This is a genomic window from Acidimicrobiales bacterium, from assembly GCA_041394265.1.
In the GTDB taxonomy this organism is placed as follows: domain Bacteria; phylum Actinomycetota; class Acidimicrobiia; order Acidimicrobiales; family SZUA-35; genus JBBQUN01.
This window is the reverse complement of the sequence record JAWKIO010000005.1, coordinates 2,923,742-2,980,594: the sequence shown is the minus strand read 5'-3', so window position 1 is coordinate 2,980,594 and position 56,853 is coordinate 2,923,742. Positions and strand designations below refer to the sequence as shown.

General features: G+C 67.1%; 59 protein-coding genes (2 of these 59 only partly in view). 24 read left to right on the top strand and 35 right to left on the bottom strand.

Features of this window, described 5'->3' with window-relative positions:
- A protein-coding gene (locus tag R2733_14655; GenBank protein ID MEZ5377743.1) for a steroid 3-ketoacyl-CoA thiolase crosses the window boundary here: on the top strand, positions 1–1,034 show its 3' portion. 166 nt of this gene lie to the left of the window's left edge; only the last 1,034 of its 1,200 coding nucleotides appear in the window; its start codon lies beyond the left edge, outside the window; the stop codon is at positions 1,032–1,034.
- Positions 1,035–1,040: 6 nt separating this feature from the next.
- Here R2733_14655 and R2733_14650 read toward each other — a convergent pair whose 3' ends face one another.
- Entirely contained in the window at positions 1,041–1,163 is a 123-nt protein-coding gene (locus R2733_14650) for a hypothetical protein (GenBank protein ID MEZ5377742.1), read from the bottom strand.
- On the opposite strand from R2733_14650, the gene R2733_14645 reads away from it, so the two are divergent.
- From R2733_14645 to R2733_14635, 3 genes are read left to right on the top strand one after another with little or no spacing between them, the layout of a single operon-like run.
- Positions 1,156–1,569: a thermonuclease family protein gene (locus tag R2733_14645; GenBank protein MEZ5377741.1), complete on the top strand. Its 414-nt coding sequence runs from the start codon at positions 1,156–1,158 to the stop codon at positions 1,567–1,569. The genes R2733_14650 and R2733_14645 overlap by 8 nt on opposite strands.
- 14 nt (positions 1,570–1,583) lie before the next feature.
- Positions 1,584–2,429 carry a polysaccharide deacetylase family protein gene (locus tag R2733_14640; protein MEZ5377740.1) on the top strand — a complete coding sequence of 282 codons (846 nt, stop codon included), beginning with the start codon at positions 1,584–1,586 and terminating at the stop codon, positions 2,427–2,429.
- Positions 2,430–2,485: 56 nt separating this feature from the next.
- Entirely contained in the window at positions 2,486–3,673 is a 1,188-nt protein-coding gene (locus tag R2733_14635) for an amidohydrolase family protein (GenBank protein ID MEZ5377739.1), read from the top strand.
- A 60-nt stretch (positions 3,674–3,733) separates the two neighbouring features.
- On the opposite strand, the gene R2733_14630 is transcribed toward R2733_14635, so the two are convergent.
- The gene (locus R2733_14630) at positions 3,734–4,084 is read right to left on the bottom strand and encodes an SCP2 sterol-binding domain-containing protein (GenBank protein MEZ5377738.1); all 351 of its coding nucleotides are present in this window, start codon (positions 4,082–4,084) and stop codon (positions 3,734–3,736) included.
- Entirely contained in the window at positions 4,084–4,947 is an 864-nt protein-coding gene (mca, locus tag R2733_14625) for a mycothiol conjugate amidase Mca (protein ID MEZ5377737.1), read from the bottom strand. The genes R2733_14630 and mca overlap by 1 nt, the downstream gene beginning before the upstream one ends.
- Positions 4,948–5,057: 110 nt before the next feature.
- Between mca and R2733_14620 the strand changes: the two genes are divergently transcribed.
- The gene (locus tag R2733_14620) at positions 5,058–5,543 is read left to right on the top strand and encodes an NfeD family protein (GenBank protein MEZ5377736.1); all 486 of its coding nucleotides are present in this window, start codon (positions 5,058–5,060) and stop codon (positions 5,541–5,543) included.
- Between the two features lie 66 nt (positions 5,544–5,609).
- Positions 5,610–6,743 carry an SPFH domain-containing protein gene (locus R2733_14615; protein ID MEZ5377735.1) on the top strand — a complete coding sequence of 378 codons (1,134 nt, stop codon included), beginning with the start codon at positions 5,610–5,612 and terminating at the stop codon, positions 6,741–6,743.
- 16 nt (positions 6,744–6,759) lie between these two features.
- Here the strand turns inward: R2733_14615 and R2733_14610 are convergent, their stop codons facing one another.
- Complete coding sequence (locus R2733_14610) at positions 6,760–7,980, bottom strand: TrkA C-terminal domain-containing protein (GenBank protein MEZ5377734.1); 1,221 nt, start codon at positions 7,978–7,980, stop codon at positions 6,760–6,762.
- Positions 7,981–7,988: 8 nt separating this feature from the next.
- Positions 7,989–9,242 carry a magnesium transporter gene (locus R2733_14605; GenBank protein MEZ5377733.1) on the bottom strand — a complete coding sequence of 418 codons (1,254 nt, stop codon included), beginning with the start codon at positions 9,240–9,242 and terminating at the stop codon, positions 7,989–7,991.
- Positions 9,243–9,333: 91 nt separating this feature from the next.
- Here R2733_14605 and R2733_14600 point away from each other — a divergent pair, with 91 nt between their 5' ends.
- The 3 genes from R2733_14600 (at position 9,334) to typA (ending at position 12,844) form a co-directional block, all read left to right on the top strand.
- On the top strand, positions 9,334–9,975 hold the full coding sequence (locus tag R2733_14600; GenBank protein ID MEZ5377732.1) for a hypothetical protein: 642 nt from the start codon (positions 9,334–9,336) through the stop codon (positions 9,973–9,975).
- Positions 9,976–10,024: 49 nt separating this feature from the next.
- The gene (locus R2733_14595) at positions 10,025–10,909 is read left to right on the top strand and encodes an NUDIX domain-containing protein (GenBank protein MEZ5377731.1); all 885 of its coding nucleotides are present in this window, start codon (positions 10,025–10,027) and stop codon (positions 10,907–10,909) included.
- A gap of 90 nt (positions 10,910–10,999) precedes the next feature.
- Complete coding sequence (gene typA, locus R2733_14590) at positions 11,000–12,844, top strand: translational GTPase TypA (GenBank protein MEZ5377730.1); 1,845 nt, start codon at positions 11,000–11,002, stop codon at positions 12,842–12,844.
- Positions 12,845–12,866: 22 nt separating this feature from the next.
- Here typA and R2733_14585 read toward each other — a convergent pair whose 3' ends face one another.
- The 4 genes from R2733_14585 to R2733_14570 all read right to left on the bottom strand — a co-directional run bounded on the left by R2733_14585 (position 12,867) and on the right by R2733_14570 (position 19,023).
- A complete protein-coding gene (locus R2733_14585) occupies positions 12,867–13,415 on the bottom strand; it encodes a hypothetical protein (protein ID MEZ5377729.1) in 549 nt (182 codons plus the stop codon).
- Between the two features lie 103 nt (positions 13,416–13,518).
- Positions 13,519–14,712: an MFS transporter gene (locus R2733_14580; GenBank protein ID MEZ5377728.1), complete on the bottom strand. Its 1,194-nt coding sequence runs from the start codon at positions 14,710–14,712 to the stop codon at positions 13,519–13,521.
- Between the two features lie 57 nt (positions 14,713–14,769).
- Positions 14,770–18,300, bottom strand: a complete 3,531-nt coding sequence (locus R2733_14575) for an error-prone DNA polymerase (GenBank protein ID MEZ5377727.1) — start codon at positions 18,298–18,300, stop codon at positions 14,770–14,772.
- A gap of 117 nt (positions 18,301–18,417) precedes the next feature.
- A complete protein-coding gene (locus R2733_14570; protein ID MEZ5377726.1) occupies positions 18,418–19,023 on the bottom strand; it encodes an isoprenylcysteine carboxylmethyltransferase family protein in 606 nt (201 codons plus the stop codon).
- A 344-nt stretch (positions 19,024–19,367) separates the two neighbouring features.
- Between R2733_14570 and R2733_14565 the strand changes: the two genes are divergently transcribed.
- Positions 19,368–19,910 (top strand): hypothetical protein, encoded by a 543-nt coding sequence (locus R2733_14565; GenBank protein ID MEZ5377725.1) that lies wholly within the window; start codon positions 19,368–19,370, stop codon positions 19,908–19,910.
- Between the two features lie 268 nt (positions 19,911–20,178).
- Here the strand turns inward: R2733_14565 and R2733_14560 are convergent, their stop codons facing one another.
- From R2733_14560 to R2733_14545, 4 genes are all read right to left on the bottom strand, one after another.
- A complete protein-coding gene (locus R2733_14560; protein ID MEZ5377724.1) occupies positions 20,179–20,523 on the bottom strand; it encodes a type II toxin-antitoxin system RelE/ParE family toxin in 345 nt (114 codons plus the stop codon).
- The gene (locus R2733_14555) at positions 20,520–20,747 is read right to left on the bottom strand and encodes a type II toxin-antitoxin system ParD family antitoxin (protein ID MEZ5377723.1); all 228 of its coding nucleotides are present in this window, start codon (positions 20,745–20,747) and stop codon (positions 20,520–20,522) included. Before R2733_14555 ends, R2733_14560 begins: the two co-directional genes overlap by 4 nt.
- Positions 20,748–21,099: 352 nt before the next feature.
- Positions 21,100–21,669, bottom strand: coding sequence for a hypothetical protein (locus R2733_14550; protein ID MEZ5377722.1), 570 nt, complete (start codon positions 21,667–21,669; stop codon positions 21,100–21,102).
- 1,323 nt (positions 21,670–22,992) lie between these two features.
- Positions 22,993–23,451, bottom strand: a complete 459-nt coding sequence (locus R2733_14545) for a hypothetical protein (protein MEZ5377721.1) — start codon at positions 23,449–23,451, stop codon at positions 22,993–22,995.
- A gap of 474 nt (positions 23,452–23,925) precedes the next feature.
- Between R2733_14545 and R2733_14540 the strand changes: the two genes are divergently transcribed.
- From R2733_14540 to R2733_14530, 3 genes are all read left to right on the top strand, one after another.
- Positions 23,926–24,390, top strand: coding sequence for a hypothetical protein (locus R2733_14540; GenBank protein ID MEZ5377720.1), 465 nt, complete (start codon positions 23,926–23,928; stop codon positions 24,388–24,390).
- A 259-nt stretch (positions 24,391–24,649) separates the two neighbouring features.
- Positions 24,650–25,147: a hypothetical protein gene (locus R2733_14535; protein MEZ5377719.1), complete on the top strand. Its 498-nt coding sequence runs from the start codon at positions 24,650–24,652 to the stop codon at positions 25,145–25,147.
- Between the two features lie 244 nt (positions 25,148–25,391).
- Positions 25,392–25,868, top strand: coding sequence for a hypothetical protein (locus R2733_14530; protein ID MEZ5377718.1), 477 nt, complete (start codon positions 25,392–25,394; stop codon positions 25,866–25,868).
- Between the two features lie 131 nt (positions 25,869–25,999).
- On the opposite strand, the gene R2733_14525 is transcribed toward R2733_14530, so the two are convergent.
- Positions 26,000–26,578, bottom strand: a complete 579-nt coding sequence (locus tag R2733_14525) for a GNAT family N-acetyltransferase (protein ID MEZ5377717.1) — start codon at positions 26,576–26,578, stop codon at positions 26,000–26,002.
- Between the two features lie 21 nt (positions 26,579–26,599).
- Complete coding sequence (locus tag R2733_14520) at positions 26,600–28,192, bottom strand: DUF222 domain-containing protein (GenBank protein ID MEZ5377716.1); 1,593 nt, start codon at positions 28,190–28,192, stop codon at positions 26,600–26,602.
- Between the two features lie 142 nt (positions 28,193–28,334).
- On the opposite strand from R2733_14520, the gene R2733_14515 reads away from it, so the two are divergent.
- Complete coding sequence (locus tag R2733_14515; GenBank protein ID MEZ5377715.1) at positions 28,335–29,153, top strand: universal stress protein; 819 nt, start codon at positions 28,335–28,337, stop codon at positions 29,151–29,153.
- A 29-nt stretch (positions 29,154–29,182) separates the two neighbouring features.
- On the opposite strand, the gene R2733_14510 is transcribed toward R2733_14515, so the two are convergent.
- Complete coding sequence (locus tag R2733_14510; GenBank protein MEZ5377714.1) at positions 29,183–30,793, bottom strand: MFS transporter; 1,611 nt, start codon at positions 30,791–30,793, stop codon at positions 29,183–29,185.
- A 142-nt stretch (positions 30,794–30,935) separates the two neighbouring features.
- On the opposite strand from R2733_14510, the gene R2733_14505 reads away from it, so the two are divergent.
- Positions 30,936–31,532, top strand: coding sequence for a TetR/AcrR family transcriptional regulator (locus tag R2733_14505; GenBank protein MEZ5377713.1), 597 nt, complete (start codon positions 30,936–30,938; stop codon positions 31,530–31,532).
- A 16-nt stretch (positions 31,533–31,548) separates the two neighbouring features.
- On the opposite strand, the gene R2733_14500 is transcribed toward R2733_14505, so the two are convergent.
- Complete coding sequence (locus R2733_14500) at positions 31,549–31,842, bottom strand: isoamylase early set domain-containing protein (protein ID MEZ5377712.1); 294 nt, start codon at positions 31,840–31,842, stop codon at positions 31,549–31,551.
- A gap of 166 nt (positions 31,843–32,008) precedes the next feature.
- On the opposite strand from R2733_14500, the gene R2733_14495 reads away from it, so the two are divergent.
- The gene (locus R2733_14495; GenBank protein MEZ5377711.1) at positions 32,009–33,157 is read left to right on the top strand and encodes a M20/M25/M40 family metallo-hydrolase; all 1,149 of its coding nucleotides are present in this window, start codon (positions 32,009–32,011) and stop codon (positions 33,155–33,157) included.
- Between the two features lie 30 nt (positions 33,158–33,187).
- Here R2733_14495 and hisG read toward each other — a convergent pair whose 3' ends face one another.
- Together hisG and hisE are read right to left on the bottom strand one after the other, a co-directional pair.
- On the bottom strand, positions 33,188–34,042 hold the full coding sequence (hisG, locus tag R2733_14490) for an ATP phosphoribosyltransferase (protein MEZ5377710.1): 855 nt from the start codon (positions 34,040–34,042) through the stop codon (positions 33,188–33,190).
- Positions 34,039–34,317, bottom strand: a complete 279-nt coding sequence (hisE, locus tag R2733_14485) for a phosphoribosyl-ATP diphosphatase (GenBank protein ID MEZ5377709.1) — start codon at positions 34,315–34,317, stop codon at positions 34,039–34,041. The genes hisG and hisE overlap by 4 nt, the downstream gene beginning before the upstream one ends.
- Positions 34,318–34,435: 118 nt before the next feature.
- Here hisE and R2733_14480 point away from each other — a divergent pair, with 118 nt between their 5' ends.
- Positions 34,436–35,077, top strand: coding sequence for an NUDIX domain-containing protein (locus tag R2733_14480; GenBank protein ID MEZ5377708.1), 642 nt, complete (start codon positions 34,436–34,438; stop codon positions 35,075–35,077).
- 1 nt (position 35,078) lies between these two features.
- Here R2733_14480 and folE read toward each other — a convergent pair whose 3' ends face one another.
- The 4 genes from folE to R2733_14460 all read right to left on the bottom strand — a co-directional run bounded on the left by folE (position 35,079) and on the right by R2733_14460 (position 37,706).
- Positions 35,079–35,660 carry a GTP cyclohydrolase I FolE gene (folE, locus tag R2733_14475; protein MEZ5377707.1) on the bottom strand — a complete coding sequence of 194 codons (582 nt, stop codon included), beginning with the start codon at positions 35,658–35,660 and terminating at the stop codon, positions 35,079–35,081.
- A 20-nt stretch (positions 35,661–35,680) separates the two neighbouring features.
- Complete coding sequence (locus R2733_14470; GenBank protein MEZ5377706.1) at positions 35,681–36,526, bottom strand: TetR/AcrR family transcriptional regulator; 846 nt, start codon at positions 36,524–36,526, stop codon at positions 35,681–35,683.
- 81 nt (positions 36,527–36,607) lie between these two features.
- A complete protein-coding gene (locus R2733_14465) occupies positions 36,608–37,066 on the bottom strand; it encodes a DCC1-like thiol-disulfide oxidoreductase family protein (GenBank protein ID MEZ5377705.1) in 459 nt (152 codons plus the stop codon).
- Positions 37,067–37,151: 85 nt separating this feature from the next.
- Complete coding sequence (locus tag R2733_14460; GenBank protein MEZ5377704.1) at positions 37,152–37,706, bottom strand: hypothetical protein; 555 nt, start codon at positions 37,704–37,706, stop codon at positions 37,152–37,154.
- Positions 37,707–37,833: 127 nt separating this feature from the next.
- Here R2733_14460 and larE point away from each other — a divergent pair, with 127 nt between their 5' ends.
- The 6 genes from larE (at position 37,834) to R2733_14430 (ending at position 43,485) form a co-directional block, all read left to right on the top strand.
- Entirely contained in the window at positions 37,834–38,787 is a 954-nt protein-coding gene (larE, locus tag R2733_14455; GenBank protein MEZ5377703.1) for an ATP-dependent sacrificial sulfur transferase LarE, read from the top strand.
- Complete coding sequence (gene larB / locus R2733_14450) at positions 38,777–39,460, top strand: nickel pincer cofactor biosynthesis protein LarB (protein ID MEZ5377702.1); 684 nt, start codon at positions 38,777–38,779, stop codon at positions 39,458–39,460. Before larE ends, larB begins: the two co-directional genes overlap by 11 nt.
- Entirely contained in the window at positions 39,457–40,650 is a 1,194-nt protein-coding gene (gene larC, locus R2733_14445) for a nickel pincer cofactor biosynthesis protein LarC (GenBank protein MEZ5377701.1), read from the top strand. The genes larB and larC overlap by 4 nt, the downstream gene beginning before the upstream one ends.
- 18 nt (positions 40,651–40,668) lie before the next feature.
- Entirely contained in the window at positions 40,669–41,190 is a 522-nt protein-coding gene (locus R2733_14440; protein MEZ5377700.1) for a MarR family transcriptional regulator, read from the top strand.
- A 106-nt stretch (positions 41,191–41,296) separates the two neighbouring features.
- Positions 41,297–42,385 (top strand): Zn-dependent alcohol dehydrogenase, encoded by a 1,089-nt coding sequence (locus R2733_14435; protein MEZ5377699.1) that lies wholly within the window; start codon positions 41,297–41,299, stop codon positions 42,383–42,385.
- 131 nt (positions 42,386–42,516) lie between these two features.
- A complete protein-coding gene (locus R2733_14430) occupies positions 42,517–43,485 on the top strand; it encodes an aldo/keto reductase (GenBank protein MEZ5377698.1) in 969 nt (322 codons plus the stop codon).
- 7 nt (positions 43,486–43,492) lie between these two features.
- On the opposite strand, the gene R2733_14425 is transcribed toward R2733_14430, so the two are convergent.
- The 11 genes from R2733_14425 to R2733_14375 form a co-directional block, all read right to left on the bottom strand.
- Positions 43,493–44,800, bottom strand: coding sequence for an MFS transporter (locus R2733_14425; protein MEZ5377697.1), 1,308 nt, complete (start codon positions 44,798–44,800; stop codon positions 43,493–43,495).
- An 87-nt stretch (positions 44,801–44,887) separates the two neighbouring features.
- Positions 44,888–47,227: a molybdopterin-dependent oxidoreductase gene (locus R2733_14420; GenBank protein ID MEZ5377696.1), complete on the bottom strand. Its 2,340-nt coding sequence runs from the start codon at positions 47,225–47,227 to the stop codon at positions 44,888–44,890.
- 44 nt (positions 47,228–47,271) lie between these two features.
- Positions 47,272–48,939 carry a DNA polymerase Y family protein gene (locus R2733_14415; protein ID MEZ5377695.1) on the bottom strand — a complete coding sequence of 556 codons (1,668 nt, stop codon included), beginning with the start codon at positions 48,937–48,939 and terminating at the stop codon, positions 47,272–47,274.
- Positions 48,936–49,799 (bottom strand): hypothetical protein, encoded by an 864-nt coding sequence (locus R2733_14410; GenBank protein MEZ5377694.1) that lies wholly within the window; start codon positions 49,797–49,799, stop codon positions 48,936–48,938. Before R2733_14410 ends, R2733_14415 begins: the two co-directional genes overlap by 4 nt.
- A gap of 277 nt (positions 49,800–50,076) precedes the next feature.
- Complete coding sequence (locus R2733_14405) at positions 50,077–51,084, bottom strand: hypothetical protein (protein MEZ5377693.1); 1,008 nt, start codon at positions 51,082–51,084, stop codon at positions 50,077–50,079.
- A gap of 46 nt (positions 51,085–51,130) precedes the next feature.
- Positions 51,131–51,454, bottom strand: coding sequence for a hypothetical protein (locus R2733_14400; protein ID MEZ5377692.1), 324 nt, complete (start codon positions 51,452–51,454; stop codon positions 51,131–51,133).
- Positions 51,455–51,533: 79 nt separating this feature from the next.
- Positions 51,534–51,935 (bottom strand): hypothetical protein, encoded by a 402-nt coding sequence (locus R2733_14395; protein ID MEZ5377691.1) that lies wholly within the window; start codon positions 51,933–51,935, stop codon positions 51,534–51,536.
- The gene (locus R2733_14390; GenBank protein ID MEZ5377690.1) at positions 51,932–52,693 is read right to left on the bottom strand and encodes a hypothetical protein; all 762 of its coding nucleotides are present in this window, start codon (positions 52,691–52,693) and stop codon (positions 51,932–51,934) included. Before R2733_14390 ends, R2733_14395 begins: the two co-directional genes overlap by 4 nt.
- Positions 52,693–53,391: a ribonuclease HII gene (locus tag R2733_14385; GenBank protein MEZ5377689.1), complete on the bottom strand. Its 699-nt coding sequence runs from the start codon at positions 53,389–53,391 to the stop codon at positions 52,693–52,695. Before R2733_14385 ends, R2733_14390 begins: the two co-directional genes overlap by 1 nt.
- A 58-nt stretch (positions 53,392–53,449) precedes the next feature.
- Entirely contained in the window at positions 53,450–54,118 is a 669-nt protein-coding gene (locus R2733_14380) for an SCO family protein (GenBank protein MEZ5377688.1), read from the bottom strand.
- Positions 54,119–54,156: 38 nt separating this feature from the next.
- Positions 54,157–54,789 carry an SCO family protein gene (locus R2733_14375; protein MEZ5377687.1) on the bottom strand — a complete coding sequence of 211 codons (633 nt, stop codon included), beginning with the start codon at positions 54,787–54,789 and terminating at the stop codon, positions 54,157–54,159.
- A 42-nt stretch (positions 54,790–54,831) separates the two neighbouring features.
- Between R2733_14375 and R2733_14370 the strand changes: the two genes are divergently transcribed.
- Entirely contained in the window at positions 54,832–55,248 is a 417-nt protein-coding gene (locus R2733_14370) for a hypothetical protein (GenBank protein MEZ5377686.1), read from the top strand.
- 14 nt (positions 55,249–55,262) lie between these two features.
- Here the strand turns inward: R2733_14370 and R2733_14365 are convergent, their stop codons facing one another.
- Positions 55,263–56,853 carry the 3' portion of a hydrogenase iron-sulfur subunit gene (locus R2733_14365; protein MEZ5377685.1) on the bottom strand. 623 nt of this gene lie beyond the right edge of the window, so the window shows 1,591 of its 2,214 coding nt (coding positions 624–2,214); its start codon lies beyond the right edge, outside the window; the stop codon is at positions 55,263–55,265.

Below are 56,853 nucleotides of genomic sequence, written 5' to 3'. Positions count from 1 at the left end.
AGGTCGTCACCGGCTGTGTCAGCCAGGTCGGCGAACAATCCTTCAACATCGGGCGCACCGCCTGGCTCGCCGCCGGTCTCCCCGAATCGGTCGCCAACACCACGATCGACACCCAGTGTGGGTCATCACAACAGGCCACCAACTTCGCCACTGCCCTCATCGCCAGCGGCGTCGTCGACATCGCCGTGGCGTGCGGGGTGGAAACGATGAGCCGCATCCCGATCGGCATCAACTCCAACAAGAAGCTCGGGCTCGGCGTACCGATCCCCGGCCCCTACTTCGAGCGCTACGAGATGACCTCACAGTTCGAAGGCGCCGAGCGCATCGCCGACAAGTGGGGCATCAGCCGCGAAGACACCGACGCGTTCGGGCTGCTGTCGCAGCAACGTGCTGCCCAGGCCTGGGACGAAGACCGCTTCGCCACCCAGATCGTCCCGATCGAGGCCCCCGAACGAGGCGAAGACGGCGAGAAGCTCGACACCACCCACCTCATCACGCGAGACGAGGGCCTGCGCGAGACCACCCTCGAGAAGCTGGCCACGCTCAAGCCTGTCGCCCGCGAAGACGGCGTCCACACCGCAGGCTCGGCATCGCAGATCTCCGACGGCGCCGCCGCGGTGCTCATGATGAGCGCGGCCAAGGCGGAAGAACTCGGCCTCACGCCGATGGCCCGGGTCATCGACACCGCCCTGGTCGGCGTCGACCCCGTCCTCATGCTCACCGGCCCGATCGACGCGACGCGTCACATGCTCGAGCGCACCGGCCTCACCCTCGACGACATCGACCTGTTCGAGATCAACGAAGCCTTCGCATCCGTCGTCCTGGCCTGGGCCAAGGAGTTCGACACCGACGTCGAGAAGGTCAACCCCAATGGCGGCGCGATCGCCCTTGGTCACCCCCTCGGAGGCACCGGCGCCTTCCTCATGACCAAGGCCGTCCACGAGCTCCACCGAGCCGACAAGAACACGGCCCTCATCACCATGTGCTGCGGTGGGGGAATTGGAACCGGAACCATCATCGAGCGCATCTCGTAGGCGCCATCACACCGGCGTCATCCTCGCTGTCGTTGCCGCCGCCTTCGCCGCTGTCGGCTGCGCCGGATCGCCGCCGAACCACGGCGCGACCTCGGCGGAGAGCCGAGCGACGGGTGTCGTCGTGGCCATCGTCGACGGTGACACCCTCGATCTCGACATCGAGGGTGTCACCGAACGAGTGCGGCTCCTGGGGATCGACACGCCCGAATCGGTGTCGTCGACCACGCCCGACCAGTGCTTCGGCCACGAAGCCACCGAGGCGCTCCGCGGCCTGTTGCCGATCGAGACCCAGGTCGACCTCGAACGCGACCTCGAAGCCCGCGATCGGTACGGCCGACTCTTGCTCTACCTCCATCGATCGAGCGACGGGCTCTTCGTCAACGAGTGGCTCCTCGACGGCGGCTTCGCCAACGCCGTGAGCTACGCCCCCAACGACCGGTTGGCGGCGCGTTTCTCCCGCACCGAGGCCGATGCTCGAGCCCGGGGCGCCGGGCTGTGGTCCCGATGCGACGGGCCGGATCAACCACTCGAGTGAGTACCGTACATTTGGTGACATCAGTACTGGAACGCCTCGGCCATCCCGACGACGCCCGACTCGTGATCGTGACCTGCGACGGCCTCGGTTCGTCGAACGCCGCCAATCGCGGCGTCTACGATGCGCTGCGCAACGGTCTCGGCACCACCTCGGCGATCCAGATGCCCTGCCCGTGGGCCCGCGGCGCCGCTGCCGAGTACGGCGGTGAAGACGTCGGCGTGTCGCTCACGCTCAACAGCGAGTACGAGCTGTACCGGTGGGGCCCGCTCACCCACGCCCCCTCACTCCTCGACGGCGACGGCGGCATGCCCCGTACCGCCGCCGACCTGTGGGACCACGCCGACACCGAAGAGGTGCTCCGCGAGTGCCGCGCGCAGGTCGAGCGAGCCGTGCTCTGGGGGTTCGACGTGTCCCACCTCGACGCCCATCTCGGCACGCTCTACAGCCGACCCGAGTTCTTCGATGTCTACCTCGAGCTGGCGTATGAGTTCCGACTCCCGATCAGCCTGCCCGACCCCAGCGTCGACCTTGGTTTCCCGGCTCGCGACCTCGCGGCCGATGAGGGTGTGCTCATGCCCGACCACACCGTGGTGGTGCCCCTCGGCCATGAGGCTCGCAGCCGGCTCCAAACCGCACTCGGCCAACTCGAGCCCGGCGTCACCGAGCTCCACGTTCGCCCCGCCGCCGACACCCCCGAACTCCGCGCCATCACCCCCCACTGGGCAGCGCACGTCGGTGACGCGCATCTGATCACCAACGACTCGGCCTTCCGCCAACTGCTTGCCACGTGCGGCGCCACTCCCATCGGGTACCGAGCCCTCCGAGACGCTCAACGAGCCGGGGCATCCACCGGAATCTGACGCAGCATCCACGGCTGCTCTAGCGTGACCCTCGTCACTCATCTGGGGAGCTCACCATGACTGCCATCGATCCGTCGTCCCGGTCCGACCGTCGCTATCTCGACGCCGACAGCCACATCATGGAGCTGCCGAACTTCCTGCGCGATCACGCGGCCGACAACGAACTCGACCTCGTTCCACGGTTGAGCCTGAGTGGCGGCGGCAAGCTGGCCGATGCGCTCGACCGCCTCGACGAGCGGGGTGGTCATGCCCCGGAGCGCATCGACGCGATGATCGCGCTCGGCAGCCAACTCCTGAGCGGACCCAAGGGCTACGAAGCACTCGGCGCCTTCAATGCGGCGGAGCGGTCACAGGCACTCGACCAGCTCGGCTACGAGCGCCAGTGGGTGTTCGCCACGTTCAGCACGGAGCAGATCTTCTCGGCGATCAAGGATCCCGCAGCCCAGGCCGCGTCGATCGCTGCGCACAACCGCGGCATGGCCGCCTTCTGCGCCAACGACGATCGCCTCATCGGTGTCGGCGCGGCCGTCCTCGACGACCCATCGCACGCATTGGTCGATCTCGAGCAGGTCATCGACCTCGGCTTGGGAGCGGTCTGGGTCCCTCACCGTCCCGCCGGCCAGCGATCACCCGGTCACGACGATCTGGATCCATTCTGGGCCCGCGCCGCCGAAGCCGGCATCACGATCCTGCTCCACATCGGGGGTCATCCGCTCCAGCTCAAGACCGACTGGATGAACACCGGACGCGACGTGCCGACCGACTGGCTGGGTGGCGGAGAGAACGTCCGAGGCAAGGACATGATCGCAGTGCACCACGCCGCCGAGACCTTCGTGGGCACGATGGTGCTCGATGGCGTGCTCGAACGCCACCGTTCGTTGCGCGTGGGTGTGGTGGAACTCGGCGCCGGCTGGGTGCCGGCGATGCTTCGGCGACTCGACCTGATCGCGGAGATCTGGAAGCGCTCCGAGCCCGAACTCGCCGGCCTCACCCGAACGCCGTCGGAACAGATCACCGAGCAGATGGCGTTCACGCCCTATCCGTTCGAAGACGTCGGCCAGCTCATCCGGGAGTCGAACGCCGACCTCTATCTCTTCTCGAGCGACTACCCGCACATCGAAGGCGGCCGCAACCCGCACGGACGATTCGAGACGTCACTCGCGGGGTTCGATGACGACGTCCTCGACAAGTTCTACAGCGAGAACATGGCCCGTCTGATGGGCTGGGCAAGCCCAACTGACTGATGGGCTGGGCAAGCCCAGCTGCCTCACGGCCTGGGCGAGCCCAGCTGTGAGCGCTGCCCCTCAGGAGAGCGCGCCGTAGACCGCCGGGTCGTCGAGGAGCTGCAGCGCGGCGATGAGGTCACCCGACCGCCCCTCGGGCTTGAGGTCACCACGCATGTAGGCCTTGGTGAGGTCGAACTCGCCCGCGAGCCAGGCCGCGCGCTGGGCACCGGTGAAAGGGATCCGCACGTTGGCCTCGCCCGGTTCGATCCCCTCGGCCACGCCGACGACTCGTCCGTCGACCAGCTCGAGCACGAGCGACGAGGTCTTGCCCAATGCGAGCTCGACGATGCCACTCAAGCCGGCGGCATCGGCGCGATCGGCGGTGGCGGCCACCAGCGCGTCGGCGAAGTCGCGATCGAAGCCCGCCATCAGGCATCGACTCCCGCAAAGAGATCGGTCTCGGGGTCGTCTTCGGTGGGAATGTCGCCCACCAACGACCGAGCCAGGATGTAGTCGTCGTAGGGGTAGGCCTCGACCGAGTGCTCGTCGGTCAGGCCGAACCAGAACGAGGCGGCCGGGTCGATCTGGGTGGCATGGGCGAGCAGCGCCGCCCGCCGGGCCCCGTAGTACGCAGAGATCTCGATCTTCGTGGTGATCCGGTGATCGAGCGACGGTCGCTTGAACCACCGCTCGTCGCTGTAGGGCGACTCGAGTTCGAGTTCGGAGTACTTGGCGTGATGGGCAAGCATCCGAGCCCGGCTCCACACCGAGTAGTAGAGCTTGAGCGGCTGCCACGGTTCACCCAAGGCGGGATACCAGTCGGGATCACCAGCCCGATCGAAGGCCAAAACGCTGATGTCGTGGACCCGTAGGTGATCGGGGTGCTGATAGCCCTGCTGGTCGTCGGCGTAGGTCAGCATCACGTGCGGGCGGAGGCGGCGAACGATCTCGACGAGACGCCCAGTGGCCTCGTCGAGGTCGGCTTGGGCAAAGCACGACGGGTGGGTGTTCGGCTCGGTGTCGGGCATGCCGGAATCCCGGTAGCCCAGCCACTCCAACTGATGGAAGCCGATGGCCTTCACCGATGCGTGGAGCTCCGAGCGGCGGATGGCGGTGAGGTTGGCCCGGACGTCGTCTCGATCCATCGCCGGGTTCAAGATGTCACCGGCCTCGCCACCGGTGGCGCAGACCAGGTAGGCCTCGTGTCCTTCGTCGACGTACTTGGCGACCGTGGGCGCACCCTTCGAGGCCTCGTCGTCGGGATGGGCGTGGACCGAGAGCAACCGTGCCATCACCAGACGATAACCCGCGTCCGTCAGCAACCAGTTTTCGGATTTCGCGGGAACCACACTCTCGAGTTGCGTCGTTACTAGGGTCGTACCGAACGACGAGAGGCAGCGCTGTGGACAGTCCATCAACCTGGGGCATCATCTGGCTCGTGGTCGCCGCCGCCTTCGGTGCGGGCGAGATTGCGATTGCCGGCTCCTTCTTCCTCATGCCGTTTGCGATCGGTGCCCTGCTCGCGGCAGTGGTCAGTCTCCTCGGCGCACCGATCCTGGTCGGCTGGCTGCTGTTCCTCGTCGGTTCTGGCGCCTCCTTCCTGGCCCTCAAGCCATTCGCCGCCAAGCTCGACGCTCAGCTCCCGAACCCCACGGGCTTCGGGGCCAACCGGCTCATCGGCGCCACGGGCGTCGTGATCGCCGACATTCCCGGCGGCACCGCCAACACCGGGCGAGTCAAGGTGAGCGGCGAGGAATGGGCGGCGAACGGGGCGCACGGGATGGGTATCCCGAACGGCACCCCCGTCACCATCACGGCAGTGGAAGGTACGCGCATCGTGGTTCAACCCACGGCCTCCCACGGTCTCGGACCGCTCGGTCCCTCCTGAGCTGTCATCGTTCGGCCTTGGCCGATCGTTTGTCATCTACTCCCATCAGTCAGAAGGAAACACCACATGGTTCCGGCCCTACTCACGCTCCTCTTCATCATCGCCCTCTTCGCTTTCGTCTACGTCAGTGCGGGCGTCAAGATCGTGCGGCCCTATCAGCGAGGCGTGGTCGAACGACTCGGCAAATACAAAGACACCGCCGATCCCGGCCTGCGCATCATCTTGCCGTTCGTGGAATCGCTCAAGAAGGTCGACATGCGGGAGCAGGTGATCGACGTTCCACCGCAGGAAGTCATCACCCAGGACAACGTCGCCGTGTCCGTCGATGCCGTCGTCTACTTCGAGCCGACCGATCCGCAGCGACTCCTGTACAACATCTCGAACTTCGTGCTCGCCGTCACCAAACTGGCCCAGACCAACCTGCGGAACGTGATCGGCGAGATGAGCCTCGACGAGGCCTTCACCTCACGGGAGCGCGTCAACGCTGCGCTGCGCCAGATCCTCGACGACGCCACCGACAAGTGGGGCGTGCGAGTGGTCCGGGTCGAGATCCAGCGCATCGACCCGCCGGCCGACGTGATGCACGCCATGCACGAGCAGATGAAGGCCGAACGGACTCGTCGAGCCGTCGTCACCGAAGCCGAGGGTTCACGCGAAGCAGCGATCACCCGAGCCCAGGGTGAGAAGGAATCGGCCATCCTCACCGCCGAAGGTCAGCGGCAGAAGGACATCCTCAACGCCGAAGGTGAAGCCCAGGCCGTGCGCACCCGGGCCGAGGCCGAGCAGTTCCGCCAGCAGGTGGTGGCCGAAGGTGAAGCCCAGGCCATCCGCTCGGTGTACTCCGCCATCCTCGACTCGGGCACCGACGATCGTGTCGTTGCGATCAAGTACCTCGAGTCGTTGCAGGCGATCGCCAATGGCAACGCCACGAAGATCTTCCTCCCGGCCGACATGAGCTCGTCGATGGGAGCGATCGGCGGCATCGCCGAAATCTTCGGCGGCAGCTTCGGTCCCCAGACCGCCAAGCCGGCGCCGGCCACTCCGGCGCCCGCCGCCGTCGGGCCGGCCCCGACCGCTGCACCGGCTCGCCCGGCGCCGCCACAGGCCGGCGCTCGCCAGCCGGCACCGCCACGCACGGCACCAGCACCACGTCAGATCACCCCGCCGCCCCCTGCCCCAGGCCAACTGCCCCAGGGTTGACGCCCGTTCGATCGGGTCACGAGGCCGACAGGGGCGAGAGTTCGATCTCGCCGTCGTCGTCCTCCTCGTAGCGCCAGCCGAGCAACTCGGCGAGCGCCGATCGGCCCTCTTCCGGGCCGGACGCCAGCACGAGGTCGCCCTCTCGAAGGTCGACGTGCTTGCGGGGCCGGTACCAGTACCGACCTTCTCGTTCGATGGCCAACACGTTGAAGCCGGGCTCGATCGGAAGTTCGAGCTCGGCCAGCGTTCGTCCGTGCACCTCGGCACCGACGCCGACCGGCATTCGCACCACCACGTCGTCGGTGTCGCCGAGCGCGATGCCGAGCACGGGGTGGAGTTCGGTCGACTGTTCGATCATCCACACCATGGCTCGAGCCTGGTCGCCGATGTCCTCCGCCGCCGCGCCGAGATGCAGCAGGCCCCGCAGGGGCGCCGGATCGGCACCGTCGGTCGCGCAGCGCAGCACCCACAGTTCGAGGCGATGGTTCATCTCGTCGAGTCGGTCCTCGAGGTGGCGCACCTCGGCCGCGAGGCTGCGGTCGCGGTAGATCAGCGACGAGTAGGCGAGGCCGACCGCCACCTCGGACAGGTTCTTCATCTCGATGAGCGTGTCGACCGCCCGATCGAGGTCGGTCAGCACCGCCGACTCCACCAATGGTGGCGGGTTCCACATGGGAGCGCCGGCCAACTCACGCAGTCGGGCGATGCCATCGGGAGAGCCCCGCAGGAACAGCACGTCGCCCGATTGCAGGATCTCGTCGCCTCCGGGATCGACCAGCCACGATCGGGCCCGTCGGATCGCCATGATGCGCATGCCGGTCACCACCGGCAGCTCGAAGGCCGACACCGGGCGGTTGGCGAAGTGTGAACCGCCGGCCACCTCGACGCGATGCGAGATCTCCTCGGCATCGGTGAGGTCCATCACCAATTCGCGAGGGATGCCCAACCGACGGGTCACGATCCGGGCGATGTCGACGGCGTCGTTGGCGATGCGCTCGAGCGCCGAGATCACCTGCAGCACCGCGGCCATGGCCTCGGCCTCACGCGGATTGCGAACCGCAACGATGCACAGGGTCCGCATTCGGTGTACGAGACTGGAGATCTCGTTCTCGAGTTCGTCGACCTCGTCGGCCATGTCGGCGTCGTCGAAGTAGAGCGCTGCGTACGCAAGGTCGACCATGAGTTCGCTGGTGTCCTTGGCCTCGGCCAGCATCTCTCGAAGATTGCGAGATTCCATTCGCACGATCATGCCACGCCCCACAGGGTCAGCGCCGCGACCAGAGTGGACGCGCCGATCACGTCGAGGCTCGCCGAGACCAGGGGGATCCCATGGTTGTCGGGATCGAGACCGAAGCGGACGACGAGCAGAGTGCCGTAGTAGGCGATCATCGCAACGAACGCCGTCACGGCGAATCCACCGGTGACCGACACGAGGAGCAGGTCGAGCGCTCCCGGTGAGGTCTTGCCGAACCAGCTGCCGACGACGGCGGCGGTCACCGACACGTAGCCGAAGATCGGGAGAGCGAGAATGAAGGCGATCTTGATGTCGTCTCGAGCCTCGCCCTCGGGGATCATCGCCCGCTCGATGAAGCCGAGGTGGACCTTGGTGGCGAGGCGACTCGACAAGATGCCACCCAGCGCTCCGGCAGCGCTCAGGAACCCGGGGAGCATCACGAGGAGGACCGTGTAGTTCAAGAACTGTGAGATCGAGCGTTCGAGCAGCAGGCCCGCAACCAGGCTCATGCTCCCGGCAGCAACCAGCACCGGAAGGGACTCGAACGCGATGCGCTTGCACAGCGCATAGCCGGATCGGACCAGCACGAGCCCGGCGACGATCGCAACGGCGACGACGCCCGCAGCGAGGATCTCGGTCAGTCGACCTCGCTGGATGAACGTCGTGGCGATCAAGAGCGCCGGCAGCGTCACGAAGTCGCCAGATGCCGAGACGAGCGGCGCCGTCACGTTGTCGAGGTCCCATCCGAAGCGAGCAGACCCCACGGCGAGGCCCAGCGTGATGGCCAGCACCACGAGTGCCGCCATCATCCCGCCGAACACGGCGACCACGATGAAGTCGGCGAGACCGATCGGATCGCTCCCTTCGTTGCCGACCAAGAGAACGAATCCCTCGGCGAGGAAGCTGAGTCCGACGGCGGCGCCGAGCGATGATGCGAGCGCCGCCAGGACGTTCTGGCCGAGCACGGTGTCAGACCGCCACGTCCAGTTCAGCGTGCCCATGCGGATGGCGGTCGACAGGCGTCCACCGAGTGGACCGAATACGTTCCCGTTCAGCCCGATCGCGGCGGGGATGAACAGCAGCAGGCCGGGAAACTGCCGAAACTTCGACTCGAACGCCGCAATGGTGAGGCCGGTGATGAGGCTCGTCGTCGCCGACAGCAGAAGGGCGAGGAGGCTCTGCGCCGCATCGTCTCGGGCCGGACCGAGGAAGCTGCGCAGCGGCTGCCACTTCCGGTCCGAGCGTCGAGCGTTGATGAACGACACACCATCTCCCTGACGCTCGCCGGACGTCGGCGAGACCTGCTCGGCGGACCTGACCTCGGCTGCATCGTAGCCACCACTACCCTGTCGTCCTGTGTCCCGTCTGATGTCCCGACCCGCTCGCTCCGGCGTCCTCTCAGCGTGCGCCGTCGCCGCCTTGGCACTCGCCACTGCTGCGTGCGCATCCGACGGGCGAGAGCTGGCCGAGGGACGTCCCTGGCAGACCACCACCACTCGACCGCTGCCGCCCACCTCTGCCCCGCCCGAGTCCGCCGGCACCAGCGGCCTCACGCTCAGCAGCCCGGCGTTCGGCCCCGGCGACTTCGCCCCGGTCGATGCCACCTGCGCCGGCGCGAACCAGCCGCCGACGCTCGAGTGGTCCGACGCCGGCCCCGACACCGCCGAGTGGGCGGTGAGCCTCAGCGATCAGACCGACCCAGCCAACCCGCTCCTACTGTGGCTCGTGGTCGGCATCGATCCCGCCACCACCTCGCTCGACCCCGACCGGGCTCCGGCGCCGATCGAGACCCTGAACGACTATGGCCAACTCGGCTACGGCAACCCGTGCATCGACACCTTGTCCACCGGTGTCCGCGACCTCCAGTTCCGGGTCTACTCGCTGACGGCCCCCACGGGTATCGCTTCGGGTGCAGCCGGCAACGAGTCCTGGGACCGTGTCGCCGCCGGCGCCAACGACTCCGCCACGTTGCTGATGAAGGTCGACGCCAACACCTGAGCGGCCAGCAATCGCCTCGGTGGTGCCACCCCCAGTAGGGTCTCGCCACATGAGCGAGCCGACCACGGGAGCCACACCGGCGTTCGACCCTCACGCTGACACACCAGCGTTCGACCCTCACGCTGTCCCCATCTCGCACGCCGCCACCGTCATGCTCCTCGCCGACCGGCCGGGTCTCGACGGTGCCCCCTCGCTCCATGTCCTGATGCTGCGCCGCACGGCACGGCTGGTTTTTGCCCCAGCGGCGTGGGTCTTCCCTGGCGGACGGGTCGATCCCGAAGACCACCACGACGACTTCGACACGATGTTCACCGGTCTCTCCGATGCCGAGGCGACCACCATCCTCGACGTGCCGTCCGGCGGCCTCGCGTGGTGGCTCGCCGCCTGTCGTGAAACGTTCGAGGAGGCGGGCCTGCTCCTCGCCGCCGACCGGACCGACGTCGACCTGGTCGAGATGCGGCGCCGGGTACGAGAGGACGAATCGGTCTTCGCCGACCTCGTGCTCGAACACGGCATCACGCTCGACGCCTCGGGCATCGAAGAGGTGGCCCGCTTCATCACACCCCTGGGATCACCCCGACGCTTCGACGCCCGGTTCTTCGTCGCCCACGCCCCCGCCGATCAAGTTCCCGAGCACGACGACGGCGAGATCGTGGCCTGGGAGTGGATTCGCCCCGACGACGCGCTCGAACGGTGGAGTGCAGGTGAATTCGAGATGATTTCCCCCACGGTGCGCATGGTCGCCTGCCTCGGTCGGTTCGACACCGCCGATGCCGTGATGGCGGCCGCCGCTCGTCGCCTGCCCTACCAGCGGGTGCGGGTGATCGACCCCGAAGGGGCCTACCACGTGGTGTTGCCAGGCGAGGATGGCTACGAGACGGCCGAGCTCGAGGTAGAGAGCGGCTGGGTTCGGCTGTGGACCACCGAGGGCTGAACGACCCAGCCTGTCCGCACCCACGGCTGAACGACCCTGAGCTGCAGATAGCCTGATGTGTCCCCCTAGTACACATCTGAGGTAGCCGCAATGGCGACGCGCTCTGATCTTCGCAACGTGGCCATCGTGGCCCACGTCGACCACGGCAAGACCACCCTGGTCGATGCCATGCTCCGCCAGACGGGAGCGTTCCGGGTCAATGAGGCCGTGGCCGACCGGGTCATGGACTCCGGCGACCTCGAGAAGGAAAAGGGCATCACGATCCTCGCCAAGAACACCTCGGTGGTCTGGAACGGCATCACGCTCAACATCGTCGACACCCCCGGCCACGCCGACTTCGGCGGCGAGGTCGAGCGAGCCCTCACCATGGTCGACGGGATCGTCCTCCTGGTCGACGCCGCCGAGGGTCCGCTCCCTCAGACCCGGTTCGTCCTCCGCAAGGCGCTCGCTCGCGACCTGCCGGTCATCCTCGTGATCAACAAGGTCGACCGCCCCGACGCCCGCATCGCCGACGTCGTCGACGAGGTCTACGAGCTCTTCCTCGACATCGACGCCCGCGATGACCAGATCGAGTTCCCGATCGTCTATTGCGCGGCGCGTGACGGCTGGGCATCGCTCGACCAAGACGTCAAGGGTGAGAACCTCGAACCACTCTTCGAGCTGATGGTCGAGCACATCCCGGCTCCGTTCTACGAAGAGGGCCACCCGCTGCAGGCATGGGTCACCAACCTCGACTCCTCGCCCTACCTCGGTCGCCTCGCACTGTGCCGCATCATGAACGGCACGCTCACCAAGGGCCAGTCGGTGTCGCTCAGCCGAGTCGACGGTTCGCTCCAGCGAGTCAAGCTCAGCGAGCTCTACCTCACCCAGGCTCTCACTCGTGTGCCGGCCGAATCTGCCGGACCGGGCGACCTCGTCGCCGTCGCCGGCATCGAGGACATCCTCATCGGCGAGACCCTGGTCGACGCCGAAGACCCCCGCCCCATGCCCGTCATCGAGGTCGACCAGCCGTCGCTGTCGATGACCATTGGTATCAACACCTCGCCGCTCGCCGGCCAGAGCGGCTCGAAGCTCACCGCCCGACTGGTCAAGGGCAGGATCGACTCCGAACTGGTCGGCAACATGAGCCTCCGGGTCCTCCCCACCGATCGTCCCGACGCCTGGGAAGTCCAGGCCCGCGGCGAGCTCCAGCTCGCCATCCTCGTCGAGCAGATGCGCCGTGAGGGATTCGAACTGACCGTCGGCAAGCCCCAGGTCGTGACCCGCGAGATCGACGGCAAGGTGCACGAACCGGTCGAGCGCGTCACCATCGACGTGCCCGAGGAGTTCCTCGGCGCCGTCACCCAGCTCCTCGCCGCCCGCAAAGGTGCGATGGCCAACATGGTCAACCACGGCACGGGCTGGGTCCGGCTCGACTACCTGGTGCCGGCCCGAGGTCTCATCGGGTTCCGCACCGAGTTCATGACCGAGACCCGCGGCACCGGGGTGCTCAACCAGAGTTTCGAGGGCTACGAGCCGTGGTTCGGCGAGATCCGTGTGCGTCGCACCGGCTCACTCGTCGCCGATCGCAAGGGCCCCGTCACCGCCTACGCCCTCATCTCGCTGCAGGAGCGGGCACAGATGCTGGTGGCACCGACGGCCGATGTCTACACCGGCATGATCGTCGGCGAGAACAGCCGCACCGAAGACATGGACGTCAACGTCTGCCGTGAGAAGCAGCTGACCAACCACCGCGCCGCCTCGTCCGACGCCACCGTGAAGCTGACCCCGCCGAAGGTGCTGTCACTCGAGCAGGCGCTCGAGTTCATCGCCGACGACGAGTGTGTCGAGGTCACCCCTGACCACGTTCGCCTGCGCAAGGTCGAACTCGATCCCATCGCCCGGGCTCGCGTCGTCAAGGCCCGCAAGGCCGCGGCGCAGGCAGCCAACGCCTGACACCAACTCGATCTGCGCCCGTTCAGCCCTCGAAGGCCGAGAGCGGGATGCCGCAGGTATCGAGGGTGCGCAGGAACGAGGCGGTGAGTTCGCTGTCGGGCTCGGTCAACCCGCCGGTGACCCCGACCATCAGGCCGATGATGTCGCCGTTCTCGACGATGCACAGCGCCTGCTCGTTGGTGAGGCTCGTGGCGTCGACGATCCCCTGCGCCATGATCTGCTTGCCGGCATCGGTATCGAGGAGCAACTCGAATTGGGCCAGCTGCTCCTCGGTGAGCCCCATCTGATCGAGCACTGCAGCCCGCTCGGCATCGGTCATGCCCTCGAACGGGTCGGTACCGGTGTCGGCCGGAGCGGCCGTGGTGGTGGTCTCCTCGACGGTGGTGGTGGTCTCCTCGACCGTCGTCTCGGTGGTCTCGGCGGCTGCGGTGGTGGTAGTCGTCTCGGCCGCGGTCGTGGAGGTCGCCGTTTCGGCCGTCGAAGCAAGGCCGTTGTCGCTCGACCCTCCGCACGCAGCGGCGATCAGGGCGATGCCTGCCAGCAACGATGCTCGGCCAGTGGTGTGCTTCATGGTGTTCCCTCCCATTGGTGTGACCACACAGAAGGTACCTGGTCACGGAGGGAGGTGGTGTTCGCGCCGCCTCGCGTGTGGTCACTGGACGCTGATCGGTGGGTTAGGGGATCCGAGTGAGCACCAACGCTCCCACCCCGCTGATCGCAGCAGCCGCCAGGATCGCCGTGCCGTAGCCGGGTCCGTCGATGAGCAGACCGGCAATCGGTGGGCCGCACAGGCTGCCGAACGCCGCCGAGGTGTAGAGCGTGCCCAGCGTGCCACCGAGGTTGTCGAGGCCGAATCGGCTGGCGACCACGGCCGGCGAGATGGCGATGAAGCCGCCGTAGCCCAGGCCCAGGATGATGGCGTAGGTCGCCAGGAGGGCGAAGCTCGAACCGGCGGCGAACCAGATGAGATGGCTCAGTGCCATGACCACGAACGAGAAGCGGTACAACCGCATCGGGCCGAGCCGATCGGCCATGCCGCCGAGCCCGAGCCGGCCGACCACACTCGAACCGCCGATCAACCCCACCAGGCTGGCAGCGGCGACCGAACCGATGTCTCGCTCGTCGGCGTACTTGGCGAGGAACACGAACGGCACGAACAATCCGAACGTGACGGACAGGCTCGACAGATAGAGCAGTCGGAAGTCACGCAAACGGAAGAGTTCGCGAATGGACCGGGGCGACGAGGACGGCACCGCCGCCGGCCCGAACCGAGCCGGAATCGATGCCAAGAGCAACAGCCCGGCGCACCCGCAGGCGTAGATCACGAACGTGGTGCGCCACGACGTGGCGCCGATGAGGCGGGCCGACAGCGGCGCGCCGACCAGCGTGCCCAGCCCGATCCCCGCGACCGCCATGCCCATCGCCATTGCCCGGCGACGCTCGAACCAGCCGCCGACCGTCGCCACCATCGGCACGTAGCCGCAGGCGATGGCGAGACCGACGCCGACGCCGTAGGTCACGTAGCCGAGGTAGAGGTTCGGTGTGGCCGCCGTTGCCAGCAGGCCGGCGAGGATCGATGTCGCTCCGAGCCACAGCACCGGGCGTGGACCGAAGCGGTCGGCCAGCTTGCCGGTGACCGGCGCGAGCAGGAACGACAGGGCGATCGTGATGCTGAACACGAGGGCGGTGGCCCCGGACCCGGCGTCGAAGTCGTCGGCCATCGGCTTGAAGAAGGTGCCGAAGCTGTAGCCGACGCCGAACACGGCGAACATCGAGGTGACCGCGGCCGCAACGACCCACCACCCTCGGGCACTGTCGAGCTGGTCGGCCGAGCGGGCCGGGATGGTCGTCGCGGAGCCAGTGGTCACCAGGCGGACGCTACTGGCGAGCCTCTGCCGGCGAAAGTCCCGCGGTCATGGAAGTGGTCAGCGGAAGTCGCGGCTCATGCTGGCCGTGGCGTCGCGCAGTTCGGTGGCGTTCTGGTCGACCCGCCCCTCGACCTCGTTGGTGATCGGCAGCGGTTCGATCCGCTCGGCCACGATGTTGACCACGGCGCCCTGACGTTGGACCCGGCCCCGGATCAGCAACGCCGGTGCGTTCCTGGCCACCCGTCCGAAGCGGGTCCAGCATCCCAGCGATACCACCACGTTGATGAGCCCGGATTCGTCTTCCAGACCGATGAACGTGGTGCCCGACGCCGTTGCCGGTCGCTGGCGATGGGTGACGACGCCGGCGATCCACACCTTCGAAGCGTCGTCGCAGTTGGCGAGATCACAGGCCCGCACCACACCCTTGCGATCGAGCTCGGCCCGCAGGAACCGGGTGGGGTGGCCATCAGGTGCCACCCCGGTGGCCCACAGGTCGATCAGCGCCTCCTCCTTGTCGCCCATGCCGGGGAGTTGCGGGGCATGCGTGCCCGTGACGATCCCCTCGAGCCGGCCCCGACCCGTGGCCTGCGCCACCGCACCGGCGGTCCACAACGCCTGACGCCGGCTCGAACCCTGCTGCCCCGAAACCTGCTCTCCCGAACCCTGCTGCCCCGAGCCCTGTTGTTTCTTGCTGCCGAGCGAGTCGAACGCCCCGGCACTGGCCAGCGCTTCCAACTGCTCACGGTTGGCGCCGGTGCGACGGGCGACGTCTTCGATCGAGGCGTAGGGCTGACCGGCGACGATGGTGGCCGCCAGCTCTTCACCGATGTGGCGCACCGAGCCGATACCCAACCGAACGGCCCACCCGTGGTCGAGCCGCTCGGCGGCGATCGACGAGGCACCGGGGCTGGTGATCTCGGGCTCGGCCACACCGTCGGCGATCCGCTCCAACGACGCATGGTCGAGCGAGATGTTGATGTCGGGCGTCAACGTGGGGACACCGTGCCGACGGGCGTCTTGCACCAGCGAATGCGGCGAGTAGAACCCCATCGGTTGGGCGCGGAGCAGAGCGGCGCAGAAGGCGGCCGGGTAGTGCAGCTTCAACCACGACGAGGCATAGACCAGGTAGGCGAAGCTGATCGAGTGGCTCTCGGGGAAGCCGTAGTTGGCGAAGGCGGCGAGCTTGTTCCAGATCTGCTCGCCGATGTCGAGCGTCACCCCACGCTCGGCCATACCGGCGAAGAACCGCTGACGTAGTCGCTCCATGCGGGCCCGACTCCGCTTCGACCCCATGGCCTGGCGCAGTTCGTCGGCCTCACCGGGGGCGAACCCGGCGACGTCGATGGCCATCTGCATCAGCTGTTCCTGGAACAGTGGGATCCCGAGGGTCTTCTCGAGCGCTCCCTCCAACAGTGGATGCAGGTAGGTGACCGGTTCCTCGCCGTTGCGGCGCCGGATGTAGGGGTGGACCGAGCCGCCCTGAATGGGACCGGGTCGGATCAGGGCGACCTCGACCACCAGGTCGTAAAAGTTGCGAGGCTTGAGACGGGGCAGGGTCGACATCTGGGCCCGGGACTCCACCTGGAAGACCCCGACCGAATCGGCCCGGCACAGCATGTCGTAGACCGCTTCCTCCTGGGGGATGGCGGCGAGGTCGACCGGTTCGCCGTAGTCGGGGATGTGGTGCTCGGTGATCAGATCGACGGCGTAGTGCAGCGCCGAGAGCATGCCCAGCCCGAGCAGATCGAACTTCACCAGACCGGCGGCCGCGCAGTCGTCCTTGTCCCACTGCAGGACGGTCCGGTTTTCCATTCGAGCCCGTTCGACCGGGCACACCTCGATGACCGGTCGATCACACATGACCATGCCTCCCGAGTGGATGCCGAGATGGCGGGGCAGGTCCTCGAACTGCTGGGCCAACTCGAGGACGTCGGCCGGGAGGTCGAGCGCGTCCTGCTGTCGCTGGCCAGGTTGCTGTTGCCGACTGGTCTGCTTCTTGAGTCCCGACCAGCGATCGGTGGCCTTCGAGAAGGCGTCTTGTTGGCCGGTGGCGTAGCCCAGTGCCTTGGCGGCGTCACGGATCGCCGACTTCGCCCGATACGTGATGACGTTGGCGACCTGGGCCGCGTGACGGCGACCATGGCGTTCGTAGACGTACTGGATCGCCTCTTCCCGGCGGTCGGATTCGATGTCGAGGTCGATGTCGGGCGGACCGTCTCGCTCCGGGGAGAGGAATCGCTCGAACAGCAGGCCGAGCGAGACGGCGTCGGCCTTGGTGATGCCGAGCACGTAGCACACCGCCGAGTTGGCGGCCGAGCCGCGGCCCTGGCAGTAGATGTCGTTGCGGCGACAGAAGTCGACGATGTCCCACACCACCAGGAAGTAGCCAGGAAACCCCAGATGCTCGATGAGGTCGAGCTCCCGATCGAGTTGGTTCCATGCCCCGGGGACGTACTCGTTGTCGCGCGTTCCGTAGCGGTGCACGGCCGCTTCCTCGACCAACCGCCGGAGGAACCCCATTTCGCTCAGCCCGTCCGGGCACGGGAAGGGTGGGAGTCTCGGGGCAACGAGAGCGAGGTCGAAGGCACACTCGCGACCGAGCTCGGCGGCTCGCTCGACCACACCGGGATAGCGAACGAACCGGCGCAGCTGCTCGTCGCCCGAGCGCAGGTGGGCGCTCGAGGTGGCGGGCAGCCAGCCGTCCATCTCGTTGAGGCTGCGGCGGGCTCGAACGGCGGCCATGGCCGTGGCCAGGCGACGATCGGCCGGGGTGGCGTAATGCACGTTGTTGGTGGCGATGATGTCGACACCGGCCCGCATGGCCAGCTCGACCAGGGCGTCGTTGCGAACGCTGTCGAGCGGGCTGCCGTGGTCCCACAGCTCCACCGCCACGTTCGAGCGCCCGAAGCGGCCGATCAGCGAGTCGAGCGCTCGTGCTGCGGCCGCCGGTCCCTCTCGCTCGAGCGCCCGGGGCACGGCCCCCTTGCGACAGCCGGTGAGCACCAACCAGTGCTGCTCCTCTCCCGGTTCGAGCCACCGATCGAGCGACGACATCGAGAACCGGGGCGCCCCCTTCTCCCCCGCCAGCTGGGCCTCGCTGATGACCCGGGCCAGTGCGGCATAGCCCTTGGGGTCGCGGGCCAGCACCAGGAGGTGGGTGCCGTCGGGGTCGGGCTGGGCCTGCGAGATGTCGAGCTTGTCGACCGTGAGCTCCGAGCCGAACACGGTGGGCAGGCCAACAGCCCGCGCCGCCTCGGCGAAGCGGACCACGCCGTAGAACCCGTTGTGGTCCGTGATGGCCAATGCCTCGTGGCCCAACCGGGCCGATTCCTCGACCAGTCGTTCCGGATCGCTCGCCCCATCGAGGAAACTGAACGACGAGTGGCAGTGCAACTCGGCATAGGGCGCCGCTGCCGGTCGACGGCCGATGGCTGTCGAGGGCGGCACGTAAGGTTCCCGCTTGCGGGACCATGCCGGCGAATCGCCACCGTCGGCCCCCTCCGGCCTGGCAGGGGCAGGCGGACGAGCGCGATCCGACAGCTGCGCTTCGAGTTCTCGCCATGGCATCTTCGAGTTCTGCCAGCCCATCCCGGCACCATATCGAACACATGTTCGATTGAAAAGGAAAACGTTCGCTGCAGCCCTGGTGGAGGTAGCAGGGGCATGGGCGCTGAGTTCTACGGGGTGCTGCGCCTCGGCGCTGGCCTACCAGATGCCCGGAACGAGCCGCTTGGTGCGGGCTTGGTAGGCCACGTAGCTGGTACCCAGGTGGCGCTCCAACATGGACTCCTCGACGGCGATCCGACGAACGAGGGCGGCGGTCGGAAGTCCCGCCGTGGCAACGCTGACCCAGTTGCCGAGAACGGCGCCGGCGCCGACGAGGGCTGACGCCGTGGCCAGGTAGAGCGGGTGTCGGATGGACCCGTAGGGGCCACTGTCGACGAGCGAGTGGTCGTCGTGCACGGTGAGGTCATCTCGATGGAAACGTCCGAGATGGCGGCGGGCCCAGTTGCTGAGTGCTCCTGCTCCGATCAGCAGGGCCAGGCCGAGACCGAACACGGTCCGCCGCGCTCGTATCGATCGTGATGGGAGGAGAAGGGATGCGAGGAGTCCGGTCAGCAGGTGGATCAGCGCCGTGGTGTCGAACAGACGGCCGGTGGCGGTGTCGACGACGGTCTCGCCAGTGTTGCTGTGTGCAGCGGCGTTCTTCGACGCCGTGCGCGAGCTTCCGAGCTCGATCGAGACCAACCACGCGGACACGAGCAGGGTGACACTGCGAGCAAGGCGACTCGACCAGATGAGCGGCTGCATCGACGAAGTCTGGCACGCAAGACCACCATGATGTGCTCCTCGACTAACTCGCCACGTTCACCGATCCGGCCGAGACAGCTCGTCATCTTCCCGGCCGATCAGGGGCGCTCTTCGGCACTTTGAGGGGTGAGCGGTAGCGGATACCTGAGCGATCATGCTGCCGAGAGTGCTGTGGCAGGCGATCGTCGAGCCCGATCTGGGGGCGCGAGTTGCGCAGCGGCATGGGCGATGGGCTAGACCCTCTGGCTGGCCGAGTAAGTTGATGCGTGATGAGGCGGTTCGTTCACAGGCACACGGCGGCGTCGGTGCGTCGTGGGCGAACAGTTCCCGCCGAGGGGAAACGGGTGACACTTCGACTGCGGTTCGCTCGCCGGCAGTCATTGGCAGCTTTGATCGCGCTCACCCTTGTGATCGCCGCTTGTGGTTCTGCCCCTGAGGCGACGTTCGGTACAGGTGGAGGCTCGACGGCCTCGACGCTCAGCACTATTCCGAGCCGTGCTGCGTCCCCGTTGTCTGGCTTGGAGTACAGAATTGAGGGTGTTGGACTCGGGAGCAGCTGCGAGTTCACCGGAGAGTTTGAAGACAAGTTCCCATGCGACTTATGGGAAGGCGAGTCGCTGAGCTTTCAGAGTGTCATGTTCGCCTCGTTCAGCGTGGTCGTGGCGAGCGAGGCTGTCATCGGCGCCGCTTCGTCCAAGCTGCTGACGTCGGTTGAGTCGGAGCACGTGGAGCGCTATCAGATCGATGGAACTTTGGTCATGTTCGTGGTCGAGGGCATGGATGTCGAAACCATTGGCATCGAGTTCGTTGCCAACGATGGCACGTCAGCAGAGTGCGTCTACGCACCTCGTGAAGCGGAGGCAATTCAGTGCAATGACTGGAACTGATCTTCGAGTCGTGCGGCCACAAGCCTCAGCGACTGACAGCCCGAGGCGCTGGATCAGCAGCCTCCACAGCCGAGAATCAACGAGCTGGCTTCTTGGAGCGGTGCCGGTCGGCGCGAGGACCTCGAGACGTCGTTCAGGCCACAGTCCGTCGCGTCTACGCTCCGCACCGACTCGCAGCGCCTCATCGACTCGGCGTTCAGGGGTGTTGTTCGAGCCGGAGGCCGTGAGCGGTAGGGGATAGTCGTGTCGGTCCGATCCAGATAGGTCGCTACTGCTGAAGGGGGTCTGGCTGCTCGTCAGCGAGCGAGGCGGGAACGTCCCTGCTCGCATGCAAGATGCGCCAGACGTCGATCTGATCGTCGCTGACGACGTAAAAGATCAGGTAGGGGAACCGTGCGAGCGGCCAGGTTCGCAGGTTCGGGATGTCGAGTTCGAACGCGAACCGCATCGACCCGGTGAGCGGGTGCCGGGCGAGAAGCCTGAAGGCTCGTTCCAGGTCGTCGACGAAGTTCTCGGCGGTACCGGGAGGAGCCTGGGCTCGGAGGTAGTCGAAGGCGGTGTCGGCGTCGTCGATGGCGCGTTGGCGCAGTGAGATGTGGGCTGGGACGCTCACGTATTCGGGATGCGCGCTCTGAGGGTGTCGAGGTAGTCGTCAGCGGTGGCGGCGGCGGGCGATGACGCTCCTTCGAGCAATGCGGATCGGAGGCGTTCGCGGTCTTGTGCCCGGCGAATGAGGTCTCGTACGTATTCGCTGGTTGACCCGTAGCCGCCGGCGTTGACCTGCGTGTCGACGAACTTTTTGAGTTCGTCTGGGAGTGAGACGTTCATCGTGGTCATGTCAGGAGTCTACGGAGCTTGGCAAACTTTGCCAAGAGTGAGGTCTCTACTTCCGACAGCCGCACCTCGCGCTGCGTCTCACGGCCGGCGATCAGGGGCGATGGTTCGACTCTGGCCGTCGCGTCTCATGGGCGACGTAGCGGGTTGTGGACGTAATGCCTCGGACCGAAGGTTGCGGCGCCGCCGTCGGGGAGGCCGATGAATTGCGATCGGTCCGGAAGCATCGAGTCGCTGATGTCAGGTGCCGCCGGCTCGCTCTCGAGCAACGATGGAAGGCTGTCCACCTCGGAGGCCGGTTCCTGTTGATCCGGATGCTTGGCTGAGCGTGCTGGCAAAACGGCGGAGGGAGTCGCTAATCGCCTCGCCACACGAGATGGGGGCCGAGACGCGGATTGCCGAAGATCTCGCGCGGCATGTTGGTCAGCCCGGCACCGAGCTCAATGTGATGTTCTGTCGATGGCCCGGCGAACACGCGGTAAGTGCCGAGCGAGTCCGCCAGGTCGAAGTCGAGTGACCGGGCGATAGCCCAAACCCGCTCGGCAGCCTCGTCCGCTGGCATGTCGATCGGTTCGGTCTCGGCTGAGAGCCTGGCGCCGATCTCCGCCACGACGTAGGACCGTCCCCAATCGTGGGAGACCTTCTCGAAGGACCGGACCAGCATGCCGTCACGCCAGTAGAAGAACTCGAAGCCGGCGTCGGTGTCGGGGAGCGAGCAGAGAAACACTTCTTCGGCCGAGTTCACCAGTCGGCTGAGCACGGTGGCCACAGATGGAGAGTGGAACTTCGCCCACTCCCAATCGTCCCCGACGACGGTCCAATCGGGCGAGTTCCCGATCACGACGTATCGCTGGCGTTCTACGAGCACACTTGTTGGCTGGTAGGCGCCGAGCCCGAGTAGCTCGAGAAGCTGGTCGTCCTCCATCCTCACCTCCGGCCGGACGAACACGTACGAACCGGAATGAAGCTGTCCAGACTCAAGGAACGGCGAACCCACCGTCGAAGCATCGGCACGGAAGCTCGACGACTGGAGGACGCTGCACCACACTGGGCTTGACACAGCGACGCGACGCCATCACCGCAAATGCGTCATCCTCCCGGCGATCTGGGATGGACTCCTGGCCTGGATCGGCGGGGTTTGGGGGTGTTTCGTCGTCTGCGTTTTCGCCGATCTCGCTCGGCTGGGCTCCGTGGTCCGCGGTGTTCAGCGGTGGTTGTGCTGCTCGCTCGGGCAACGTTCGCGATGGCACCCGATCCAATGTCGATGACGCTGGTGGTCCCGTGGCGCTCACTTTCTGGACGGTTGGGGTTCGTCCGCGAGGCTGGCGCGGCGACGGTGTTCGCGAGACACCAACGTCTCATGATCGCGGTATCCAGGGAATCGCTTCGGCCAAGCAAGGTAGACGAACTCTCGATCGAACCGTTCGTTCCGGGTCATCCGCCAAAGCGGATGTCGAACGACCATCGGAACACTCACAAGCGTGCCGAACGACATCGCGATGGCGAGAAGGCCGATCGACGCGCCACCGACAAGTCCCACGACTGCGTAGGGAGCAAGGATGATGGCCATTCCCAGCAGGTAGCTTCCGAACGGGCTCACGACAGAGAGCCGCTGCAGCGGATTCGGTGAGGCCCCGATCGGTCCGCGTGTCGAAGTTGATGCCGTTTCGGCCGGAGACGAGACAGCCACGTCGGGATCGGGATGGCTGCCTGGAAGCCATGTCGGCCACGACACGTACCGCACGAGACGCGAACGGCGGTCTAGATGAGCGGGGCGGCTGGCGGACGAGAGTGCGTACTTTGCAGCGAGAGCTCCGAAACCGGCAGCGAAGCATTGGAAACCGGTCGACGCACCGAGGAACCCGATCGCTGGCCATCCGAACAGCCACCACGCGGCGAACAGACGGGCGAGGTATGGGTGTCCGGCTTCCCACCGTTGGATCGGGTTCGGTGACTGGCAGGCGGGGCCGAACTCGACCGATCGTTCAGAAGTCATCGGCGTCACCAGATTCGAGGGCAGCCAGCGGTGCGCAGCGAGCGGTCCTCGACGCGGCGGATCGCTGGTGCAGCAGTGGCAAGCATTGCTGCCGTGCGATTGTGATCATCGAGCGCACGTCTTCAGTATCGGGCGTTATCGCCCTGCGCTGAACCATCGCGCCCGACTCGTGGTCGACGCAGCCCTCGATCCGGCGATCAGGGACAGGTCAAGCAGCTTCACCCGGTGAGCGATATGGGGCACCACGTTTGGTCACTCGTGCTCCGCCGATGGCCAAACGTCGAGCACGAGATACTCCGGCGACGAACGTTCGCCGCCGACTTCGCAGTCTTCATGCGCAGCTGCCTGTTTGGTGCCGTGCCAGCTTACTCGGGCGCAGACCGGACCGTCAGGCAACTCAACTTCTCCAACGCACGGTTCCCCTGGATCCCAGTTCAACACGGCGAGGTTCCCAGCACCGGTGATGGTGACCTCCGCTGATCGGTCCGCCGACTGTGGCGGCCCGGGATCGGACGAGTGCGTGCGGATCGACAACCGAGTCGGGGAGCCGAACATCGTCGTGCCGACGTAGACGAAGCCCTCAATCGCCTCGACTCCTGCCTTGTATCCGGCATCGGAGACTTGGTCTGATTTCCATTCGGATGCGCCGCGTCGCAGGTAGAACTGGCGATGCCAGGGCCGCACAGTCATCGTCTCGGCATCGTCAGTCATGATGCGAGACTGCCTGCTCGGCGTCTCTTATGCAAGCAACGTTCACTGTGATCAAAGCGCCAGATTGCATCTTCGTTTCACTGACACGATGACATGGCGATCTGACGAGCCAGGGTGTCCTCATTCCGGCGTTTGGCGATGCTCCTGGCGTTCCGCTCAGCGAGTGGTTGGGGACGTCGCTGCGGCCGGGCAACTGGACGTCACGTCGGTGCTCGAGACGTGGAGGCTGACGTCAGTGACGACCGGTTGCCAGCGATCGGCGGGCTTCAGATGCGTCCGCGGATGGATTTAATGCGCTGAACGTGACCAGTCCAAGGTCGGTGGTCGCTCAATGTGACGAAATGCATCCGCGGATGCACGACTCCTGATCGCGGCGATCAGGCGCGTTCGTCATGCATGCTGCGATCGGCACTCGGGGATGCTCCAGCGATGGCGTTGCCTCATCCGGGGATGCGTTCGGCCGATGGTTCGGCCATGGCATCTGGCTCGGCGGCTCCTTCAGCGTTCGCTGTCCGGTCGCTGGGCGTTGGGCTGGCGGCCGTTGTCGCAGCGGGCGCGACGTGGGTACTCACCGGGACCATGAGGGGCGATGTTGATGCTGACTGGGTCGTCGTCGGTGAACCGGCTGCCGATGCCGCATCGTTCGAGGTTTCGGTGACTGATCCGGCATGCCCGATCAAGCTCGATCGTGACGATATTGACGTCGGCCTGGTCGAAACCGACGATGCTGTGGTGGTACGCGTGCGTGTCCCTGACAACAACGATGGTTCGGCCTGCAAGGCGATGGCGGTCGCCTACACCGTGACAATCGACCTGGCTCAGCCCTTGGCGCAGCGTCGAATCATGGATGGCCGGTTCGATCCGCCACGGCCGGCAATCGCCAGCGACACCGGTCTGTTGGGTGGACCGAAACCGAGTCCGGTGGCGGTCGACGATTGACGCTCAGGCAATGAGTGCCGGGCATCCCACGGCCGGCGGCAATGGACAGGACTCTGAAGCATGGCGCTTGATCAATCGCCGATACGAGCATCTTCGTGTCAATGAGAGCGAAGATCCGTGTGCCCGGCGGGAGTCTTTGGTTGTCGGGGAACTCGTTGAGCGTCGGGATCGTCTGACCAGCATGTGGTTTCGTGCGGCGACGGTTGGTCTCGTCCTGATGGTCACTGGATGCACGTCGCAGCCCGTAACGGATCAGGCAGTGATCAGCAGCGACCCGACAACCTCAGCCACCCAGTCAATACTGGCGTCGTCGACGACGATCCCGTCGCCGGTCCGTCGCAGCCCGCCACCGCTGATGCTGCGCGTCGGGGACGAGTTGGTCCAGCCGTGGCAGCTGGGATTCTGTTGGGCAGCCGATGGCGACGGGTTCTGCGGTGATGCGGTCGAGTCCGACGGGCCGGTTGTCGTGGCCGACGAACCGGTGGTCATCGATTTCCCGCTCGCTGGATGGGAGTTCACCGCTGCCGCTGATGCGGACTGTGCCGGTGTCGTCGTGTTGGTTGAACGCACGGTCGACGGGGCCTGGACCATCGAGGTGAGTGGGCCGGAAGGGTTCTACCCGATCGATCTTCGTGGAGAGGGGCCCGAGGGCGACGTCGACTACCGATTCATCGCTGCGATGTCTGGGCCGTCGCACGCTGATGATCCGGTCGACACCGTCGATCGTGGTGCACCGGGTTCGTGCGATCTGGGGTGAGGCGACGGTCGTGGTTGCTGCTGTTGGAGTCGATTTGTGGACGGGTTCGTCGTGAATTTGCGGAAGGCGTGATGAGCAGAAGTTGGACGCGTCCAGGCATTGCCGTGGTGTTCTCGGCGCCGTCCACGAACGGACCGAACGGCCCGTTGGATTTCGCTGGCCTTACCGGCATGGCAAGGCGGAGAAGCTGGCGGTGACGAGCACTCGAGCGAGAAGGTCAACCCTGGGCCGGGCGATGGTGACGGTGGGCCTTGTGACGGTGCTGGCGGCCTGCGTTCCAGGGGCACAATCCGGCGACGGCGAACCGGGAGCGGCGCCGACGACGGGGCCCGAGGTGGGCGCTGCCGGGGTGAGTGGTGCTGTTCTGTACGGTTGGGAGTCCCCGCCCAACACGATGGCCGCCGAGATCCTCACCTTCCGGTACGTGCTCGAGGGCGACTGCATCTACATCGAGAGGGCAGACGTGCCAGGCGACCCCGAGAAACGAATCGCCATGTTCCTCCCAGGTGCCGAGCTGTCACCCGACCGCACATCGGTTAGTCAGCCCGGAGCGGCGACCGTGTACCTGGACCGTTGGTACGAGGCTGGCAGCGGCGGAGGCGTCAGCCCAAGGTCGGGCCCCTGGTCCCCCGAGGCGCGGGAATACTTCGACGCTTGCACGACGCCCGAGACAAGAAGCAGCGAGGACACGATGATGTACCTCAACTCCTGGTCTGAGTAGGACCACAACAGCGAGGCCGGACGGTTCGAGCGTCCCCAAACGCGCGGCCGATATCCGCCTGGGGCATGCCCCCAGGGTGCCGATCGGGGACGCTTCAATATCGCCTGCAGCACGGAAGGTTCGTGCGGACGCTACGACGATGAGTGCCCAAGCGACTCTGACGTTTCTCCGCTGCGGCGCATGGCGATGCGCCGGCCGACGGCGTCGAGACCTCGCGCTGCTTCGTTTGCCCGGATCGCGGCGAGTTCGGGGCCGAGGTCATCGATCGCCACGAAACCGAGCCGCTCGTACAGCGGCCCGTTCCAGGCGACATCGGCGAAGGTGGTGAGCGTGACCGAGTCGGCCACCGCACCCGACGCAGGGCTGCGAGCCCAGTCGATCACCTGCTCGATCAAGGCAGAGCCCACCCCTCGCCCACCGGCGTCGTCGGCGACACTCACCTGATCGAGGTGTCCTTCACCGTCGACCACCGATGCCAGCGCATACCCGACCGCACGTTCGGGCTCGCCGCACAGCACTGCCATCCACGCAGTCTTCGATTCGACATGCGCCACAAGCTGGGCCGCCGGTGGCGGTGGGTCGTCGGCGACGACCTGCATGCCGATGCGGGCGAATCGCCGACCGGCGTCGACCTCGATCTGTTGCATCACCGAGACATCGGCGAGCGACGCCGGGCGGACGACGAATTCGAACGCATCCCCTTGAGCCATCGACCCAGTGTGGCGCTCGGGTCAAGCGTTCGGCGGGCTGGTGGAGCCGTTGTCACCACCCGTGGTCTGGGGGTCGGCGGGGTGTCCGGCACCGTTGGCTGGTGGCGGGTGCCGGTGATGGCTTCCCGCTTGTTCCGGCGGAGGCGCTGGCCGCCGTGGCTGACCAACCTCGTCGATCCAGCGTTCAGTGCGCGATTGGAGGTAGCCGATGATCACATCGAGACCGAAGTGGTCATAGGTTTCCATCCCTCCAGCCCAGATTCCGCGGCCCTGCCATGGCGGCCGCTCACAGGGCGACACGTCGGGTGGCGTAGGTACACCGGTGAGTGTCATCACCCGGCCCCGGTGGTCACGGATCACGATCTGCTTGCGGTCTGCGCCGAACTCGACGCTGGCACCGGCGGCGTGCAGTGCCCGGTGATGGAACGGGCAGAGGAACACCTGCTCGTCGAACAACGTCTCGGGCTTGGTGGTGAAGGGCACCGAGTGATGCGCTTCCAACACACCGGACCGTCCACATCCCTCGGCCGCGCAACAGGGTTGCTCGACCGCCATCGCGGTGCGCATCCACGGTGGAGCGCTGCGCTGACGGGACGAGATCCACAAGGGATGCCCATCTCGAGACACCAGCCAACACGTGGACAACTCGCCGTGCATCGCCTCGAGCTCGTCGTCACTCACGGGCGGACCGTGCAACACCGAGACCCCGGTGGTGCCGTCGTCCTCGATACCGGCAAGGCGTCGTTCTCGATGGGCCCGGAAAACCTCGAGATCGATCTGGATCACCGCGAGGAACCGCTCCGCTGCCGGTCTTGGGCCGGCATCGAGCAGCGACCACAACGCGTCCGCGTTCGAGGCCGATTGACCGGTCTCGGCCCGCATCTCGCTACGGCGTTGCTGGAGCATCTTTTCGAGCGAGGCGCCCGAAAGCGACGGCAGGAACCACCGCACCTCATAGCCGTCGGCCCTGGCCTGAAGCGAGAGTGACTCCTTGCGGGCCGGCCGGTCGCCGTCTTCGGCCTCCAGGCGCTTGTACGTGGACACCATCTTCACGATCGTGTCAGCCGTGCCATACCGGGCCTGCTCGACCAGGGTTGCCTCGGTCTCGGGAGTGGCGATCTCGGCCAACGCAGCGGCGATCGGCATCGAGACCTCGCCGTGTTCGAACGCCGCCGACAGTTCAGGCAGATCCGGCAGCACATCGGCCGTGGCGACCAGGCGGCGGGCCTCGGCACCGGTCAGCTTCAACTGGCAGGCGAGGCGGTGCGCTGGGCTGCGCCAACCCCATCCCCAGCCCTGATCGGCCTGGAAGAGTCCCAACAGTTCGGTGGTGTTCGCGCACAGAGCCGCCTGGTCGGCGTTGATCCGGCCGACCAGCGCCTGTGACTCGGCAACCAACTCCTCGATCCGAGCGGCACGCTCCTCGACCGGGATCGCACAGAACCGTCCACCCTCACGACGCGCGCCCCGCTCCCGACACCCCGGCAGCTCGAACACCGAACCCGGCACTCGATCACGCAACATCGCCACGCCACCGCCATCTCTCACACCGCCGCCAGCGTTGTCATTGCTGCCGCTACCGATGTGCCCCTCGCCATCCCGCACCCCTGCCATACACACCAGTATGAACAACCCCTGTGACAACGCCCGCCGGGCCGAGAACGCGACGAGGCGTCTCGGTACCGCGCGGTCATACGGCACGCCGTTCGAACGCATCGGGTCGGAGCACTACTGTCGACCCCGAGAAGGACCCGCTGTGCGCGCTCCGCCCGAACGAGAAGACCTGATCACCATGACCACCAACCTCGCCGACGAGATCGTCGTCGCCATCGGTTCCGCCGCCACCGACAACCCTGCGTTGGCGGTCGGCATCGAGTTCGCCCGTCTGACCAACCTCCCCCTCCGCCTCGTCCACGTGGCCTGCGACGGCGCCACCATCGACGCCGACGCCCTCGACGAGCACCTCCAGACGACAGCACCCGACGTGCCCGTGAGCATCGTCAGCACCGACGCAGACGACGTGGTGGGCGGGATCGTCGGCGAGCTCACTCCCCGGTCGCTCGCCATCTTGAAGTCCACCAACGCCAGCCGCTGGTCGGGCAAGAGCTCGGTCGCCGAGCACGTGCTCGATGCGTTCCCCGGCCTGATCGCCATGGTCGGCCCCGAAGTCGAAGGCTCGACCTCATTCGCCGGACCGGTCGTCATCGCCCTCGATGGCTCGACCGAGGCCGAGCGCGCCCTCCCCGTCGCACGCGAACTCGCCACTGCCGTGGGCCAAGAGATCGTCGCCACCCGTGTCGTTGCCGTCTCCGCCAGCGACGACGAGCGACGCTCGGCCGCGGCGTACCTCGAGGCCACCAACGCCACGCTCCCGGGCAGCCGCCCGGCACTGCCCGACTCGAACGATCCGATCTCGGCCATCCTCGCCACCGCCACCGACGAAGCAGCCGGTCTGATCGTGTTGTCCTCGCACGGCGACCGAGCGAGCGAGCGAGCAACGATCAGCCGTACGAGCATGGGCTTGGTCCACAGCGCAACGGTGCCAGTCCTCCTGGTCGGCCCCGAGGTCGCCTAGATCAGACCGCGCTCAGCCCACCCGTACGTTCAGGCGGTGGGGACTGGGGCGGTGGCTTCGCTGTCGTCGTCGAGGTCGTCAAGACCGTCGTCGTAGTCGTCGACCGGGCCACGCACGGCGAGGATGAGCACGGCGAGGGCGACCATGCCGACGCCCACCCACATCGACTGCACCCAGCCGTCGACGAACGCATGCTTGGCCGCATCGATGATGACGGGTCCGGCGTCACCGGCCTGAGCGGCGACACCGAAGGCGTTGCCGATGCCCTCGCTCGCCGGTTCGGCCAATTCGGCCGGCAGACCGGCCAGCGCCGGCTTGATCGCCGAGGAGTAGCCGGAACTCAGAATCGAGCCGAGGAGGGCAACGCCGACGGCGCCGCCGACCTCACGGGAGGTGTCGTTCAGCGCAGAGGCCACGCCCTGCTTCTCGGCCGGCAGCGACGCCGTGATGGCCTCGGTGGCCGGCGTCATCGTGAGACCCATGCCGAGCCCGAGGATCATGAGACCGGGCAACACGGAGAAGTAGCCGCCCTCGACCGACGCCCGCAACGCCATCGTGATCAGCCCGACACCGGCGAGCGAGGCTCCCACGAGCATCGTGTTTCGCGCGCCGAGTCGCTTGGCCACCTGGGGCGCAAGTGCCGAGGTCGGCATCATCATCACCGCCATCGGCAACAGGGCGACCGCCGACCGCAACGCCGACCATCCGATCACGGCCTGGAAGAAGGGGAACAGCACGAGGAAGATCCCGAACATCATCCCGAAAAGGATCATGAGCGTGATCGAGCTGGAGGACAGGGAACGGTTCCGGAAGACATCGATGTCGAGGAGCGGGTCGACGTGACGGCGCTCCCAGAACACGAACGCCAGCAGTCCGCCGAGGCCGACGACCAGACCGGCGATCGTGAGGGCGTGCCCCCACCCGCGCTCCGGGCCCTCGTGGATCCCGAGCACGAGTCCACCGATGGCCAGCGCCGACAGCACCGAACCCACAACATCGAACGGATGCTCGGAGTGCTCCTTCGAATTGGGCACATGGCTCAACGTCATCTTCGCAGCGACCAGGACGAGCACGACCGGCATCGCGAACAACCAGCGCCAGGTGAGGTAGTCGACCATGAACGAGGCAGTGAACAGACCGATCAGGCCACCGGAACCGGCAACGCCCGCCCAGATGCCGATGGCCTGGGCCCGGTCCTCTTCGGGGAAACTCGACGTGACGACCGAGAGCGTGACCGGCATGATCATCGCGGCGGCGGCCCCGGCGACGACCCGAGCGACGATCAGGAGGGCGGTCGACGTGGCGACGGCGGCGCCGACACTGGCGAGCCCGAACAACCCAAGACCGGCGAGGAGCACCGGCTTGCGCCCGAATCGGTCACCGATCGCGCCGACCGGCATCAGCAGCGCTGCGAGGGCCAGGGTGTAGGCGTTGATGATCCAGAGCACCGCACCCTGCGAAGCCTCCAGATCGATCGCCAGCTGCTGTTGGGCGACGTTCAGCCCCGACACCGAGGCGATCACCGCCATCAGCGCCGTACACATGGCGATCAGGATGTTGCGCTGCTCGGTCTTCGACAGGACCGGCGTCTCGGGCGGGGGCGCATGATGCGTGTGGTGATGGTGGGCCGAGGAACTCATTCGAGTCCTTTCATCGTGGGGCGTCGCAACCGTCACACATCTTCGGCGACGATCCTGCCGGAAGTAACACTACGAAACGGTATCGTTGCGTTTGTGCCAGTCTGCACGAGGAACGCCCGGAAAGGTGTATGACTTCCGACACATGAACGCGAAACCGACCTCCGCGAAGGCTGACGGCGTCCTCGACCCACGGGTGGCGCGCAGTCGCGCCCGCGTCCTCGACGCGGCCACCCAGCTCCTGGTCGAGGGCGGCCCCAGTGCGCTTACGGTCGACGCCATCGCTGCGACTTCGAGCGTGGCGAAGTCGACGCTCTATCGCCACTGGTCGTCGATCGACGATCTCGTGGTCGACGTTCTCCGCCACAACCTCGAGACCACCCACGTGCCGGACGGGGTGGAAGGCTTCGAGGCGTCACTGCGGGCACTCATGGGCGCCATCGCCACGAGGGCCAGCGAGCCCGAGTGGCAACGCATCCTGCCAGCGCTCTTCACGCTCAAACAGCACGTGTCGGCGATCGAGACGATCGCCGAAGACGACCAGAACGAGCAGCTGAACGAGCTGGCGAAGGTCGTCGATCTCGGCATCGCCGAAGGACGGCTCCCTGCCGACATCGACGTCGAGTTCGCCATGTTCCAGCTGATGGGCCCGATCGTGTTGGCCACGATCGCCGTCGGCGGCGACGCGCCGCTTCAACTCGTCGATCGGGTCGTCGATCGGTTCCTGGCCTCGTGGGCGTGACGCCCCCGGGCAGGGATCAGTTCGTCAGGTCGATGAGGCTGTTCTGAGGATCGCCGTCGGACATCGCCGCGTCGGCGTCGTTGAACCACACACCGCCGTCGCGGAGGTACTTGAACTCGATGACCGCCGGAAGATCGACCTCGACCTTGGTGCTCCGCGTGCCGTTGGAGCGCTTCTTCAAGGGATGCACCAGCGGATCCCAGTCGTTGAAGGTGCCGGCGACCGACACGGGCTCGGGTGCCTCGTCGAGCGGGAGCGAGAACGTGATGGTGGCCTTCGTGGCCTTCTTGTTGGTCTGGACCTTGATCATGCCGACCTCCTTGTCGAAGCGAGCCTACGGCCGCCGAACGGCAGACGGAACAAAACCACGGTGCGAAATTTGTTGTTCACAGTTCAGTCTGCTAAGCGCCCGCTCGTTCGACCGCCGACCGTCGCCTCGATGGACCACCGGCGACCGGGTGCCGTACGCTCGGAACATGGCGAACGCTGCGGACATGGCCGTGCTGCTACAAGAGATCGTTCGGATCCCGAGCGTCAATCCGCTGCAGGCCGGCCCGAAATCGGGCGACGACGGCGAGACCGCCGTGGCGGAGTGGATGGCGGATCGCTGCGCTGGGCTGGGGGCCCACGTCACGCTCGACGACGTCCTTCCCGGGCGGCCCAACGTCTACGCCCGCTTCGACGGCAGCACCGACCGCTCGATCGCCATCGATGTCCACCTCGACACCGTCGGCGTCGAGCACATGACCGATGATCCCTTCGACGGACGCATCGAGGACGATCGGGTCTACGGGCGAGGCTCGGTCGACACCAAGGCGACCTTGGCCGTCCTGCTCGAGATGCTCGGCGAGTTCCGAGACGCCGGCGAGCAGCCAACCCCCACCGTGCACCTGGTCGGTACGATCAGTGAGGAGGTCGGAGGGCTGATCGGCGCCATGCGCTACGCCGAGTGGCTGGGCGAAACCGGCACCACCCTCGATCAGATCATCGTGGCCGAGCCCACGATGTGCGCCCCGGTGTTCGGTCACAAGGGCGGCGTCGGCCTGCAGATCGTCGTCCACGGCATCGCCGCCCACTCCTCGAAGCCCCATCTCGGCCGCAATGCGATCAACGGCGCCGCTCGCATCATCGCCGCCCTCGAGGCCGAGCAAGCTCGTCTCGACACGCTCACCCCGCTGACGGTCGTTGGCAATGGCACGGTCAGCGTCACCACCATCGCCGGTGGCCTGGCGCAGAACATCGTGCCCGATCGCTGCGAGCTCTATGCCGGTCGTCGACTGGCACCCGGAGAGGATCCTGCCGTGATCTTCGAACAGCTGCGAGCCATCGTGCGCGACGCTGCGTTGCCGTGCGAGGTCGACGTCGAGCTGTCGTACGGGCGGGGCTCGGCCGCGTTCTACCAGGACCCGAGTTCACCACTCGTGCGCGGCCTGGCCGAATTGGCGGGCACCGAGCCCGAAACCGCCACCTACGGCAGCAACGCGCTCAAGTACCCCGGTGTCGCCAACGAGATCGTCATCTTCGGCCCGGGTTCGATCGACCAGGCCCACAAGGCGGTCGAGTGGGTCGACATCGCCGAACTCGATCGAGCCGCAGGCATCTATCGACAGCTCCTGCGACGCTGACGATCGGCAACGCCTGCGCAGGCCGGTCGATCAGGCGAGGATGGCGTCGGTCGGCAGGGCGACGATGCCGCTGGCACCGAGCGCTCGCAGATCGCCGAGCTTGGTCCACAACTCGGCCCGATCGACCACGAGATGGGCCGCAACGAGATCGCTGCGACCCGCCAGCGGGAGCACCGTGGGCGCAGCCAGTCCGGGGAAGACCGAGCTGAGCGTGTCGACCTTGTCGACCGGGATGTGCAGCAGGAGGTACTGGGTGCGTCGGGCCGAGAGCGCAGCACCGATGCGCAGCCGTAGGTCGTCGATCTCGGCCGACGGGTCGACGGTGTTGGCGAAGATGGCTTGGCAGTTCTCGACCTCTTCGATGACTCGAAGCCGGTTGCGAGCCAGGCTGCCACCGGTCTCACGGAGGTCGACGATGGCGTCGGCCATGCCGACGGCGCACACACCCTCGAGCGACCCACCCATGGCCACCACGGTGACGTCGATGCCCTGCGATGCGAACCACCGCCGGGTCCAGTCGGGCAGGTGGGTGGCGACGGTGCCGCCGGCGAGGTCGGCGGCACACTGGAACGAGTCGGCATCACGGCACGCGACGATGAGGTCGGACTTGGCGAAGCCCAGCTCGATCGCGGGGAAGTCCTCGACATTGCTCTCGAGGGCGGTGTCGGTGGAGATGAACGCCGCGCTCAGGCGTCCGGCCTTCAGCCAGGCCGCAGCATCACGGGGCCGCATCTCGATGAACTCGATGCCGTCGACGACGGCCGAGGCGTTGTCTCCCTTGAAGGCGCCCACGCTGTAGCCAGCGTGCTTGAGCAGATCGAGACACTGCTCGCGGAGACGGCCCTTCGACGGGATGGCGACTCGGATGGTCGGTGCAGCAGTCATTTGCGGCGAGCCTCCAGGACGGCGAACACGTCGTCGAGCGGCACGCCGACGCCGACAAGACCGGCCAACAGGTGATAGATGAGATCGGCGGCTTCGTTTGCCACCAGCTCGGGAGCGAGCTCACTGCGGCCGAGCTCGAGGCAGACCTCGAAGGCCTCCTCCATGATCTTGCGCTGGTTGTATTCGGGGTCGGCGAGGAGCCGAGCGGTGTAGGACTCGCTCGGGTCGGCGCCCGCCCGCGACTGCAGCACGCCTTCGAGTTCTCGGAGGATCATGGTCTCAGAGCATACGGGGACCAGGGGCAACGGCACCGATTGCCACCTGACACCCAGGTGAACGTCGCCGAACCTTCCGGTGGCGACGATCCGGGGATCTGGTTCCTACGCTGTCGGCATGGCCGATCCGAACGAGCTGCTCGATGTCGTCGATCCGGCGACCGGCGCCGTGCTCGAGACCCTCGATCGGGCGACCGTGCACCGCGAGGGCCGCTGGCATCAGGTGTTCCACTGCCTGGTCGTGCGGCCGGCGCATGGCACCGTGGTGCTCCAGGAGCGGGCGCCGACCAAGAGTTTCCCCGGCAAACTCGACCTTTCCGTCACCGGGCACCTCTCGGCCGGGGAGCAGCCCATCGACGGCATCCGCGAGGCTCGCGAGGAGCTCGGCATCGACCTCGAACCGAAGCGGCTCGTCGCCCTCGGCACCCGGCTGCTGACCGATTCGGCCGGCGAGGGCCACAACTGTGAGCGCATGCACGTCTTCCTCTACGACGACGATCGCGAACTCACCGACTACGCACCCGACCCCGCCGAGGTCACTGCCCTGGTCGAGGTCGGCGTGAGCGACCTACTGCACACGTTCGCGACCACCGAAGCCACGTCCGAACCCGCCCGTGGCCTACGCTGGACGCCCGACCGCGCACCCGCACCGTTCGACGTCTCGTCCGATCAGTTGGTCCAGGGCACCGACGGCTACTGGATCGTCCTGCTCACCATGGCCCTGCGGCATCTTCGAGGCGAGGTCCCGTTGGCCATCTGAGTCAACGAGGTCGAATGAGTTCGAGCGCCTCGGCTCTCGTGGTGGGGTTGTCGGCGAGCAGCCCCCGCACCGCCGAGGTGGTGGTCATGGCGCCCGGTTTGCGGACACCACGAATGGTCATGCAGAGGTGCTCGGCCTCCATCACCACCATGACGCCGGCGGCACCGAGTTCTTGCATCATCGTGTCGGCGACCTGCAGGGTCAGTCGCTCCTGGACCTGCAGGCGGCGGGCGAAGCCGTCGACGACGCGAGCCAGTTTCGACAGGCCGCACACCCGCCCGGTGTCACCCGGGATGTAGGCAATGTGGGCGTGGCCGATGAAGGGCAACATGTGGTGCTCGCACAGCGAGCTGAACGCGATGTCGCGCACGATGATCATCTCGTCGTGATCGACCTCGAACTGTCGCTCGAGGTGGTGGCCCGGGTCCTCGCGATAGCCGCTGAGGATGTCGTCGTAGGCCCGAGCGACACGAGCCGGCGTATCGAGCAATCCGTCGCGGTCGGGGTCCTCGCCAATGGCGATCAGCAGTTCACGGACGGCGGCCTCCGCACGTGGTCGGTCGACACCTTGGAAGTCGGTCATCGCCGGAGACTAGGGGCGAGTCAACCGTCGGACGAAGACGAGTCGAGCGATTGCAGGGCTGCGAGCGTCGGCTCGACCATGGTGGCCATCGCCTGCAGCGCGGTGAACAGGCGGCCGGTCATGTCGCTCGTGGGGTCGAGCCGGTCGAGCACTTCGATACCGAGGAAAAGGGCGGCGATGCCGTGCGCCAGTTCGTCGGCCGGGACGATCGGGGCCAGTGGACTGCCGACGAGCGCCCGGCGAATGGCCGCAGCGAGCAGGTCGTTCCACGGCTGGAGGAGTTCGACGATGCGCGGTCCGAGATCACTCGAGGTGGACCACGCGGCGACGATCGCCGCCAGTGCCGGCGAATCGGGATCGTCAGGTCCGGCGTGGAGGTCGGCAGCGATCGCGACCAAGTCGGAGAAGGTGGTGACGGCCTCCAACCGGTCGCGATAGCGCGCCATCCGACGGTTGCCCGCTCGCTCGAGTGCCGCCACCATGAGTTCCTCGACCGAACCGAAGTGATAGAAGACCAGTGCCTGGTTGACACCGCCCTGACGGGCGATGTTGCGGGCGCTCACGCCGATCATGCCGTCGGCTCGCACGACGTCGAGCGCCGCATCCAGGATGCGCTCCTTGGTCTCGGCCCCACTCTGGTTGGTCTTGCGTCGAGTCGGTCGGCTCGTCGGCGGCTTGCTCGAAGTCGGCTGCTTGTCGCCTGACGTCGTGGTGGCTGTCTTCGTGGTGGCTGTCTTCGTGGTGGCTGTCTTCGTGGTGGCTGTCTTCGTGGTGGCTGTCTTCGTGGTGGCTGTCTTCTTGGCGGTCTTCTTGCTTGCCTTCGGTGCGCCCGAGCGCTCTTCGGATGATGACGATGCTTCCGACACGACCACGAGTGTGTCACGTCGGCGATTCTCCGGCGGCGCATCCGGGGTCGGGCTGACGTGAGGTCGAAGCGTCCTGCGGCCTCATGTCCACCGATCAGGCAGCGAGCACGAACCTTCGGCGCAGCTCGTCGAGCCGTCGGATGGGGTCAGGCGAGCCGCCACGTCGCCGGCCGCCGTGCCCTCGTCCAGTCCCATCAGCACCGCCGAGACCGTACCCCGCCCGATGGACACGGCATGGAAGGCCTGTCGGGCAACGGGCCGGAGCATCGGTTGCTGCAACCGGCGAGCCAGCGTCGTGTAGCGCCGAAGCACACTCAGCACGGCGATGAACGCGTCAGGGCCGATCCACGCCGCTCCTCGATGATCGACGACCACCAGCTCCTGACCGATCGGAACGTACGCACCGAGCCAAGCGATCGCTTCGGGACTACTCGCCGCCAGGAACCGGAGGGGCACCATCGAGTCCTGGCGGGCCAACCACTGGTGACACCGGCGACAGAGCTCACAGGTGTCGTCGAAGACGACGGTGATGGCAGGCACCTGAGGGGTCTGCAACGGGCCGTCCAACAGACGCTGGGAAACCGGGCGCTGTGTCATCGGACGCTGTGCCACCGGACTCGGGCCCTCAGGCTGGGGCGACGACGCCGGGGCCGGCAGGGGGAGGCGGGGGGAGGTAGTCGTTTGGCTCCGGCAGGTTCCTCAGCGGAGAGCTGTAGGTCTTGCGCTCGTTGCGGGTGCGGATGCGCCAGAAGACGGCCATGTTGACCAGGTGGATCACGCCAAGGGAGAGGAGCAGGGTGCCGATGTTGACGACCAGGTCGTTGACCGCCGTGGTCAACGACATCGAGAACTCACTGATCTGGTAGAGCATCAGCGCGAACCCCAGGTTGAGGAGGTAAAAGCCGACGACGAGCAGATGGTTGACTGCCTTCGCCACCTCGGCATCTTCGAACACATTGCGCAGGAAGTCTTCGCCGTTCGCGTAGAGCGTTCGGCCGAGCCAGGCGACGAGACCCACGGCAATCAGCGCATAGACGAGGTAGAGGGCAACCCTTGTGCCTTCGGAGATCGGGGTGACCGTGGCGCCGAGCGCCACCCGGTTCGGGCCCGCAAGGTTGGCGAACCCGCTGTTGGACGACCCGATGTCGGTGAACCCGAGGGCGGAGAAGAAGTGCGGCATGGCCAGCCTTTCGTTTAGTTGAGCAGTTGCTCAATTCGTTGAGACTTGAGCGTACGCTCAATGTTTGAGCGCGTCAACACTCTTTCGACCAGGCAAGTCCGACTGCGGTCCCGTAGCCTTTGGCGTCGTGGGTGGAGTGACCGCAGCAGCGACGACGATGACGTTCAGCGATCCCGTGTCTGCCGAGCACGTGCCTGGTGAGAGCGTGTCTGGTGAGAGCGCGCCCGGGGCGACAACGGACGTTGCCGATGACGTCCTCGCCGAACGGCTCCTCGCCGCCTGTCGTGCGACGGGCCCAATGGTCGTGGCGTTCTCCGGCGGGGTCGACTCGGCGCTGCTGGCCGTGGCTGCCGACCGAGCGCTCCCCGATCAGGCCTGGGTCGCCACGGCCGACTCGGCCTCGCTCGCCCAGGGCGAGCTCGACCACTGCCGTGACTTCGCCCAGCGGTGGCAACTGCAATGGCAGTCGGCGGCGACCAGTGAGCTCGATGACGATCGCTACCTGGCCAACGACGGCGACCGGTGCTTCTGGTGCAAGTCGGCACTGATGGACCAGCTCCAGCCGATTGCCGACGAGCGAGGCGCCACGGTGGTGCTCGGCGTGAACGTCGACGACCTCGGCGATCACCGTCCGGGCCAGGACGCCGCTCGCCAGCGCGGCGCCCGGTTCCCGATGGTCGACGCCGGGTTCACGAAGGCGCACGTCCGCCAGCTGGCGAAGGCGTGGGGGCTCGAGGTGTGGGATCGTCCGGCGATGCCGTGCCTGTCGTCGCGTATCCCCTACGGCACGGCGGTCACCGTCCCGCTGCTGAGCAAGATCGACCGGGCCGAGGCGGCGCTCCGGAAGCTGGGCTTCGGCGACGTCCGCGTGCGCCACTACGCCGATACGGCGCGTATCGAGCTTCCCGCCCCCGAGCTGGTCCGAGCCGCAGAAATTGCCGATCAACTCGTGTCGGCCGTGACCGGAGCCGGCTACCGATACGTCACGCTCGACCTCGCAGGCCTGCGCTCGGGGAATCTCAACGGCGCACTCGCGAAGGAAGCCAACAGGGAAGCCAACAGGACTGACCGTGTCGGCTAGATCCGTCGACCCCGATCAGCACGTCGAGTCCGACGACCACACGTTCGCCCGACTCGACCTCGATCGCTCCAAACGGATCGACCTCCCCGAGGCGATCTACAGCCAGGGCAAGACGACCGAACAGGTCGATGCCATCGCCGACCGCATGCTCGCGAACGGCACCGACGCCGTGATCGCCACCCGTCTGACCGACGACCAAGCCGAGGCCATGGATCGACGGTCGCCGCAGGCCAGCGGGCACGGCATCCGCACCTGGCGCCACCGCCCGGCCACGGGCCACCGCATCGCCGTGGTGTCGGCCGGCACCTCCGATCTCCCCGTTGCCGACGAGTGTCGACTGACCCTGACCGCGCTCGGCCACGATCCATATGCCATCACCGATGTCGGCGTGGCCGGACTGCAACGACTCACCGGCGTCTTGCCCGAGATCGCAGAAGCCGACGTGATCGTTGCTCTCGCCGGGATGGAAGGGGCGCTGCCCACGGTGCTGGCCGGACTCGTCGGTGCCCCGATCATCGCCGTTCCCACCTCCGTCGGCTACGGCGCTGCGCTCGAAGGGGTCACGGCCCTGCTGTCGATGCTTGCCTCCTGTGCCCCCGGGATCGCCGTCGTCGGCATCGACAACGGATTCGGCGCCGCCTGCGCCGCGCACCGAATTCTCTCCTCACGATGACCGGGCACTCGCTCTGGCTCGACCCCGGCTTCGGGGCGTCGGGCGACATGCTCCTCGGCACGCTGGTCGGCCTCGGCGCACCACTCGACGACGTCGTGGCCCGGCTCGAGCGCCTCGGCGTCGAGGACTGGTCGATAACGGAGTCGATCGTGTCACGCTGTGGTCTCGGGGCCACGCGGGTCGAGGTCACCGCCGCCGCGCACGAACACGGGCGCCCTTGGTCGGAGATCGACCGCCTGCTGGCGCACGCCGACCTGTCCGACGGCGTGCGCACCGGCGCTCGGCGGACGTTCCGACTCCTCGGCGAGATCGAGGCCGAGGCGCACGGCGTGACCATCGACGAGGTCCACTTCCACGAAGTCGGCGCGGTCGACGCGATCGTCGACATCGTCGGGGTGTGGATCGCCGTCGACCTCCTCGGGCTGGGATCCGTTGCCGTTGGACCGGTCGGCCTCGGCCACGGCACCGTGAAGGGAGCCCACGGCGTGCTCCCCCTCCCGGCTCCGGCCACCGCGGCACTGCTCGCCGGCGCGCCGGTCCGGCCGGTCGACGTCGCGATGGAAACCTGCACCCCGACCGGTGCGGCGCTGCTGGCCACCCTTGGCACGTGGGGCCCGATGCCCGAGGGACGACTCCTCCGGTCGGCCCGTGGCGCCGGTGGGCGCGACACCCCATCGCACCCCAACGTGGTCACCGGCCACCTCCTCGACACCGATCCCGATCGAGACACCGGCGCCGCCGGCACGGCCGGGCCGGCATCGGAGCCGGCTGTCATCCTCGAGACCAACCTCGATGACGTCACGCCTGAAGTCCTCGGCTACCTCATCGATCGGTTGTTGGAGGACGGAGCGGCCGACGCCTGGGTCACGCCGATCGTCATGAAGAAGAGCCGCCCGGCGCACCAACTGTCGGTCCTCACCACCCCGGAACGTGCTGCTGCGCTGCGAGATCGGATCAGCGTCGAAACCGGCACACTCGGGGTCCGAGCCATTGCGGCCACCAAGTACCCACTCGAGCGTTCGACCCACCTGATCTCGCTGCTGGGGCACGAGGTCAGGATCAAGCTCGGACCCCACGGGGCCAAGCCCGAGCACGACGATCTGGTCGCGGTGGCGCAGGCCACTGGCCAGCCCCTTCGCTCGCTCACCATGCAAGCGCTTGGTGTCTGGCGTGACATTTCGAACTCATGACGCCACACTGGAGCGATCATGACCGCCGCCACCGACCCCACGCCGACCAAGCTCAGCCCTGAGCAGGCCGAGCTGCAACGTCAGGTCGGCACGGCGTGGCGAGAAATTCGGCGAGGCGCGTCGGCCATCCGGATCAAGGACCTGTTCTACGGCGCCGGCCCCGACGGGCTCGATCTGGCACTTGCCGACGCGCTCACCGTGCTCTGCCAGTCCGGCCCCATGCGCATGGGCGAACTGGCCGAGGCGCTCCACATCACGCCGGCCTCGACCACCCGGGCGGTGAACTGCCTCGTCGACAAGGGCTATGTCGAACGGGTGAAGGACGCCGACGACCAGCGGTCGATCGTGGTGTCGGCGACACCGCAAGGCAGCGAGCGCTACCTCCTGATCGCCTCACGGGTGCAGTCGGGCATCGGACAGATCCTGAGCAGTTTCGAGCCCTCGGAGCAGGTGCTGCTGGCCGAGTTCCTCACCCGGTTCGTCGAATCGGTCGAGACCTACGTGGCGAGCGAAGACGCCCGGGGCGACGACCACCGCTGAGACCGAGTCCGCCACACGCCCGGCGCAGTGTGACAAACGCCAAGCCATCGGCCAGAATCGCCCCGGCGATGCGACGCGGCATCGCGCATTCTCGAAGGGGTTCTCAATGAAGGCTGCTGTCCTCAACTCGGTTCCGGGTCAACTCGACATCCAAGAGGTCGAGATCGGTGAGCCCGGCCCTCGTGAGGTGCTCATCAAGACCGTCGCCGCCGGCCTCTGCCACAGCGACCTGCACTTCATGGAAGGCAAGTATCCGTACCCGTGCCCAGCGGTCCTCGGCCACGAATCGGCGGGCGTCGTCGAGGCGGTTGGGTCGATGGTCCACTACGTCCAGCCTGGCGACCACGTGATCACCTGCCTGTCGGCGTTCTGCGGTCACTGCTCGCAGTGCACCGACGGCCACCTCTCGCTCTGCGAGAACAAGAACACCGAACTCGTCCGCCAGCCGGGTGAGGCGTCACGCATCTCCCGCGACGGTGAACCGGTGAACCAGTTCCTCCACCTGTCCTCGTTCGCCGAGTACATGCTCATCCACGAGCAGGCGCTGGTGAAGATCCGCCCCGAGATGCCGCTCGACAAGGCGGCCCTCATCGGCTGCGGCGTCACCACCGGCCTTGGCGCCGTGTTCCGCACCGCCAAGGTCGAGCCCGGCTCCACGGTCGCCGTCATCGGTGCGGGCGGCATCGGCCTCGCCGCCATCCAGGGGGCGCGCATCGCCGGCGCCAACAAGATCATCGCCGTCGACATGCTCGACTCGAAGCTCGAACTCGCCCAGAAGATGGGCGCCACCCATGTGGTCAACGCCGGCAAGGAAGACGCCGTCAACAAGGTGAAGGAGATCTCCGACGGCGGCGTGCACTACAGCTTCGAGGCTGTCGGCATGAAGCTCACTGCCGAGCAGGCCTTCAAGATGCTGCGCAGTGGCGGACAGGCCACCGTCATCGGCATGATCCCGGTTGGCACCACCGTCGAACTCCACGGCCCGGAGCTCCTCAGCGAGAAGACCCTCACGGGATCCAACATGGGCTCGAATCAGTTCCGCACCGACATGCCCCGCTTCGTCGACATGTACCTCGACGGGCGACTGATGCTCGACGAGATGGTGTCGGCCCACATCAAGCTCGAGGACATCAACGAAGGCTTCGAAGAGATGAAGAAGGGCAACGTGGCTCGTTCGGTCATCATGTTCGACTGACTCGAGCTGCTCACCCACTCGAACCATTCGACGAACAATGGTGGTGTCGAGGCGCCGACCACGGCGTCACGGCACCACCATTGTCACGTCCGGTGGGTCGGTCTGGACCCGGCTGGGCCACACTGGCCGACATGACCATGAGCTATCGCCACATCGGCCGTTCCGGCCTGAAACTGTCCACGCTGTCGTACGGCTCGTGGGTGACGTTCGGAAACCAGCAGGGCTTCGACGAGGTGCTCGCCACCATGTCGGCGGCCTGGGACGGCGGCTGCAACTTCTTCGACAACGCCGAGGCCTACGCCGGCGGCCAGTCCGAGGAACTGATGGGTCGAGCCTTTGCGGAACTGGGTTGGGCTCGCGAGACGTTCGTCGTGTCGACCAAGTTCTACTGGGGCATCGTCGACGCCCCGAACATGAAGTTCACGCTCAACCGCAAGTACCTCATGCAAGCCATCGATCGGTCGCTCGAGCGGTTCCAGCTCGACTTCGTCGATCTGGTGTACTGCCACCGCGCCGACCCGAAGACGCCGCTCGAGGAGACCGTCTTCGCCATGCACGACATCATCACGTCGGGTAAGGCCCTGTATTGGGGCACCTCGGAGTGGTCGGCCAAGGAGATCCGCGATGCATGGGAGATCGCGGACCGGCATCACCTCCACAAGCCGATCGTCGAGCAACCCGAGTACAACCTGTTGAAACGGGGGCGAGTCGAGATCGAGTACGGCGACCTCTACGACGACCTCGGCATCGGCACGACCATCTGGAGTCCCTTGGCTTCCGGGATCCTCACGGGCAAGTACACCGACGGGATCCCCGATGACAGTCGGGCGGCGACGGCCAACCTCGACTTCCTCAGCAACCGGCTCACCGACGCCGAGCTCTTGGCGAAGGTCGATCAGCTGGCGCCGATCGCAAAGGATCTCGGCTGCACCCAAGCGCAACTGGCATTGGCATGGTGCACGCTCAATCCGAACGTGTCCTCGGTCATCACCGGCGCGAGCCGGGTATCACAGGTCTTCGAGAACTTCGAGACCCTGGCCGTCGCCGATGCGATCAGCGATGAACAGCGGGCCCAGATCGAGGCGATCTTCCCGGTTTGACCCCCGATCAGGCAGCGGGCGCCGACTGAGCAGTCGGCGACTGGGCGGCGTGGGAGTAGGCCGGGTCCCGCAGACCCTGACCCGCCAGTTGCTCAAGGAGCACATAGGCCCCCATCGAGGCGACAGCCACCAACCCCATGACGCCGAGGGTCTGTCGGAGGCCGATGGCTTCGGCGAGAATGCCGAGCGGCGCAGCGGCCATACCGAAGCCGGCAAACGACAGCTGCATGAGCGACTGGACCCGCCCCTGGTGCGTTTCGTCGGACATCGCCAAGGCCAGGGTGTTCGACAGCGACTGGTACGCGTTGGTCATGACCCCGATGCCGGCGGTGATGAGCATCGCAACGGCCAGATTCGGCGCCAGGCCCAGCAACATCACGCCGATGCCGAACCCAAACCCGGAGCAGATCATCATCAATCGGGCCACGGGCGAATCGGCGCGGCGGGCAACCGGAGCAAAGGCGGCGACGGCACCGATCGCACTCGCCGTGCTCATCAACCCGACCGACCCCTCGCCGAGTCCGAACTCGCCTTCGATCAGTGCCGGCATGAACGCCACGTAGTTGAAGGCGAACATGATGACGAACAACGACGAGAGGACCAGGCGGCGCAGCGGCGGCCGGGCGGCAACGTACCGAACGCCGTCGGCGATATCGAGGAAGGGATTGCGCTTCGTCGATGCGGCCGGAGCGATGTTCGGAAGGCGCAGCATGGCCAGGAGACTGATGACCGAGAACGCTCCGGCGATGAGATAGGTCTTGCCGATGCCGATGAAGGCCACGCCGGCCAAGGCGCCGGCGATCGACGGGGCGAAGATCCGGGTGCCGTTCATCGACAGCATCGACAGCGAGATGGCATTGCCCAGCTGCTCTCGGCCCACCAGGTCGCGTGTGAACGCCGTGCGGGCGGGCCCGAAGAATCCAAACGCGCTGCCCTGAGCGACGGCAGCGAGCAACAGCATCCAGAACGTCTCTCGGCCGGTCACGACCGCCAGCCCCATCCCCATCGCCGCGGTGGCGATGAGCACCTGGCTGCCGATCAGCACCGCCCGTTTGGGGAGTCGATCGGCGGCGACACCGCCCAGTGGGGTGGCGATCAGCATCGACAGTCCGAAGAACAGATAGACCTGGCCGAGCGACGCCTCGGACTCGGTCAGGTCCCACGCCAGCAGGCTCCGGAGCAGGAACTGCATCTGGACGGCCATGAAGCTGAACAGGCCGCCCCACCACAGCACCTTGTATTCGGGCACCCGAAGCGAACTGAACGCCTCGCCCTTGCCCGACTGGCCGTCGGTTCTCCCGGTGATCTTCGACATGCTTCGAGAGCCTAAGTGCTCTCACCGTCGCAATGCGACTCGGCGACTCGGTCGCGATGCGACTCGGCGACGGCGCTCGCCATCGGCTCAGATGACCGCGCTGACCTGTACCGGCACACCATTGAGCGCCACGTTGCCGCTGACCGGGTCGAGGAGGTACTCGTCGGTGAGCACATTGGTATTGACACCGGCGTAGTCACTGGCGACGGCGAGCTGCACGTCGGGGAGGTTCTGACCGAAGCCGTGAGGAATACTGACCACGCCCGGTCGGATGCCGTCGGTGAGTTCGGCAGTCAACGACACCTCACCGACCCGCGACGAGACCCGAGCCATCGCACCGTCGAGGATTCCGAGCCGTTCGGCGTCGTCGGGATGCAGCTGGAGGGTGCACCGGTTCTTGCCCTTGGTCAGCACCCTGATGTTGTGCATCCACGAGTTGTTCGACCGCAGGTGGCGTCGGCCGACGAGGACCATCGACTCGGTCCAGTCGCGCTCCAGCGACGAGGCGAGGCGGGCCAGGTCGTCGGCCAGAACGTCGGGCACCACCTCGACCAGTCCGCTCGGCGTGCGGAGCAGATCGGGGAGACGGTCACCTTCGAGCTCGCCGAGATCGACACCATGGGGGCTGGCCTCGAGCACCGCAAGAGTGAGCCCGTCGGGCTCGCTGCCGAAACCGTCGCCGTAGGGTCCGGTACGCAGCAGAATGTCGAGCAGGCGCTCAGGTCCGACCCGTGGCGTGCCATTGGCATCGACCACCATCGCCATCAGTTCCTCGACCTCACGACCGTGCACCTTGCCGTGGGTATCGCGCGTGGCACTGGCCAGCATCCCGGCGGCCATCGCCCGATCCATCTCGGCGACGAGGTTGTCGACGTCGTCACCCGCCGGTGGCTGACCGGCCAGCACGGCGGCGAGGCGGAGCATGATCTCCCACTCGCTCAGCTGCCCCTCCGGCAGCGCCAGCACGGCGGCGGAGTAGTTCGCCACGTTGTGCACGGCGAAGTTGAGCAGCGCCAGGTCGTAGTGCGACTTCTGCAGTGCCGACGGCGGCGGCAAGATCACGTCGGCGTGGCGAGTGGTCTCGTTGATGTACGGGTCGATGGCGACCATGAAGTCGAGACTGGCGATAGCGGCGTCGAGGCGACCGAAGTTGGGGTTGGACGACACAGGGTTGCCGCCGACGACGATCATGGCCCGGACCTGGCCCTCGCCCGGTGTCTCGATCTCCTCCGGCAACGCACTGACCGGGAACTCTCCGAACGCCTTCGGCCACTTGCCGACCCGCGACACCGATCGTCCGAGGCTGAGGCCGCGTCCGAATCGAGGAGCGCCCTTGGTCGAAGGCTGGCCGGTGGCGCCCTTGGTGAACATCGCGCCACCGACGCGGTCGAGGTTGCCGCTCAACAGGTTCACGACATCGACCAGCCACGAGGCGAGGGTGCCGAACTCCTGGGTGCAGGTGCCGATGCGGCCGTAGACCGCTGCGGTGGGGGCGTTCGCCAGGTCGTGGGTCAAGGTACGAATGACGTCGGCATCAACACCGACCGTCGGCGCGACGGACTCGGGGGTGTAACCGGCCAGCAGCGTCGGGAGCCGATCGAGGCCGTTGCAGTAGGGGGCGAGGCGTTCGGTGTCGGCCAGCCCCTCGACGATCAGCGTGTTGGCGATGGCCGCCAGCAAGTGGGCGTCGGTACCGGGCCGGATGGCGAGATGCTGATCGGCCTTCGCTGCAGTCTCGCTCCGGCGGGGATCGACCACGACGTAGCGCCCGCCCCGTTCCTGCAGCCGTTCGAGGCGACCGGGGAAGTCGGGGGCGGTGCAGAGCGACCCGTTCGAGGCATAGGGGTTGGCGCCGAGCAGGAGGAGGAAGTCGGTCCTGTCGAGATCGGGCACGGGCACCGTGACGGAGCCGAACATCAGGCCGGCCGAGATCTCCTTCGGGCGCTGGTCGACCGTGGACGCCGAGAACAGGTTGGCGGTGCCGACGGCCTTGATGAGGGTTCGGTTGTAGAGCAACGGGGCGATGCTGTGGGCACCGGGGTTGCCGAGATACATGGCGCAGGCATCACGCCCGTGCTCGGCCAGCACCGGCAACAAACCGTCGGCGATCGCAGAGAACGCCTCGTCCCATGACACCTCGACGAACTCGCCGTTGCGCTTGACCATCGGAGCTCGCAGCCAGTCGGGATCGTCGTGCAGCTTGGCGATCGCAGAACCCTTGGGGCAGAGGTAGCCCTTGGAGAAGACGTCGTCTCGGTCACCACGCACGAGGGTGGGACGACCATCGGTCAGCGTGATCTCGAGTCCACACCCGGCCTCACACAGCGGGCAGGTGCGGTAGGCCTTCGTCGTTGCGGCGGGTTCGGTGCCGGTGGCCGTCTCGGTGGCGGCGGTGTCAGTGGCGGTGTCGGTGGCGGCGTTCGTCATGGGTCCCCCTCGGCGTTCGGGTCATCCTTGCAGGCTTTGACCACTCAGTCGTAGCTGGCCTCGAGCCACCACTGCTGATGCTCGACGACGAGGAGATGTGCCCCCGCCTCGGCGAGCACCACCTGGAAGCGGGCTCGCCGGCGCTGGTTGGCCGGGTCCCACCAGCGATCTTCCATTGGCCACGGGCCAGCCCATGCCTCGACGGCGTGGCGACGCCGGCCGATCGTGACCAGGGCCGGCTCCCCCGATGCCTCGCCCCTGCCGTTGACCATGACCGGCCGACCGAGACGATCGACCACCTCGACCGGGTCGGGCTCCTCGAACACCTTGGTCGGACTCGGCTTCGGCAGTTGCCCGGGCCAGGGTTCGCCGACCCAGCTTGCTCGGGTGGCGGGGCGGTCGTCGCCGAGGTCGACCGCCGCCGCCGGGATCAGAACGATCTGTTCGGCGGGGCTCCGCCCGCCCCGCCACTCCGGCACCGACACCGCGTCGGGACCCATGATCGACTGGAGCCGGGCGACGACCCGTGACACATCGTCGGCTCGTTCGGCTCGTCCACCCCAGAACCCCAGCTGTCGACCGGTGGCCGGCACCACCTGGTCGGGGATCAACGTGAGTCGGGTGATCCCTGCCGACGGTGGGCGGTGCTCGTCGTCATCCCCCGACGGCCCGGAGGTGTGGGACGTGCCGACTCCATGGCGCGACCGTCGACGCTGCTGCACGCCGAGCGCTCCGTGCAACCAACCATCGAGCTGCCAGCGTGCCCGCTCGGCCAGTGCGGCCGCCGACAGTGCACCCTCGTCTCGCCACAGGCGGGTGTGACTCTCCCCGGCTTCGGTCTCGGCCTCGATCGCCACCCGGACACAGGCCAGGCCCTCGGCACTCAGGTGGGCGTGGAGTTCGTCGGCCAGTGCCTTGGCGGCGAACGCACACGTGTCAATCCGCTCTGCCGGTGGCTCGAACTCCCACGTGACCGCCAGATCGGCCGCCGGTTTGCGGAGATCGGGTGGATGCTCGTCTTCGCCCCGAGCCAGGCGGTGTGCACGTTGACCGTCCCGGCCGAACCGGCCAACGACGTCGGCCGGTGACAGTGCGGCAAAGAGCCCGAGCGTGTCGAGACCGAGCCGTTGGAACACGTCGGTGAGCTCGGGTTGCTCGAGCGTGGTGATCGGCAGATCGGCCAGGAACGCAGCGCTCGCACCGACCGGCACGATCACCGCTCCTTCCCGAGCATCCGGGAGACGAGCGGCCAAGCGGGCTGCGAACACCCCATCGGCCACGCCGAGGCGAGCGTCGCCCCGATGGGCGAGCAACGGCTGCACGACCTCGTGCACCCGGTCGCACAGTGGCGACTCACCGCCAAAGAACCGGGCGGGGCCTCGGGTGGGGAACCCGACCAGACCGGGACCAGACACCTCGACGCTGGGCGTGATGGCCTCGAGCGCCGCGGCGACCGGCTCGAAGAGGCGGGCTTCTCGATCGATGTCTCGTTCGAGGACCTCGAGCCCGGGACAGCGCCGTTGGGCATCACGTCGCCGTTGGCCGAGGGTCACCCCCTCGACCCGCGCTGCCGCCGACGATGCCACCACTCGGTTGGCGACGAAGACCGCTGCCGGCTCGTCGGGCGGAATCCCCCAGGCCACCACCGGCCAATCGGGACACCAGACCACCATCATCCGGGTGACTCGGCTGACCGCGGCTCCGCCGGTCATCGGCGAGACGACAGACGCAGGACCGGCGCCGTCGCCGCAGGTGCGACACGATCGGTCTCGGCGAGACGATCGGTCTCGGCGAGACGACCGTTGGGACCGGGCAGCGCGACCGTGACCGAGCGGGGTCGGGCGTGGGCTCGCCGCCCACTTCCCTCGATCCGCACGGTTCGATCGCGCAGAAATCCGTGTCCCCACCCCAGACCATCCCAGCCACCATTCCAGCCGCCGCCGGCCACGGCGCCCGAGGTCGGGGTCGGGGTCGGGGTCGGGATCGAGGTCGAGGTCGAGGTCGACAACACGACGTCGGCGGCTTCGGGCCATTGCGCCCCGCCGTCGAGGTGGAACAACAGCGACTCACGTTCGCGGGCCCGAGCCACGAGTCGACGGGCATCGCGCCGCCCTACCCGTGCGGTCGGCGCCACGGCCACGATGTCGACCGCTTCGAGCAGAGCAGCGACCACCGCCGCCCACTCCGACGCTCCCGGCGTCTCGACCACCAGCACCCGGTCGAGACGGACCCCGAGTTCGGCGGCGGCCACCAGGTGCAGGTCGGGCACCCCCACGACGGCGAGCCAGCCTTCGGCCCCGAGTGCCTCGGCCCAGATGGCCATGGCCAGTGACCACGCCCCCGGGCCTTTGACCGAGACATCGACGCCTCGCGGAAGACCGCCCCAGGGAAACAGCGGCACCAGCGGTTCGGGCACGGGTACGGTTCGCTGCCCGGCCAGGGTGACCGGCTGGATCTTGGCCAGGAGATCAGGATCGAGCGCCGGCCGCACCCGCGCCGGTGCAGCACCCCTGTTGCCAGAAACGCTGTTGCCAGAAACGCTGTTGGACATGGAGAGGGCGAGTCCGGCCATCTCGCCAGTATCGAACACCTGTTCGCTTTTCACAACTCGCCCCGCCGACTCGCACGCACACGTCGGTCACACCACCACAACGGCCCTCCACACCACCTGAACTGTCCTGGTTCAAGCCCATCCCGGCCAACTGTCGACACTGAAGCCCCCTTCTGAGCTTCAGTGTCGACAGTTCGCGGGAATGGGCTTCAGCCTCGACAGTTGGAGTTGCGGGCGGCCGTCAGAAGGCGCAAGAACGGTGGGATGCCTCAAAGCAGGGGCCACAGAGCAGGGGGCCTCAAAGACGGAGGAAGTGGGCGCCTTGGTTGCGGTAGGTGCGGTCGAGGCGATCGAGGTGGTCCTCATCGGTGGCGACGCCGACCACGGCCCCGCCCGACCCGGCAAAGGTGGCGGGAGCATCGAGCTCGCCGGCCATGTCGACCAACGCCACCTGCCGTTCCGGCAGCGGCCCGAGCCGGCGCCGCAGTTCCATGTTGGCGGCGACGAGTTCGCCGAAGCGTTCGGCGTTGTGCCACCGCAATGCTGCTCGTCCCTCGGTCACCAGGGCCGCCAGCTCGCGCAGCGTGGAGCGCACTACCGTGTCGCCGGCATCGAAGCGAGCTCGCAGGGTCCCGTGGTACGCCCCGCTCGGCTCGGCCGACGCCGGGAGATAGGCCAGGAAGAGCGGGGGAAGCAGCGCCGGGTCCATCGCCTCGTAGTGTCCGTGCGCCACTCCGAACCGGGGTTCGGTCACCAGGTGCGAGAAGTCCATCGCCACCAACCCACCGTGGGTCTGCACCACCCGGTCCTGCAGTCCGGCGGTGATGCCCAACTGCTCGGTCTCGGCCCGCAGCGCCAACGAGGCCAACACGGCGTCGGGGATGTCGAGACCGCTGTGGGTCATGAGGCAGCGCAGGGTGGCGATCACCAGCGCCGAGGATCCGGCGAGTCCGACCTGGCGAGGGATGGTGGTCTCGTAGCGGAGCTCGAAGTCCTCGGGTGGCCGGACCGTCTCACCGCGAGCGGCGAGTCCCCTGGTCACGTCGATGAACGTTCGGACGGCCGCCGCCATCACCTGTGGCCCGGTGCCGTAGCCGAACCGGTCGAGGTGGTCGGCGAGCTCAGCACTCGAACGCCAAGAAGCACGATCGTCGTCGTGAGGCACGAGGGTGATCCCGCGACGCTCGGGCTGATCCCCGGTCGGCGTCAGCGTGACCGTGGCCGAGAATGCGTCGACCGCCAGACCCAGGGTGCGACCGCCGTAGCCATCGGACGGGTTGCCGAGCAGGCCCACCCGTGCCGGCACCGTTGCGGTGATGGCATCGATCGCGGGCGTCCTGCGATCGTCGGGCTCAGACGTTGAACGACTCCTCGGTGGGGACTTCCACACCGGGGAGGTAGTAGGTGTAGAGGTCGCGGATCACGTCGGCGAGCCCATCGGCCGAACCACCGGCAGCGAGCACCACCGTGACCGTCTGGGCGTAGACGTGGACCTCGTCGACCTGGCCGGTCTCGAAGAGCTTGGCGGCGAGGCGGTCGGGCGGGCGGTGGCCGTGGATCTCATCACCTCGGAAGTACCGCTCATGGCCCATGCCAGTGAAGGAACGGTTGGTTTCAAAGCGCACGATGCCGTGGCGGCTCGATGCCTTCTGGATCACATTCACTGGTTCACCCATAACGGGGGCGAGCGTACCAACTCTCGCCTCGCTTGTGGAACCTGACGGCTACCGGAGCCCCGCAGTCGCGGCGGGAACCTCAGACCAGCTCGGCCGCGACCAGGCGCCGTCGCTGGCCGTTCAGCACCCAGGCGCTGATCGCGATCGTGCCGATCGCCAACACGGCGTGCACCAGCTTGAAGGCAACACTGTGATCGTTGAACATCGTGTTCACGCCGCGGATCGCCCACCACACGCTGCCGAACGCGGCGAGTCCAAGGCTGACCCGGATGGCCATGGTTCGCACGGCCGGGTTGCCCTTCACCAGGCTCAGACCGATCAGGACCACGGCGACGACCACGAAGATCACCGAGATCCCGAGCTGCCAGGTCCGGCTCCAGCCTTCGAGTGCGGTGTCGGCGAGCACGTTGCGAACTCGAGTGAACCACAACAGCACGGTCCAGCCGCCCAACGCGAGTCCAGGGACGTAGAAGCGGTTCATCCAATTTCCTCCGGGTCGATCGAACAGTCGGCCAGCAATGCGTCGAAGTCGGCCTTCGCTTCACCGACGAGCGGGTCGCCGAGCAGGACAGCAGCGGCATCGTCGCCGAGACCGCCCACCAGGCACTCGGCCTGGGCCGAGGTCAGACCGACGCTGGTGGTCAGCAGGTCGATCAGGGTGGCGTCATCGACGGTCGGCTCGGCCGGCGCCGACGCGCCATCGGGGTTGATCAGCGCCTCGAGCTCGGCTGCGCTGAACGGCTGCGGTGCATCGATGTCGGGGCGACCGGCCCGCAAGCCACATTCGATGCCGAGGAATGTGTCGAGCCGATCGTTGGCGGCGCTGGCCTCGGGGTCCTGGTAGTCCGAGACGAGCAGGGCGTCGAGCCGGTAGTCGCTCGCTGCCAGTTCGGCATCGAGCGCTTCATAGCCGGCGACGACCTGGTCGATCTCGGGCTTGATGTCGTCCGGTGCCTTCTCGCCCAGCACCTTCAGCTGATCGATGGCCACCTCGATGAACGCCGGCGCCTTGGTGGGGTCGGCGAGATCGACCGCAGCGTCGTTCTGGAAGGTCTGCAGCGCGGCCGCCTGGTCACAGAACGTACGCCCCTCGGCCGCATCCGTTGCGCCGGAGACGTCGCTCGCACTCGACGAGCAGCCGGCGGCGAGCAGCACGATGACGACGGAGCAGACGACCGGGGCGACGACCGACGAGGCGATGCCCCGAGCTCCGATCCCAACCGGTGCTCGACCCCACATCAGAACAGCTCGATCTGACCGCCCGGACGGATCCGACGACGGTCGGTCCAGCCGAGCGAATCCATGAACGCCCACGACTGGCGATGGATGGCGGTCGGTCCGTAGCCCTGCAGCGCCATGCGGTGCTTCGGACAGGGGTACCCCTTGTTGTTGTCGAAGTTGTAGGCCGGATAGTGCTCGGCTGCCTCCCGCATCATGCGGTCTCGGGTGACCTTGGCCAGGATCGAGGCGGCGGCCACGGACAAACACTTGGCGTCGGCCTTGACCAGCAATGTGGTGTTGCGATGGCCGACGAAATCCCACTTCCCGTCGAGGATGACGGCGTCGGGCTCGAGTCCCAGCCCGGCCAGGGCCCGTCGGGCAGCCAGGCGCTGAGCCGCCGACATGCCGAGCTCGTCACACTCCGCGAAGCTGGCGTGGCCGACGGCCCACGCCTCGGCCCAGTCGGTGATGCGGTCGAACAGGCCTTCGCGCTCGGATTCGGTGAGCTGTTTGGAGTCACGCAGCTTGTAGATGCGACGATCCCGTGGAGCGACGACGGCCCCGATGGTCAGCGGACCGGCCCAGGCGCCTCGACCGACCTCGTCGATCCCGACGACGATGGTGTGGCCTCGATCCCACAACCCGCGCTCGGCCGACAGACCGGGTGCCTGTGCTTTGAGGGCCTTGCGGAGTTTCGGGACGGTGGCGGGGGCCATCGGCGTCGAACCTAGCAGCGAGGACCGCGTGTTGATTCGCGGTATCGGCCGCTCGGCCTCAGTCGAGCAACGCTTCGAAGTCGGCGGCCAACTGCGGGCGGGTGACCTCGGGCGACCAGAGGATGCGGAGCTTGCCCTCGGTGTCGATGCCCATCAGCGTGGCGGTGTGGTCGACGGTGTAGCCGGACTCGACGTCGCCCTCGCCGTACGCGTAGTAGACCCCGTACTGCGTTGCGACCTTGTCGATCGCCTCCAGGTCGGCGCCGGCGCCGAGGAACGTGGGGTCGAACGAACCGACGAAGTTCCCCAGGTCCTCCAACGAGTCGCGGGCCGGGTCGACCGAGACCATGACCAGCTGGACGTCGGCCGCGGCATCGGACGGCATGAGATCGAGCGCCGCAGCAACGTCGCTCAGCGCCGTGGGGCAGACGTCAGGGCAGTTCATGTAGCCGAAGTAGACGATGACGAGCTTGCCATCGAACAACGACAGGTCGGCTGGACGGCCGTCGGAGAGCATCAACCCATCGAGCGGTGGCGCCGACTCGTCGCCCTGCAGAATCGAGCCGGCATACAGGTGCGGAGCGAACCGACCGAGCGCCACCTTCCCGGCAGCGAATACCAGCGCGGCGATGACCACGAAGCCGACGAGTAGGCGGGGCCAACGCGAGCGTGGACGAGTCTCGGCGGCGGGCGGTGTGGGGGCGGGGCTGTCGACAGTGGCGGTCATGGTCGTTCTCGGGATGGTGGTGCTCGGGATGGTGGGGCTCAGGGGTAGCAGAGGAAGAGGTGGGCCGCTTCATAGGCCAGTGCCCCGGCACCCGAGGCATAGCGGATCTCGGCGCCGAGCAGGCCCAGGTGGCGGGCGAGTTTGTCGGCGTCATCGGACAGTGTCTGGTATTTGTAGTCGCCTCGCACGACGCCCCAACCGTCGACGATCACGAAACCGCCGTCGTAGGCGATCGAGCCGTCGGATTGATACTCGAAGTAGCGCTTGAAGCCGACACCGACGAGGTTCTCGATCTGGGTCTCGGACCCGCCGACCCACCGCCAGGTCTCGCCATCGGCCCCACTCGCGTCGGCGGCCGACCGGAGCTGTTCGGGCGTTGCGTCGGCATCCAGCGCGATCGTCACGAGCCGCACGTCGACCTCGTCGAGGTTCGGATCGGCGGCGATGCGCTCTTCGACGTCGCTGAGGGTGTCGGCGAGTTCGAGGCACCGGTCGTCGCAATCGAGCGAGCTGAAGCTGTACAGGGTCACGGTGCCGCGGGTGGTCTCGCTCGTGAACAGCTGGCCGGACTGGTCGGTCACGCCGAACCCGGGAGCCAACCGCATACGCGGAAGCACGGTGATCGGCTGGAAGATGGCGAAGGCCATCGCACCGGCGATGATCAGGACCAAGGCCCCGATCGCCGCCTTCGCCCAGCGGGGCAGAATGAACCCATGACCCCCATTGCTCGCGCCCGGAACACCCTTGCTGCTGTCGTGTTGTCGATCGGTCTCGGCGCCTGTGCGTTCCCCGGCGACTCGCTCGAGGACGGCGAGGGGATCGTCGGCGTCTACAGCGTCAACGGGGTCGATCCCGGCGGGGTCGAGTACTCCGGCACCGTCACGATCGTCGCCACCGACGACCCCGACATCTACAACATGGAATGGCTCGTCACCGGCGGCATCCACGAGGGCGTCGGCCGCTTGCGGGGCAACACGCTCGACGTCGAGTGGTCGACCACCGCCTCGGCCATCGAGATCACCGAGGGAACCGCCACGTACACCGTCGACGAGGACGGCAACCTCATCGGCGAGCGCGTCACCTTCGGTGAGGACGGGGTGGGCACCGAGGAGATCTTCCCCGAGCCCTGACGAGTTTCGATAGTTCATTCTCCCTCTCCTGTGTCGCCGGTGAGGCTCTCGAGGTAGAGCACGAGCGCATCGAGGTCGTCGGTGCTGAGGCGTTCGTTGTAGAACGGGAGCATCTGTCCGGCCCGGTAGCCCTCGACGATGTAGGCGTCGGGGTCGAGGATCGACTGACGGAGGTACTCGTTCGCATCGAGTCCGGCGATCCGATCGCCGGCTTGGGTCCCGATTCCTGCCAGGCTGGGGCCGATGCCGTCGTCACCTGGCGTGGTCGAGTGGCAGATCCCGCAGCCACCTCGGGTGTTGTCGTCGAAGACATCTCGACCATCGTCGACGCCCGGAGGTGGCGGCTCATCGACTGCCTCGATCACCAGACGCTTGCCGGCATCGAGCGTGGCCTCGCCTTCGAACAGCACGGTCGGCGTGGTCGAGCCTTCGTGCAGCACCACCGACACCTGATGCGCACCGGGCTCGGCCGACACGTCGATGAGCCCGACGGCAGCGTCGCCAGCCATCGAGACGGTTCGGCGTTCGACGGAGTTGCCGTCGACCAGCACCTCGATCTCGACGTCGGCGCCGAGCACGCCCGTGGGGTCGGGTTGTCCGACGAGCCGGAACCCCGGTTGATGGTCGACGACCACCCTGACGGCCGCCTCGTCGGCGCCGGAGCGGAACGGTGCCCAGGTGGACAACGCCACGAGGAAGACGGAGAGGCCGACGAGGACGGCGGCCGCGACCGCACCACGACGGGCGGATGGAAGATCGTTGGCGTCGGCCGATGGATGCGCACCCGGATGCTCGATCGCGGCGCGCAGATCGAGCGGGCTGACGAAGTCTTCCTTGGCGACACCGGCGAACTTGGCCGGCACGTGCGGCGCACGTTCGGATTGGAGGCGCTCATCGACGAGCACGTTGCCGATGCCGTAGGCACAGTCGCCAGGAGCGCAGCCCACGATGTGTACTCCGGTGGCACCGTGGTTCATGAGCGCGCCAACGGCCTGCGGGTGCACCATGCCGGTGCACGGCACCTCGACGATCTTGGGCTGGTCACCGGTCGCCGCCAAGGCACCAAGCACCACGGGCGTTTCGTTGACGTCAATCCCCGACTGATGCACGTGTCGCTGGCAGGCGATGACGACGGCGTGCCCCTCGGGATCGATCGTTTCGGGGGCCTGGAACCCCGGCAGCTCCATGGCGCCGAACGAGCACGAGCCGACGCAGATCCCGCAACCGACGCAGGCGGCCGCGTCCACCACGGCGATCGAGCCGCGTCGAGAGCCCTCGGCCTCCACCAGGGACAGCGCCTGGTACGGGCAGTCGATCACGCACAGGTCGCAGCCGGTGCACGCAGCGTCGTCGATGACCACGACCGGCGTGTCGTGGCCGAAGAGCCTCGGCACGAGCGCAGCGGCGCCGAGGACCGCAACCAGGACGGCGAGCACCCACCACGGAGACACCGACAGCAGCGGCGGGAGGAGGAACATGACGAACGGATCGAGCGGCACGTCGACCGCAGCCACCGAGAAGTCGGCGGGGTCGAGCATGCCGACTGGCAGGGCGATCCCGGCGATCACGAGCGCCACGATCATCGCAGCGCTCCAGTGCCTCGGC

Bases quoted from the DNA above. Each gene is read 5' to 3' on its own strand.
- R2733_14650 (MEZ5377742.1), bottom strand. From the start codon at position 1,163: ATGGCCACGACGACACCCGTCGCTCGGCTCTCCGCCGAGGTCGCGCCG.
- R2733_14635 (MEZ5377739.1), top strand. From the start codon at position 2,486: ATGACTGCCATCGATCCGTCGTCCCGGTCCGACCGTCGCTATCTCGAC.
- R2733_14630 (MEZ5377738.1), bottom strand. From the start codon at position 4,084: ATGGCGGGCTTCGATCGCGACTTCGCCGACGCGCTGGTGGCCGCCACC.
- mca (MEZ5377737.1), bottom strand. From the start codon at position 4,947: ATGGCACGGTTGCTCTCGGTCCACGCCCATCCCGACGACGAGGCCTCG.
- R2733_14615 (MEZ5377735.1), top strand. From the start codon at position 5,610: ATGGTTCCGGCCCTACTCACGCTCCTCTTCATCATCGCCCTCTTCGCT.
- R2733_14610 (MEZ5377734.1), bottom strand. From the start codon at position 7,980: ATGGAATCTCGCAATCTTCGAGAGATGCTGGCCGAGGCCAAGGACACC.
- R2733_14595 (MEZ5377731.1), top strand. From the start codon at position 10,025: ATGAGCGAGCCGACCACGGGAGCCACACCGGCGTTCGACCCTCACGCT.
- typA (MEZ5377730.1), top strand. From the start codon at position 11,000: ATGGCGACGCGCTCTGATCTTCGCAACGTGGCCATCGTGGCCCACGTC.
- R2733_14585 (MEZ5377729.1), bottom strand. From the start codon at position 13,415: ATGAAGCACACCACTGGCCGAGCATCGTTGCTGGCAGGCATCGCCCTG.
- R2733_14575 (MEZ5377727.1), bottom strand. From the start codon at position 18,300: ATGGGCTGGCAGAACTCGAAGATGCCATGGCGAGAACTCGAAGCGCAG.
- R2733_14570 (MEZ5377726.1), bottom strand. From the start codon at position 19,023: ATGCAGCCGCTCATCTGGTCGAGTCGCCTTGCTCGCAGTGTCACCCTG.
- R2733_14555 (MEZ5377723.1), bottom strand. From the start codon at position 20,747: ATGACCACGATGAACGTCTCACTCCCAGACGAACTCAAAAAGTTCGTC.
- R2733_14550 (MEZ5377722.1), bottom strand. From the start codon at position 21,669: ATGGAGGACGACCAGCTTCTCGAGCTACTCGGGCTCGGCGCCTACCAG.
- R2733_14545 (MEZ5377721.1), bottom strand. From the start codon at position 23,451: ATGACTGACGATGCCGAGACGATGACTGTGCGGCCCTGGCATCGCCAG.
- R2733_14540 (MEZ5377720.1), top strand. From the start codon at position 23,926: ATGGCATCTGGCTCGGCGGCTCCTTCAGCGTTCGCTGTCCGGTCGCTG.
- R2733_14525 (MEZ5377717.1), bottom strand. From the start codon at position 26,578: ATGGCTCAAGGGGATGCGTTCGAATTCGTCGTCCGCCCGGCGTCGCTC.
- R2733_14520 (MEZ5377716.1), bottom strand. From the start codon at position 28,192: ATGGCAGGGGTGCGGGATGGCGAGGGGCACATCGGTAGCGGCAGCAAT.
- R2733_14510 (MEZ5377714.1), bottom strand. From the start codon at position 30,793: ATGAGTTCCTCGGCCCACCATCACCACACGCATCATGCGCCCCCGCCC.
- R2733_14505 (MEZ5377713.1), top strand. From the start codon at position 30,936: ATGAACGCGAAACCGACCTCCGCGAAGGCTGACGGCGTCCTCGACCCA.
- R2733_14500 (MEZ5377712.1), bottom strand. From the start codon at position 31,842: ATGATCAAGGTCCAGACCAACAAGAAGGCCACGAAGGCCACCATCACG.
- R2733_14495 (MEZ5377711.1), top strand. From the start codon at position 32,009: ATGGCGAACGCTGCGGACATGGCCGTGCTGCTACAAGAGATCGTTCGG.
- hisG (MEZ5377710.1), bottom strand. From the start codon at position 34,042: ATGACTGCTGCACCGACCATCCGAGTCGCCATCCCGTCGAAGGGCCGT.
- hisE (MEZ5377709.1), bottom strand. From the start codon at position 34,317: ATGATCCTCCGAGAACTCGAAGGCGTGCTGCAGTCGCGGGCGGGCGCC.
- R2733_14480 (MEZ5377708.1), top strand. From the start codon at position 34,436: ATGGCCGATCCGAACGAGCTGCTCGATGTCGTCGATCCGGCGACCGGC.
- folE (MEZ5377707.1), bottom strand. From the start codon at position 35,660: ATGACCGACTTCCAAGGTGTCGACCGACCACGTGCGGAGGCCGCCGTC.
- R2733_14460 (MEZ5377704.1), bottom strand. From the start codon at position 37,706: ATGCCGCACTTCTTCTCCGCCCTCGGGTTCACCGACATCGGGTCGTCC.
- larC (MEZ5377701.1), top strand. From the start codon at position 39,457: ATGACCGGGCACTCGCTCTGGCTCGACCCCGGCTTCGGGGCGTCGGGC.
- R2733_14440 (MEZ5377700.1), top strand. From the start codon at position 40,669: ATGACCGCCGCCACCGACCCCACGCCGACCAAGCTCAGCCCTGAGCAG.
- R2733_14435 (MEZ5377699.1), top strand. From the start codon at position 41,297: ATGAAGGCTGCTGTCCTCAACTCGGTTCCGGGTCAACTCGACATCCAA.
- R2733_14430 (MEZ5377698.1), top strand. From the start codon at position 42,517: ATGACCATGAGCTATCGCCACATCGGCCGTTCCGGCCTGAAACTGTCC.
- R2733_14425 (MEZ5377697.1), bottom strand. From the start codon at position 44,800: ATGTCGAAGATCACCGGGAGAACCGACGGCCAGTCGGGCAAGGGCGAG.
- R2733_14420 (MEZ5377696.1), bottom strand. From the start codon at position 47,227: ATGACGAACGCCGCCACCGACACCGCCACTGACACCGCCGCCACCGAG.
- R2733_14415 (MEZ5377695.1), bottom strand. From the start codon at position 48,939: ATGACCGGCGGAGCCGCGGTCAGCCGAGTCACCCGGATGATGGTGGTC.
- R2733_14410 (MEZ5377694.1), bottom strand. From the start codon at position 49,799: ATGGCCGGACTCGCCCTCTCCATGTCCAACAGCGTTTCTGGCAACAGC.
- R2733_14400 (MEZ5377692.1), bottom strand. From the start codon at position 51,454: ATGGGTGAACCAGTGAATGTGATCCAGAAGGCATCGAGCCGCCACGGC.
- R2733_14395 (MEZ5377691.1), bottom strand. From the start codon at position 51,935: ATGAACCGCTTCTACGTCCCTGGACTCGCGTTGGGCGGCTGGACCGTG.
- R2733_14390 (MEZ5377690.1), bottom strand. From the start codon at position 52,693: ATGTGGGGTCGAGCACCGGTTGGGATCGGAGCTCGGGGCATCGCCTCG.
- R2733_14385 (MEZ5377689.1), bottom strand. From the start codon at position 53,391: ATGGCCCCCGCCACCGTCCCGAAACTCCGCAAGGCCCTCAAAGCACAG.
- R2733_14380 (MEZ5377688.1), bottom strand. From the start codon at position 54,118: ATGACCGCCACTGTCGACAGCCCCGCCCCCACACCGCCCGCCGCCGAG.
- R2733_14370 (MEZ5377686.1), top strand. From the start codon at position 54,832: ATGACCCCCATTGCTCGCGCCCGGAACACCCTTGCTGCTGTCGTGTTG.